53 protein-coding genes and 1 pseudogene (1 of these 54 running past the window's edge) are annotated in these 56,680 nt (G+C 55.2%); 36 read left to right on the forward strand and 18 right to left on the reverse strand.

The genetic code is table 11. From position 1 onward, the window contains the following. Positions 1–67: 67 nt before the first annotated feature. From SK62_RS11155 to SK62_RS11165, 4 genes are all read left to right on the forward strand, one after another. Positions 68–1,552: a carboxypeptidase M32 gene (locus SK62_RS11155; protein ID WP_015570631.1), complete on the forward strand. Its 1,485-nt coding sequence runs from the start codon at positions 68–70 to the stop codon at positions 1,550–1,552. A gap of 149 nt (positions 1,553–1,701) precedes the next feature. After that, positions 1,702–2,007, forward strand: a complete 306-nt coding sequence (gene asr, locus SK62_RS11160) for an acid resistance repetitive basic protein Asr (protein WP_003857459.1) — start codon at positions 1,702–1,704, stop codon at positions 2,005–2,007. 92 nt (positions 2,008–2,099) lie between these two features. Next, positions 2,100–2,183 (forward strand): small membrane protein YdgU, encoded by an 84-nt coding sequence (locus tag SK62_RS23245; RefSeq protein ID WP_057979992.1) that lies wholly within the window; start codon positions 2,100–2,102, stop codon positions 2,181–2,183. Between the two features lie 102 nt (positions 2,184–2,285). Further along, entirely contained in the window at positions 2,286–3,107 is an 822-nt protein-coding gene (locus SK62_RS11165; RefSeq protein ID WP_003857461.1) for a trypsin-like serine peptidase, read from the forward strand. A 5-nt stretch (positions 3,108–3,112) separates the two neighbouring features. Here the strand turns inward: SK62_RS11165 and mdtI are convergent, their stop codons facing one another. Together mdtI and mdtJ are read right to left on the reverse strand one after the other, a co-directional pair. After that, complete coding sequence (gene mdtI, locus SK62_RS11170; RefSeq protein WP_003857463.1) at positions 3,113–3,442, reverse strand: multidrug/spermidine efflux SMR transporter subunit MdtI; 330 nt, start codon at positions 3,440–3,442, stop codon at positions 3,113–3,115. Further along, complete coding sequence (gene mdtJ, locus SK62_RS11175) at positions 3,429–3,791, reverse strand: multidrug/spermidine efflux SMR transporter subunit MdtJ (protein WP_017384557.1); 363 nt, start codon at positions 3,789–3,791, stop codon at positions 3,429–3,431. The genes mdtI and mdtJ overlap by 14 nt, the downstream gene beginning before the upstream one ends. A gap of 421 nt (positions 3,792–4,212) precedes the next feature. Here mdtJ and SK62_RS11180 point away from each other — a divergent pair, with 421 nt between their 5' ends. Further along, the gene (locus tag SK62_RS11180) at positions 4,213–5,253 is read left to right on the forward strand and encodes an AI-2E family transporter (protein ID WP_003857467.1); all 1,041 of its coding nucleotides are present in this window, start codon (positions 4,213–4,215) and stop codon (positions 5,251–5,253) included. On the opposite strand, the gene SK62_RS11185 is transcribed toward SK62_RS11180, so the two are convergent. Beyond that, entirely contained in the window at positions 5,250–6,197 is a 948-nt protein-coding gene (locus tag SK62_RS11185; protein WP_017384558.1) for a zinc-dependent alcohol dehydrogenase family protein, read from the reverse strand. The genes SK62_RS11180 and SK62_RS11185 overlap by 4 nt on opposite strands. Then, a complete protein-coding gene (locus SK62_RS11190) occupies positions 6,190–7,224 on the reverse strand; it encodes an LLM class flavin-dependent oxidoreductase (RefSeq protein ID WP_017384559.1) in 1,035 nt (344 codons plus the stop codon). The genes SK62_RS11185 and SK62_RS11190 overlap by 8 nt, the downstream gene beginning before the upstream one ends. A 207-nt stretch (positions 7,225–7,431) precedes the next feature. Here SK62_RS11190 and yajD point away from each other — a divergent pair, with 207 nt between their 5' ends. After that, complete coding sequence (yajD, locus tag SK62_RS11195) at positions 7,432–7,779, forward strand: HNH nuclease YajD (protein ID WP_006808895.1); 348 nt, start codon at positions 7,432–7,434, stop codon at positions 7,777–7,779. Between the two features lie 67 nt (positions 7,780–7,846). Here yajD and SK62_RS11200 read toward each other — a convergent pair whose 3' ends face one another. Then, on the reverse strand, positions 7,847–8,293 hold the full coding sequence (locus SK62_RS11200) for a hypothetical protein (RefSeq protein WP_017384560.1): 447 nt from the start codon (positions 8,291–8,293) through the stop codon (positions 7,847–7,849). 317 nt (positions 8,294–8,610) lie between these two features. On the opposite strand from SK62_RS11200, the gene SK62_RS11205 reads away from it, so the two are divergent. The 8 genes from SK62_RS11205 to pqqF all read left to right on the forward strand — a co-directional run bounded on the left by SK62_RS11205 (position 8,611) and on the right by pqqF (position 16,633). Continuing rightward, complete coding sequence (locus SK62_RS11205; RefSeq protein ID WP_047719420.1) at positions 8,611–9,876, forward strand: Y-family DNA polymerase; 1,266 nt, start codon at positions 8,611–8,613, stop codon at positions 9,874–9,876. Positions 9,877–9,980: 104 nt separating this feature from the next. After that, positions 9,981–11,000 carry a dipeptidase gene (locus SK62_RS11210; RefSeq protein ID WP_047719419.1) on the forward strand — a complete coding sequence of 340 codons (1,020 nt, stop codon included), beginning with the start codon at positions 9,981–9,983 and terminating at the stop codon, positions 10,998–11,000. A gap of 138 nt (positions 11,001–11,138) precedes the next feature. Next, positions 11,139–11,210, forward strand: coding sequence for a pyrroloquinoline quinone precursor peptide PqqA (pqqA, locus tag SK62_RS22255; RefSeq protein WP_002905689.1), 72 nt, complete (start codon positions 11,139–11,141; stop codon positions 11,208–11,210). Between the two features lie 55 nt (positions 11,211–11,265). Further along, entirely contained in the window at positions 11,266–12,183 is a 918-nt protein-coding gene (pqqB, locus tag SK62_RS11215; RefSeq protein ID WP_017384563.1) for a pyrroloquinoline quinone biosynthesis protein PqqB, read from the forward strand. A 2-nt stretch (positions 12,184–12,185) separates the two neighbouring features. Beyond that, the gene (gene pqqC / locus SK62_RS11220; RefSeq protein ID WP_023296520.1) at positions 12,186–12,941 is read left to right on the forward strand and encodes a pyrroloquinoline-quinone synthase PqqC; all 756 of its coding nucleotides are present in this window, start codon (positions 12,186–12,188) and stop codon (positions 12,939–12,941) included. Positions 12,942–12,943: 2 nt separating this feature from the next. Beyond that, entirely contained in the window at positions 12,944–13,222 is a 279-nt protein-coding gene (gene pqqD / locus SK62_RS11225; protein WP_047719418.1) for a pyrroloquinoline quinone biosynthesis peptide chaperone PqqD, read from the forward strand. Next, a complete protein-coding gene (pqqE, locus tag SK62_RS11230) occupies positions 13,209–14,351 on the forward strand; it encodes a pyrroloquinoline quinone biosynthesis protein PqqE (RefSeq protein ID WP_023296519.1) in 1,143 nt (380 codons plus the stop codon). The genes pqqD and pqqE overlap by 14 nt, the downstream gene beginning before the upstream one ends. Before the next feature lie 5 nt (positions 14,352–14,356). Further along, entirely contained in the window at positions 14,357–16,633 is a 2,277-nt protein-coding gene (gene pqqF, locus SK62_RS11235) for a pyrroloquinoline quinone biosynthesis protein PqqF (RefSeq protein ID WP_047719417.1), read from the forward strand. Positions 16,634–16,719: 86 nt separating this feature from the next. On the opposite strand, the gene SK62_RS11240 is transcribed toward pqqF, so the two are convergent. Both SK62_RS11240 and SK62_RS11245 read right to left on the reverse strand, forming a co-directional pair. Then, positions 16,720–19,149, reverse strand: a complete 2,430-nt coding sequence (locus SK62_RS11240; RefSeq protein WP_017694096.1) for a glucose/quinate/shikimate family membrane-bound PQQ-dependent dehydrogenase — start codon at positions 19,147–19,149, stop codon at positions 16,720–16,722. Between the two features lie 346 nt (positions 19,150–19,495). Then, a complete protein-coding gene (locus tag SK62_RS11245; RefSeq protein ID WP_003857514.1) occupies positions 19,496–19,915 on the reverse strand; it encodes a translesion error-prone DNA polymerase V autoproteolytic subunit in 420 nt (139 codons plus the stop codon). 325 nt (positions 19,916–20,240) lie between these two features. On the opposite strand from SK62_RS11245, the gene SK62_RS11250 reads away from it, so the two are divergent. Further along, positions 20,241–20,441, forward strand: a complete 201-nt coding sequence (locus tag SK62_RS11250; protein WP_003857516.1) for a hypothetical protein — start codon at positions 20,241–20,243, stop codon at positions 20,439–20,441. A 46-nt stretch (positions 20,442–20,487) separates the two neighbouring features. Here SK62_RS11250 and SK62_RS11255 read toward each other — a convergent pair whose 3' ends face one another. Then, the gene (locus tag SK62_RS11255) at positions 20,488–21,354 is read right to left on the reverse strand and encodes an aldo/keto reductase family oxidoreductase (RefSeq protein ID WP_047719416.1); all 867 of its coding nucleotides are present in this window, start codon (positions 21,352–21,354) and stop codon (positions 20,488–20,490) included. 145 nt (positions 21,355–21,499) lie between these two features. Here SK62_RS11255 and SK62_RS11260 point away from each other — a divergent pair, with 145 nt between their 5' ends. Further along, on the forward strand, positions 21,500–23,161 hold the full coding sequence (locus SK62_RS11260; protein WP_017384568.1) for a methyl-accepting chemotaxis citrate transducer: 1,662 nt from the start codon (positions 21,500–21,502) through the stop codon (positions 23,159–23,161). 32 nt (positions 23,162–23,193) lie between these two features. On the opposite strand, the gene smrA is transcribed toward SK62_RS11260, so the two are convergent. Continuing rightward, complete coding sequence (smrA, locus tag SK62_RS11265; RefSeq protein ID WP_015570640.1) at positions 23,194–23,757, reverse strand: DNA endonuclease SmrA; 564 nt, start codon at positions 23,755–23,757, stop codon at positions 23,194–23,196. 350 nt (positions 23,758–24,107) lie between these two features. Beyond that, positions 24,108–25,013, reverse strand: coding sequence for a LysR family transcriptional regulator (locus SK62_RS11270; protein WP_003857524.1), 906 nt, complete (start codon positions 25,011–25,013; stop codon positions 24,108–24,110). A 175-nt stretch (positions 25,014–25,188) separates the two neighbouring features. Here SK62_RS11270 and SK62_RS11275 point away from each other — a divergent pair, with 175 nt between their 5' ends. From SK62_RS11275 to uspE, 6 genes and pseudogenes are all read left to right on the forward strand, one after another. Further along, complete coding sequence (locus SK62_RS11275; protein WP_048249547.1) at positions 25,189–26,499, forward strand: M20 family metallo-hydrolase; 1,311 nt, start codon at positions 25,189–25,191, stop codon at positions 26,497–26,499. After that, a pseudogene (locus tag SK62_RS11280) lies at positions 26,499–27,944 on the forward strand (M20 family metallopeptidase). The gene SK62_RS11275 and the pseudogene SK62_RS11280 overlap by 1 nt, the downstream one beginning before the upstream one ends. A gap of 44 nt (positions 27,945–27,988) precedes the next feature. Next, entirely contained in the window at positions 27,989–29,515 is a 1,527-nt protein-coding gene (gene abgT / locus SK62_RS11285) for a p-aminobenzoyl-glutamate transporter (protein ID WP_032104209.1), read from the forward strand. Positions 29,516–29,524: 9 nt separating this feature from the next. Continuing rightward, positions 29,525–30,040 carry a methylated-DNA--[protein]-cysteine S-methyltransferase gene (gene ogt, locus SK62_RS11290; protein WP_045334113.1) on the forward strand — a complete coding sequence of 172 codons (516 nt, stop codon included), beginning with the start codon at positions 29,525–29,527 and terminating at the stop codon, positions 30,038–30,040. A 183-nt stretch (positions 30,041–30,223) separates the two neighbouring features. Continuing rightward, positions 30,224–30,976 (forward strand): fumarate/nitrate reduction transcriptional regulator Fnr, encoded by a 753-nt coding sequence (fnr, locus tag SK62_RS11295; protein ID WP_000611906.1) that lies wholly within the window; start codon positions 30,224–30,226, stop codon positions 30,974–30,976. Between the two features lie 137 nt (positions 30,977–31,113). Further along, a complete protein-coding gene (uspE, locus tag SK62_RS11300) occupies positions 31,114–32,064 on the forward strand; it encodes a universal stress protein UspE (protein WP_006808916.1) in 951 nt (316 codons plus the stop codon). Positions 32,065–32,104: 40 nt separating this feature from the next. Here the strand turns inward: uspE and SK62_RS11305 are convergent, their stop codons facing one another. The 3 genes from SK62_RS11305 to pntA all read right to left on the reverse strand — a co-directional run bounded on the left by SK62_RS11305 (position 32,105) and on the right by pntA (position 36,250). Further along, entirely contained in the window at positions 32,105–33,214 is a 1,110-nt protein-coding gene (locus SK62_RS11305; protein WP_017694101.1) for a mechanosensitive ion channel family protein, read from the reverse strand. A gap of 107 nt (positions 33,215–33,321) precedes the next feature. After that, positions 33,322–34,710 carry a Re/Si-specific NAD(P)(+) transhydrogenase subunit beta gene (gene pntB, locus SK62_RS11310; RefSeq protein WP_003857541.1) on the reverse strand — a complete coding sequence of 463 codons (1,389 nt, stop codon included), beginning with the start codon at positions 34,708–34,710 and terminating at the stop codon, positions 33,322–33,324. Between the two features lie 10 nt (positions 34,711–34,720). Beyond that, positions 34,721–36,250, reverse strand: coding sequence for a Re/Si-specific NAD(P)(+) transhydrogenase subunit alpha (gene pntA, locus SK62_RS11315; RefSeq protein ID WP_032648158.1), 1,530 nt, complete (start codon positions 36,248–36,250; stop codon positions 34,721–34,723). Between the two features lie 535 nt (positions 36,251–36,785). Here pntA and ydgH point away from each other — a divergent pair. The 3 genes from ydgH (at position 36,786) to folM (ending at position 40,060) form a co-directional block, all read left to right on the forward strand. Further along, on the forward strand, positions 36,786–37,730 hold the full coding sequence (gene ydgH / locus SK62_RS11320; RefSeq protein WP_000769339.1) for a DUF1471 family protein YdgH: 945 nt from the start codon (positions 36,786–36,788) through the stop codon (positions 37,728–37,730). Positions 37,731–37,915: 185 nt separating this feature from the next. Further along, positions 37,916–39,298 carry an amino acid permease gene (locus tag SK62_RS11325; protein WP_003857548.1) on the forward strand — a complete coding sequence of 461 codons (1,383 nt, stop codon included), beginning with the start codon at positions 37,916–37,918 and terminating at the stop codon, positions 39,296–39,298. A gap of 39 nt (positions 39,299–39,337) precedes the next feature. Next, positions 39,338–40,060, forward strand: a complete 723-nt coding sequence (folM, locus tag SK62_RS11330) for a dihydromonapterin reductase (RefSeq protein ID WP_003857550.1) — start codon at positions 39,338–39,340, stop codon at positions 40,058–40,060. On the opposite strand, the gene SK62_RS11335 is transcribed toward folM, so the two are convergent. Further along, positions 40,057–40,392, reverse strand: a complete 336-nt coding sequence (locus SK62_RS11335) for a GlpM family protein (protein ID WP_015570648.1) — start codon at positions 40,390–40,392, stop codon at positions 40,057–40,059. The two genes, folM and SK62_RS11335, sit on opposite strands and share 4 nt — an antisense overlap. A gap of 127 nt (positions 40,393–40,519) precedes the next feature. Here SK62_RS11335 and rstA point away from each other — a divergent pair, with 127 nt between their 5' ends. From rstA to SK62_RS11345, 3 genes are all read left to right on the forward strand, one after another. Continuing rightward, on the forward strand, positions 40,520–41,236 hold the full coding sequence (gene rstA / locus SK62_RS11340; RefSeq protein ID WP_040117577.1) for a two-component system response regulator RstA: 717 nt from the start codon (positions 40,520–40,522) through the stop codon (positions 41,234–41,236). Positions 41,237–41,674: 438 nt separating this feature from the next. Further along, positions 41,675–42,046 (forward strand): anti-adapter protein IraM, encoded by a 372-nt coding sequence (gene iraM, locus SK62_RS22260; protein WP_023296508.1) that lies wholly within the window; start codon positions 41,675–41,677, stop codon positions 42,044–42,046. Positions 42,047–42,433: 387 nt separating this feature from the next. After that, complete coding sequence (locus SK62_RS11345; protein WP_017384577.1) at positions 42,434–42,652, forward strand: cold shock domain-containing protein; 219 nt, start codon at positions 42,434–42,436, stop codon at positions 42,650–42,652. Positions 42,653–42,813: 161 nt separating this feature from the next. Here the strand turns inward: SK62_RS11345 and SK62_RS23090 are convergent, their stop codons facing one another. Continuing rightward, positions 42,814–43,011, reverse strand: a complete 198-nt coding sequence (locus SK62_RS23090; RefSeq protein WP_306414190.1) for a YnfU family zinc-binding protein — start codon at positions 43,009–43,011, stop codon at positions 42,814–42,816. Between the two features lie 118 nt (positions 43,012–43,129). Here SK62_RS23090 and SK62_RS11350 point away from each other — a divergent pair, with 118 nt between their 5' ends. The 3 genes from SK62_RS11350 to tus all read left to right on the forward strand — a co-directional run bounded on the left by SK62_RS11350 (position 43,130) and on the right by tus (position 45,941). Beyond that, entirely contained in the window at positions 43,130–43,357 is a 228-nt protein-coding gene (locus tag SK62_RS11350; protein ID WP_017384578.1) for a hypothetical protein, read from the forward strand. Between the two features lie 281 nt (positions 43,358–43,638). Further along, entirely contained in the window at positions 43,639–44,937 is a 1,299-nt protein-coding gene (gene rstB, locus SK62_RS11355; RefSeq protein WP_039270888.1) for a two-component system sensor histidine kinase RstB, read from the forward strand. A 74-nt stretch (positions 44,938–45,011) separates the two neighbouring features. Beyond that, entirely contained in the window at positions 45,012–45,941 is a 930-nt protein-coding gene (gene tus / locus SK62_RS11360; protein ID WP_039270890.1) for a DNA replication terminus site-binding protein, read from the forward strand. On the opposite strand, the gene fumC is transcribed toward tus, so the two are convergent. Beyond that, positions 45,942–47,336 carry a class II fumarate hydratase gene (fumC, locus tag SK62_RS11365; RefSeq protein ID WP_045332164.1) on the reverse strand — a complete coding sequence of 465 codons (1,395 nt, stop codon included), beginning with the start codon at positions 47,334–47,336 and terminating at the stop codon, positions 45,942–45,944. Between the two features lie 182 nt (positions 47,337–47,518). Continuing rightward, positions 47,519–49,165, reverse strand: coding sequence for a class I fumarate hydratase FumA (gene fumA, locus SK62_RS11370; protein WP_045911671.1), 1,647 nt, complete (start codon positions 49,163–49,165; stop codon positions 47,519–47,521). Positions 49,166–49,364: 199 nt separating this feature from the next. Here fumA and manA point away from each other — a divergent pair, with 199 nt between their 5' ends. Beyond that, on the forward strand, positions 49,365–50,540 hold the full coding sequence (gene manA, locus SK62_RS11375; RefSeq protein ID WP_032670035.1) for a mannose-6-phosphate isomerase: 1,176 nt from the start codon (positions 49,365–49,367) through the stop codon (positions 50,538–50,540). A gap of 99 nt (positions 50,541–50,639) precedes the next feature. Next, entirely contained in the window at positions 50,640–52,166 is a 1,527-nt protein-coding gene (locus SK62_RS11380; protein WP_039270897.1) for a YdgA family protein, read from the forward strand. A 101-nt stretch (positions 52,167–52,267) separates the two neighbouring features. Here the strand turns inward: SK62_RS11380 and SK62_RS11385 are convergent, their stop codons facing one another. After that, positions 52,268–53,296 (reverse strand): Mal regulon transcriptional regulator MalI, encoded by a 1,029-nt coding sequence (locus SK62_RS11385; protein WP_022647925.1) that lies wholly within the window; start codon positions 53,294–53,296, stop codon positions 52,268–52,270. A gap of 179 nt (positions 53,297–53,475) precedes the next feature. On the opposite strand from SK62_RS11385, the gene malX reads away from it, so the two are divergent. The 3 genes from malX to add all read left to right on the forward strand — a co-directional run. Next, entirely contained in the window at positions 53,476–55,068 is a 1,593-nt protein-coding gene (gene malX / locus SK62_RS11390) for a maltose/glucose-specific PTS transporter subunit IIBC (protein ID WP_047719415.1), read from the forward strand. 49 nt (positions 55,069–55,117) lie between these two features. Beyond that, entirely contained in the window at positions 55,118–56,290 is a 1,173-nt protein-coding gene (locus tag SK62_RS11395; RefSeq protein ID WP_023296393.1) for a MalY/PatB family protein, read from the forward strand. Positions 56,291–56,386: 96 nt separating this feature from the next. Continuing rightward, positions 56,387–56,680: the start of an adenosine deaminase gene (add, locus tag SK62_RS11400; protein ID WP_015570661.1), read on the forward strand. It continues 705 nt past the right edge of the window; the window shows 294 of its 999 coding nt (coding positions 1–294); it begins with the start codon at positions 56,387–56,389; its stop codon lies off the right edge, out of view.

The following is a 56,680-nucleotide window of genomic DNA, read 5'->3' on the forward strand; positions in this document are numbered from 1 at the left end:
CCCTCTTCGTGTTTAAATCGAGCCGATGCTAATTTTTGTCATCGGCTGATTCAGACACGAGGACTTCATGAAAAACAATAACTATCAACAACTCACCCGCACCTTCCAGCGCCTCTCCCGCTTCTCGCACCTCTCCTCCATCGCCAGCTGGGACATGTTCACCATGATGCCGCCAGGCGGCAGCGCCGCGCGCGGTGAAGCGCTGGCGGAGATGAGCGTCCTGCAACATCAGATCCTGACCGATAAAAAAGTGGGTGAATGGCTGGCGGCGGCGGCAGACGAAGATCTGAATGACGTTGAGCAAGCCAACCTGCGTGAAATGACACGCCACTACCAGCAGGCCACTTTACTGCCGGAATCGCTGGTGGAGGCCAAATCGCTGGCGGGCAGCAGGTGTGAACACGCGTGGCGCACTCAGCGTCCGGCCAACGACTGGCAGGGCTTTTCAGCCAACCTGAAAGAGGTGGTGAAACTCAGTCGTGAAGAGGCCCGCCTGCGCGCTGAGGCTAAAGGCTGCACGCCTTACGACGCGCTGCTGGATATCTTTGAACCCGACATGACCAGCGCTCGCCTGGATGTGCTGTTCGGCGATCTGAAGTCCTGGCTGCCGGAGCTGCTGGCAAAGGTTGTGGAAAAACAGGCTCAACGATCGTTCGTTCCGCCACAGGGTCCCTTCCCGACCGCCACGCAGCGCGAGCTGGGCCTGGAAGCGATGAAAATGCTTGGCTTCGATTTTAACGGCGGTCGTCTGGACGTTAGCGCCCACCCGTTCTGCGGCGGCGTGCCGGAAGATGTGCGTATCACCACGCGTTACGATGAAGATGAACTGCTCAGCGCGCTTTTCGGCGTGATCCACGAAACCGGACATGCCCGCTACGAGCAAAACCTTCCGCGAGCGTGGGCCGGCCAGCCCGTTGCGCTGGCGCGCTCTACGGCGATCCATGAATCCCAGAGCTTGTTCTTTGAAATGCAGCTGGGCCGCAGCGACGCTTTCCTGAAGCATCTGCTTCCGGCGGTTCATGCCCGTTTCGGTAGCCAGGCGGCATTCAGCGAAGAGAATTTTATTGCCTGGAACCAGCGCGTGAAGCCGGGCTACATCCGCGTTGATGCGGATGAAGTGAGCTATCCGGCGCATGTGGTGCTGCGCTATGAGATCGAGCGCGCGCTAATCAATGGCGAAATTGAAGTCGATGATATTCCCGCGTTATGGGATGAGAAAATGCAGGCGTGGCTTGGGTTATCCACCAAAGATAACTACCGCAACGGCTGTATGCAGGATATCCACTGGACCGACGGCGGTTTTGGCTACTTCCCGTCTTACACGCTGGGGGCAATGTATGCGGCACAGCTGTTCCATGCCGCCAAAACTGCGCTGCCCGGGTTGCAGGCATCCATTGCCGGGGGCGATTTCTCGGCGCTGTTTGACTGGCTGCGTCAGAATATCTGGCAGCACGGCAGCCGTTTCAGCACGTCGCAGCTCATCACCCAGGCCACGGGTGAAGATCTGAATATCCGCTACTTCCGCGAACACCTGACGTCCCGCTACCTGTAACCGAACGCGCCGGGGGTCCACCCTGGCGTTGTACATATGGTTACACGCCGATACCAATCACTCACGGAAACCCCGAATTTACAGGGATATAGTTATTTCAACGGCCCCGCAGTGGGGTTAAATGAGAAACCAAATTCGAGGGTATGAAAATGAAAAAAGTATTAGCTCTGGTTGTTGCCGCTGCTATGGGTCTGTCTTCCGCTGCATTCGCGGCTGAAACTACCGCCACCGCAGCGCCTGCGGCATCCACCGCTGCTCCGGCCAAAACGGTTCACCATAAAAAACATCACAAAGCGGCTAAACCAGCGGCAGAACAGAAAGCGCAGGCCGCGAAAAAGCACCATAAAAAAGCGGCAAAACCTGCGGTAGAGCAGAAAGCCCAGGCGGCTAAAAAGCATCACAAAAAAGCAGCAAAACACGAAGCGGCTAAACCTGCTGCACAGCCAGCAGCGTAAGAGTGCAAGCTTAACCGTGCCCTTCGGGGCACGTTGGTAAACCGGCGCTGAACGGGTTTGCGGTCAGCGCCGTTTTTTTATCCGGAGGGCGTATGCTGCGGCGCTATCGGTTTGAGTTCATTCTTATCCTGCTAATTTTATGCGCGCTCATCGCCAGCCACTTTTATCTTTCCTGAATGTAGCACGCTGATTTTACTCCCACTTTCTCGCCGTCGCGTCTATAGTATTTTCATAGGGTTCACTTTTAATAATCATAATTACCCCCACCAGAGTGTGATATGCGTAAATCTGTTGTGTTGTTACTGGGAACGTTTAGCCTTTTTGCTGGCTTTTCACATGCGGATGATGGCGACGATGACGCCATTAGCGCCAAAGAGGTAAAGACGCTGTTTTTTGGTCATGACGATCGTACGCGTGTCACCGATCCTACCGAATCGCCCTGGGATGCCATCGGGCAACTGGAAACCGCCAGCGGCAATTTATGTACCGCGACCCTCATTACGCCACGCCTTGCGCTGACGGCGGGTCATTGCCTGTTAATGCCGCCTGAAGGCAAACCGGATAAAGCGATCGCCCTGCGCTTTGTGTCGCAAAAAGGAATATGGCGCTACGAAATTCACGGTATTGAGGGGCGGGTGGATCCGTCGCTTGGCAAACGCCTGAAACCGGATGGCGATGGCTGGATTGTGCCGCCCGGGGCGGCCTCCTGGGATTTCGGGCTGATCGTTTTACGTTATCCGCCGTCCGGGATCACCCCGCTGCCGCTCTTTGATGGCGATAAAGCCGCGCTCACCGCCGCCCTGAAAGCCGCCGATCGAAAAGTGACGCAGTCAGGCTACCCTGTTGATCACCTCGATTCGCTGTACACCCATACGGACTGCGTGGTGACGGGCTGGGCGCAAAACAGCGTACTGTCGCATCAGTGCGATACGCTACCGGGTGATAGCGGATCGCCCCTGATGTTAAAAACCGATAACGGCTGGCAGCTGATTGGCGTTCAGAGTTCTGCGCCAGCGGCGAAAGACCGCTGGCGCGCCGATAACCGGGCGTTGTCGGTGACCGGTTTTCGCGACCGGCTGGAAGCCCTGGCGCAGCAGTAGGTCACTCAGGCCAGTTTAATCATGATCATACCGGCGAGCAGTAATACCAGCCCTATCCAGCCTTTATTGTTTAAACGCTGCCCGAACATAATCCAGCCTGCCGCCAGGGTGGCGGCAATACCGAAGCCCCCCCACAGCGCATAGGCCACGGACAGATCGATGCCTTTCACCGCCTGTGACAGGGCGCTAAACGCCCCCAGAACCGCGGCAATCGATAACAGGCCGTAGGCTTTACGACGAAAACCGTCGGAGAACTTCAGAAAGACGTTGGCAATAATTTCCAGAACGATGGCGAAAGCCAGCCAGGCCGCGTGGATCCATTCAAACTGCTGCATGGGTCTGCTCCTTCTGCTGTTTTGCCGGTTTGCGTGTACCCGATTTAATCAGCACGATACCTGCGACCAGGGTCGTCAGCCCGGCAATTTTCATTGTCGTCAGGGTTTCATCAAATAACATGACGCTAAACAGCGTAATCAATAAAATACCAATACCTTCCCACAATGCGTATGCCACGCCCAGCGCGATTTTTTTAACCGCAAAAGAGAGGAAAATATAGGAAAGCGTAATCATGACCAGCATCAAAATAAAACCGGTGCTGCCCTCACTCACGCTTGCCCATTTCATCGACAAGGTGCCGGTAATTTCAGCGACGATCGCCAGAGCTAATAAAATCCAGTAAAACATGTTTTTTCTCCTGCTTGAGAATATAATCCATCGAGGCTCGCTGCGGACAGCAAACCAAAAAATTGGGAATTAAATCAGTTAGCTAAGCGCATAGCGCCAGCTCAGGCAGAAGACGTGACTATAGCGCGGAACGCCAGTGTTGCTCACCAGAAAGCAGGCAGAGGGAGGTTGAAAACAGAGCAGAGTTGTTTGAAAAATACGTCCTGAACAAATTGTCCATAAAATTACAATTATCCGCGGTGTTGCTTCTCGTCTTTGCGGATGAAAATTGTCCTCGGTAGTTGAACACGCCTGATTTGTATCATAAGCCAGGAATTTACTCAAAGCCTTTTCATTTCTTTACCCAGTCTGTTTGATTTTGGTTAGTTTTTTTAATCCGCTTTCCCCTCTATTATAAATAAAAAACTGTTCAGGAACGTCCATGGCCAAACCTATTATCACCCTCAACGGGCTTAAGATCGTCATCATGCTGGGCATGCTGGTGATCATTCTGACCGGCGTTCGTTTTGCGGCCGATATCATCGTGCCTTTTATCCTGGCGCTTTTTATCGCGGTGATCCTCAATCCGCTAGTGCAGCGAATGGTGCGGCTACGCATCCCGCGTGTGCTGGCGATAAGCCTGCTTATCAGTATTATTATCGTTGCGATGGTGCTGTTAGTCGCCTATCTGGGAACCTCCCTGAACGAGCTGGCGCGGACGCTACCGACATACCGCTCTTCCCTGGCGACCCCGCTGCTGCAAATTGAACCCTGGCTGCAACGCGCGGGTATCGAAGTCTCGGTTGAGGAACTGCTTAAATATATCGATCCGAATGCCGCCATGACGATTGTCACCAGCCTGCTGGCACAACTCTCCAACGCCATGACCTCGATTTTCCTGCTGTTCCTGACGGTTGTGTTTATGCTGCTGGAAGTTCCACAGCTGCCTGCAAAGCTCCAGCACATCATGGTGCGTCCGGTAGAGGGAATGGGCGCCATTCAGCGCGCGCTCGACAGCGTTTCACGCTATCTGGTGCTGAAAACGGCCATCAGCCTGGTGACGGGATTAGTGGTCTGGGGGATGCTCGCCGCGCTGGATGTGCGTTTTGCCTTTGTCTGGGGGCTGCTGGCCTTTGCGCTCAACTATATTCCTAACATCGGCTCCGTGCTGGCGGCGATCCCCCCTATCCTTCAGGTGCTGGTTTTCAGCGGTTTGTATGATGCCCTGATTCTGCTGGCAGGCTATCTGGTGATTAACCTTGTCTTCGGGAACATTCTCGAACCACGGATCATGGGACGCGGGCTGGGGCTTTCAACCCTTGTTGTATTCCTGTCCCTGATTTTCTGGGGCTGGCTGCTCGGGCCTGTCGGCATGCTGCTCTCCGTTCCGCTGACAATTATTGTCAAAATTGGCCTGGAGCAGACCGCCGGTGGACAAAGTATCGCTGTACTGCTGAGCGACATGAGCCATAAGGCCGATTAATTGTCCATCGACAGCATGGGCTTACCCGTTCTTCCCGCTTCGCGATAGTTGCCCACTGCCCGCTGCCATTCCGACAGCGGGTAGAGGGTGACATCGCTGCACTGGCTGGCGCGCAGTTTAGGCCAGATGCGCCGAAACTCCGCCTGCCACGCCTCAGCGCTCAGCGCGTCCAGATAGTTACGAATGTGAAACCACGCCACGCGCGGCAACGGCCGCTGCTGCCGGAAGGTCTGCCCGGAGAGTAGCCCGTAGCAGACAAAGGTGCCGGTTTCGGGCATCACGCTCAGGATCGTCTCCGCCAGACTGCCGCCCGTGGCGTCGTACACCACCTCCGCTTGCGCGGCGGCAGCGTTGACGGCGGTCGTATCATGTTGCGCAATCGGGACGATCCCCATTTCAGCCAGACGTTGAGCGTGCACGGGCGAGCGATGGATCCCGTAAACCGCCTCTGCGCCCGCCTGGCGTGCCCATTGCCCGAGCAGAACGGCGCAGTCAGAACCGGCAGCGGTGAGCAGCACCGTTTTCCCGACCGGAGGATAGCGGTCCAGCATCATCTGTGCGGCAAGCGGGTTGATATACGCCCGCGCGGCAAGTAGCGAGTCGACGTCGTCCGGGACGGGAACCGCATACGCCGCCGGGCAGTCGACATAGCGCTGCCAGGTTCCCTGCCCCCGTAACGGCAGGACCCGCTTGCCCAGCAGCGCCGGATAAGCGGCGGGCGTTTCGGTCACTATTCCGACCCCTTCATAACCGGCTATCGCAGGCAGCGGCGTGCGATGGCGATATGCTCCGGTGATGGGGATGAGATCGGAGGCGTTCACCGGGGAAAAAAGCATGCGCACACGTATCTCTCCCGGCTGTCGCGGCGACAATGGTGTAGTTTCCGCTTGCAGTACCGATTCAGGCTCACCAAACCGGCGATACCAGAGGGCCAGATTAAGCATTGCGATCGCGCCATCCCATTTCCGGTGCGACATGTTTCAGGATGGACTCGATCACATGTGCGTTGTATTCCACGCCCAGCTGATTCGGCACGGTAAGTAACAGCGTATCCGCTTCCGCGATCGCTTCATCCTTTTTCAACTGTTCAATCAGCTTGTCTGGCTCTGCGGCATAGCTGCGTCCGAAAATGGCCCGCGTTTTCTCATCCAGATAGCCCACGCTGTCGCTTTCATTGCGGCTTGAACCGAAATACATCCGGTCGCGATCGTCCATCAGGGCAAAAATACTGCGGCTGACCGAAACGCGTGGCTGACGGGTATGCCCTGCCTCAGCCCAGGCCTGTCGGTAGGCACGGATCTGTTTTGCCTGCTGAATATGGAACGGCTCGCCGGTTTCATCATCTTTCAGCGTTGAGCTTTGCAGGTTCATCCCCAGTGTTGCCGCCCATACTGCCGTTGCATTAGAGCCAGCCCCCCACCAGATACGATCGCGTAAGCCTTCTGAATGCGGCTCCAGACGCAATAATCCCGGCGGGTTTGGGAACATCGGCTGTGGGTTAGGCTTTGCAAACCCTTCACCGCGTAATACATCAAGCAGTACCTCAGTGTGGCGGCGCGCCATATCAGATTCGTTTTCCCCTTCCTGCGGCACGTAACCAAAATAACGCCAGCCATCAATCACCTGCTCCGGGGAACCCCGGCTGATACCAAGCTGTAATCGCCCGCCGGAGATGAGATCTGCCGCGCCAGCATCTTCCGCCATATACAGCGGATTTTCATACCGCATGTCGATCACGCCCGTCCCGATTTCAATGCGTTTGGTTTTCGCGCCTATTGCAGCCAGCAAGGGGAATGGCGAACTGAGCTGGCGGGCAAAGTGATGCACACGGAAATAAGCCCCGTCCGCGCCCAGCTCTTCGGCGGCGACCGCCAGATCGATGGACTGTAGCAGCGTGTCAGCCGCGGTTCGCGTGCCGGACTGAGGTGACGGCGTCCAGTGACCAAACGACAAAAATCCGATCTTTTTCATAGTGGAGTATCCTGATAAAGCATTGCGTTATCCCTACTCTACGCATTAACGGATGAGAATAAATGGTGATTATTTAACGGAATGCTTCAAATAAACTGACAGAAATACGCAAATCGCACGCTGCCTTCCCGCAGAGGAGGCATTCTCCTGACATCTCATAATGGGATATAGTGTGAACTATTCTCTTTTTAACAGGTAACATCAGCAATGGCTCTGATCCCCAAAAACTACGCACGGCTGGAAAGCGGCTACCGTGAAAAAGCGCTAAAAATCTACCCCTGGGTTTGTGGACGCTGCTCGCGTGAGTTTGTTTATTCAAATCTTCGTGAACTCACGGTTCACCATATCGACCACGATCACACCAATAACCCGGAAGATGGCAGTAACTGGGAGCTGTTGTGCCTGTTTTGTCACGATCACGAACACTCAAAGTACACCGAAGCGGATCAGTATGGCACCACCGTTGTCGCGGGTGAGGATGCGCAAAAAGACGTGGGTGTCGCCACGTTTAACCCCTTTGCCGATCTCAAAGCGATGATGAACAAGAAGAAGTAATATCGACGGCTTCACTGCCCATACCTGTCGTATGGGCAGTCAGAAAGCCACATATGTTGTATTCCAGTCACAGGTTGAACAATGACACGGCTTTAATATCTGCCTCAGGGTTCACGCGTTTTACTGCCTCTAAAAACGCAGCGAAGTTTTGATTAAACACCGTCAGATTATTATAAAATTGCACCTGTTTTTCACGGGTTCCCTCAAGATAAGTCACAGACCAGATCCGCCTGTTATTTATCACTATCGAGCCTGGTTTAATTTTTATGATAGTCGCCAGCTCAATTTTACGGGTGCTGCTCTTTATAACCTCGTATAAATACTGCTCATCATAAAAGTAGGTTTTACCTGACGAGCCGCCAAACCAGACAGGATGGGTTGAGATTTTTTTCATTCCCCGGCTATCGGCAACGATGCGCGTTGGATGCCGAATACGCCTGACGAAAAAGCGTATCAGCATAATCAGTGCCACAAAAGACAGCACCACAAAAAGAACGTTAATGCTCTCCCGCATATTTCGTTACCTGACATGCATAGTTATAAGTGAAGAAGTATACCCAAATAGTCTGGTCGTGATAATTACCCTTCTACGCCCGTACGCCATGATGCCTTGTTACCCTTGATCTTTGCTATCGATATACAATACTGTATATAAATACAGTATTAATTGACGGTGATCATCATGCAGTTTTTCACGCCATCAGAGCGACGCCGGAGCGTGGCCCTTCCCCTATTCAATGACCCTGTTTCTTACGTTCTGAATGAACGTATAAGCGCGCCCACGAAGGCTCGCGGCGTAGTGACCTGTATCGTGACATCTGCGAGCTGACCATGTTTGCACTGTGTGATGTGAACGCTTTCTATGCTTCCTGTGAAACGGTTTTTCGCCCGGACCTGAAGGGACGACCGGTGGTCGTGTTGTCCAATAACGATGGGTGCGTCATCTCTCGCTCCGCTGAAGCCAAACCCTTTGTGAAAATGGGTGAACCGTACTTCAAACAGAAAGATCTCTTCAGGCATCATGGCGTGGTTTGTTTCAGCAGTAATTATGAACTTTACGCGGATATGTCCAACCGGGTAATGAACACGCTTGAAGAGATGTCGCCTCGTAGCGAAATATACTCAATTGATGAGATCTTTTGCGATCTTACCGGCGTGCGTAATTGTCGCGATCTTTCCGATTTTGGGCATGAAATGAGAGCGACCGTACTGCAACGCACCCATCTGACCGTCGGGGTGGGCATCGCACCCACAAAGACGCTGGCGAAACTGGCAAATCACGCGGCGAAACGCTGGCAGCGCCAGACGGGAGGCGTTGTTGATTTATCCAATGTGGATCGTCAGAGAAAGCTGATGGCGGCGCTACCCGTCGAAGACGTTTGGGGTGTAGGACGTCGCATAGCGAAGAAGCTTGAGATGATGGGGATTAAGACCGTCCTGCAACTGGCAGACACCGATATCCGGTTCATAAGAAAACATTTCAATGTCGTGCTGGAGAGAACGGTGCGTGAATTACGGGGGGAACCGTGTCTTGAACTGGAAGAGTTTGCCCCGGTAAAGCAAGAAATCGTCTGTTCGCGCTCGTTTGGCGAACGCCTCACCGAATATGACGATGTACGCCAGGCCATCTGTAGTTATGCCGCCCGGGCAGCAGAAAAACTTCGCAATGAGCATCAGCATTGCCGCTTTATCTCCGTATTTGTTAAAACCTCGCCCTTCGCGCTTAACGAGCCATATTATGGCAATAGCGCGTCGGTAAAACTGCTCACCCCAACCCAGGATAGCCGGGATATTATCGGCGCATCAGTTCGTTGTCTGGATGCGGTCTGGAAGAACGGCCATCGGTACCAGAAAGCCGGAGTGATGCTGGGAGATTTTTATAGCCAGGGCGTCGCGCAACTTAATCTGTTTGACGACAACGCACCCAGGAAAAACAGCCAAAAGTTAATGGATGTATTAGACCATCTGAATGCTGAAAATGGCCGTGGCACGCTTTACTTCGCGGGACAGGGTATACAGCAGCCGTGGCAGATGAAACGGGAAATGCTTTCACCCCGCTACACCACCCGCTTTGCGGATCTCCTCACTGTTAAGTGATATTAACAATTGCTGCTAAGTTGTAATTTTCCCCTTGCCGGACCGGACAAATCGGTTATCGTGCCAGGCAACTTTCGCAGCAATAAAAGACAGTGGGATGCGCTATGGCGATTTTTGATGGTCACAATGACCTGTTGCTTAATTTATGGCTTCACCATCGCCAGGATCCGGTAACGGCCTTCTTCTCCGGCATTGAGAAGGGACACCTCGATTATCCACGCATGCAGCAAGGCGGATTTTCCGGCGGGCTGTTCGCGCTGTTCGTGCCGCCGCAGGAGTATATCGCCCGCATGGCGCCACAATACGCCAGCGAGCCGTGGCAGCCGGTCGACATTCTCTGGCAGCAGCTGACGATCCTTAAGCAGCTTGTCGCCCACTCCGATGGCCAGGCGCGATTGTGCCTGAGCGCGGCGGATATCGAACGCTGCCGTCAGGATAAAGTGCTGGCGATGGTGGCGCATATTGAGGGCGCGGGCGGTTTTGACGGCGAGGGAGACGATCTACAGGCTTTCTATACCGCCGGGGTGCGCAGCATTGGGCCTTTCTGGAACATTGCTAACCGTTTTGGCACCGGCGTTAACGGGGCGTTTCCCGGCAGCCCGGACAGCGGCCCAGGGCTTACCGCTGAGGGTATCGCCCTCATTAAGCACGCTAACGTCCTGAACATGCTGATTGATGTTTCGCATATGAATGAAAAAGCGTTCTGGGATACCGCTCGTCATTCCTCTTCACCGCTGGTCGCCACCCATTCCAACGCCCATACGCTGTGCCCGCAACCGCGCAATCTGACCGATCGGCAGCTACTGGCTATCCGCGACAGCGGCGGCGTGGCAGGCGTCAATTTCGGCAACGCGTTTTTGCGCGCCGACGGTAAACGCGATAGCGATACCCCGCTGAGCACAATCGTTCGTCATATCGACTATCTTATTAACATCATGGGTGACGATCATGTCGCGCTGGGCTCCGATTTTGACGGCATTACGTTGCCTGATGATTTACACGATGTGAGTGGTTTACCACGGCTAATCAGCGCGTTGCGTGACAGCGGCTATGATCAATTTGTGCTGAATAAGCTGCTGTGGGGCAACTGGCAAAAGGTATTGCAAAATGTTTGGCAACAATAGGTTACGTTGTAAACATTAAGTTAATTCCTTACATCTTTCGGGTTGAGCTTTGCCCTCCTGTGACGCATTATTTGATGACCATCACAAAACTGGCACAAACAATGGCGTTGGTGCTGCTTTTTTAAAGAGGAAAAAACGATGTGGAAGAAACCTGCTTTTATTGATTTACGTCTTGGCCTGGAAGTGACCCTGTACATTTCCAACCGCTAATCGCTCTGCCCGCCATCCGTGCGGGCATTTTTGTTTGACTACCTGGCCCATCTTCATGTTTATTAAAGTCCTCGGTTCCGCCGCTGGCGGTGGTTTCCCCCAGTGGAACTGTAACTGCGCCAACTGTCAGGGTTTGCGCGACGGTACCCTTCAGGCGACCCCTCGCACCCAGTCGTCGATCATCGTCAGCGATAACGGCAAAGAGTGGGTGCTGTGTAACGCCTCCCCCGATATCAGCCAGCAGATTGCCCATACGCCAGAACTGAATAAGAAAGAGGTTCTGCGCGGCACGCATATTGGCGGCATTATTCTCACCGATAGCCAGATTGACCACACCACCGGGCTGCTCAGCCTGCGCGAGGGCTGCCCGCATCAGGTATGGTGTACGCCGGAGGTGCATGAAGATCTTTCCAGCGGATTCCCGATTTTTACCATGCTCCGGCACTGGAACGGTGGCCTGATTCACCACCCGATCGCGCCGCTCACCGCCTTTAGCGTGGAAGCCTGCCCTGATTTGCAGTTTACCGCTGTCCCCATCGCCAGTAACGCACCGCCCTATTCGCCGTGGCGCGACCGCCCGCTGCCGGGGCATAACGTGGCGCTGTTTATCGAAAACCGCCGCAACGGTCAGACGCTGTTCTACGCACCAGGTCTCGGTGAACCCGATGACACCATCCTGCCGTGGCTTAAAAAAGCGGACTGTCTGCTGATTGACGGCACCGTCTGGCAGGACGATGAACTCCAGGCCACCGGCGTCGGGCGCAATACCGGCCGCGACATGGGCCATCTGGCGCTCGGCGATGAACACGGCATGATGGCGCTGCTGGCCTCGCTGCCGGCAAAGCGCAAGATTCTGATCCACATTAATAACACCAACCCGATCCTTAACGAGCAGTCGCCGCAGCGTCACGCCCTTGCGCAGCAGGGAATAGAAGTGAGCTGGGACGGGATGAACATCACGCTTCAGGACTAACTATGCACATTCGCGAAACGCTCTCACCGCAAGAGTTTGAGCACGCCCTCCGGGCGAAAGGCGCCTACTATCATATTCACCATCCGTACCATATCGCGATGCATAACGGCGAGGCCAGCCGCGAGCAGATCCAGGGCTGGGTGGCGAACCGGTTTTACTACCAGACGACGATCCCGCTGAAAGACGCGGCAATTATGGCGAACTGCCCGGATCCGCACACGCGTCGCAAATGGGTGCAGCGGATCCTCGATCACGACGGCAGCAACGGTCATGACGGCGGTATCGAAGCCTGGCTACAGCTGGGCGAAGCCGTGGGGCTCAGCCGCGAGGACTTAATCAGCGAACGCCACGTGCTGCCCGGCGTCCGTTTCGCCGTCGACGCTTACGTTAACTTCGCCCGCCGCGCCAACTGGCAGGAGGCGGCATGCAGCTCGCTCACCGAACTGTTCGCCCCGCAAATCCATCAGTCGCGTCTCGACAGCTGGCCACAGCACTACCCGTGGATCAAAGAGGAAGGCTATTTTTATTTCCGCAGCCGCCTCAGCCAGGCCAGACGCGACGTTGAACACGGTCTGGAGCTGGCGAAGCGTTACTGCGATAGCGCGGAAAAGCAGAATCGGATGCTGGAGATCCTTCAGTTCAAACTCGATATCCTGTGGTCGATGCTCGACGCGATGACCATGGCCTACGCGCTACAGCGTCCGCCTTATCACACGGTCACCGACAAAGCGGCCTGGCACACAACCCGACTGGTATAAGCATGCAAAAAAACTCCATCGTCGCCTTTCGTCGCGGCTATCGCCTGCAATGGGAAGCCGCTCAGGACAGCCATGTCATCCTCTATCCGGAAGGCATGGCTAAACTCAATGAGACCGCGGCCGCGATCCTCGAACTGGTCGATGGCCAACGCGACGCGGCGGCCATCATTGACATACTCAACGAACGGTTCCCGGAAGCCGGCGGCGTGGATGACGACGTCGTAGAATTCCTGCAAATCGCTTATCAACAGAAGTGGATTATTTTCCGTGAGCCAGAATAAACCCGCCGTCAATCCACCGCTGTGGCTGCTGGCGGAGCTGACCTATCGCTGTCCGCTACAGTGTCCTTACTGCTCTAACCCGCTGGACTTTGCCCGGCAGGATCAGGAGCTGACCACCGAACAGTGGATTGAGGTTTTCCGCCAGGCGCGGGCGATGGGCAGCGTGCAGATAGGCTTTTCCGGCGGCGAACCGTTGACGCGTAAAGATCTGCCGGAGCTGATCCGCGCCGCCCGCGATCTCGGTTTTTATACCAACCTGATCACCTCGGGAATTGGCCTGACGGAAAGCAAGCTCGACGCGTTCAGCGAGGCCGGTCTGGACCATATCCAGATTAGCTTTCAGGCCAGCGATGAAGTGCTCAACGCTGCGCTGGCGGGGAACAAAAAAGCCTTCCAGCAGAAGCTGGCGATGGCCAGAGCGGTCAAAGCCCGCGATTACCCGATGGTGCTGAATTTCGTCCTGCACCGGCATAATATCGATCAGATCGATAAAATCATCGAGCTGTGCATCGAACTGGACGCCGACGACGTCGAACTTGCCACCTGCCAGTTCTACGGTTGGGCGTTCCTTAACCGTCAGGGGCTTCTGCCGACGCGGGAACAGATTGCCCGCGCGGAACGCGTGGTTGCCGAATATCGGCAAAAAATGGCCGCCAGCGGCAATCTGACCAACCTGCTGTTCGTCACCCCCGATTATTACGAAGAGCGACCAAAAGGCTGTATGGGCGGCTGGGGGTCGATTTTTCTCAGCGTGACCCCGGAAGGCACGGCGCTGCCCTGCCACAGCGCGCGCCAGCTGCCGGTGGATTTCCCGTCGGTGCTTGAGCAGAGCCTGGAATCCATCTGGTATGACTCTTTCGGCTTCAACCGCTATCGCGGGTTTGACTGGATGCCAGAGCCGTGCCGCTCCTGCGATGAAAAGGAGAAGGACTTCGGCGGCTGCCGCTGCCAGGCCTTTATGCTCACAGGGAATGCGGATAACGCCGATCCGGTGTGCAGCAAATCGCCGCATCATCATAAAATCCTCGAGGCGCGCCGCGAAGCAGCCTGTAGTGATATGAAGATCGGTCAGCTTCAGTTCCGCAACCGTACCCGTTCTCAGCTTATCTATAAAACCCGGGAACTGTAACGATAATGACCACCCGCATCGTGGAACTGGCAGGCGGTTTGCGCGCAACGCTGGTGCATCAGCCGCAGGCGACACGCGCGGCGGCGCTGGCGCGCGTGAGTGCCGGAAGCCATCACGAGCCACCGCGCTTCGCCGGTCTGGCGCATTTGCTTGAGCACCTGCTGTTCCGCGGTAGCCAGCGCTATCAGGGCGATGATCGACTCATGGCCTGGGTCCAGCGCCAGGGCGGCAGCGTCAATGCCACCACGCTGGCTCGCCACAGCGCTTTTTTCTTCGACGTTGCCGCCGATAACCTGTCCGACGGCGTCGCGCGGCTGCGGGATATGTTGCTGGCGCCGCTGCTTTCACCGCATGACATACAGCGCGAAGTGGCGGTCATTGATGCGGAAAACCGGCTCATCCAGCAACATGATTCCGCCAGGCGCGAAGCGGCGGCGCGCCACGCGATGGAAGAACCCGCGGTTTTTCGCCGTTTTCAGGTGGGTAGCAAGGAGTCTCTCGGGCAGGACCCGGTATCGCTGCAAACCGCGTTGCGCGACTTTCATCGTCGCTATTATGTAGCCGGGCACCTGCAATTGTGGCTGCAAGGGCCGCAAACGCTGGATGTGCTGGCCGAGCTTGCCCATACGTTTGCGTCAGGTTTTGCGTCAGGAGGCATGCCTGAAACCGCTCCCCCGTTGCGTCTTAGCGCTGAAGCAGATTATCAGCTGGCGGTAACGGAGCGACCCGCACTGTGGCGTTGTCCGCTCATTCGAAAAAGTGACAACGTCACTTTATTTCGGGAGTTTTTACTGGACGACGCCCCCGGAAGCCTGATTGCCGGGCTACGGGCGCGCGGGCTGGCAGAAGAGGTAGCCCTGAACTGGCTTTATCAGGATGACGATTACGGCTGGCTGGCGCTAACGGTTGATAGCGAACGGCCCGAGGACATTGACCCGCATATTACCCACTGGCTACGGGCGCTACAGCAAACGACGGATGAGCAGCAGCGGCATTATTATCGGCTGGCACAGCAGCGTTTCAGCGCCCTGCCGACGCTGGAGCAGCTGCGCCAGCGGGCATTTGGTTTTGCACCCGGCGCGGCGCCCGTGGGTTTTTACGCCTTTTGTGCCAACTTACGGGCGGCGCCCACCTCGTATCTGGCCTGCAAAAAAATGGAAACCGCTGAAATTATTGCCAGCCAGGGCTTTGCCCTGCCGCTTAGCCATTGGCGTCGCCAGCCGGTTGCAGATGATAGCCCCATCGCGTTTTCCTTCTACCCGCAGACTGCCAGGTATGCTGCGCCAGCCCCGACGTCAGAAGCCGCTCCGCTGCTGCATTTGTCGGCGCAGACACAACCGCCGACGCTGATCCTGCGCAGGCCTTTTTATTCGCGTGTGGAACGCGCACACGGGGTGGCGATGGGCAAACAGTTACGCCCTCTCCTTGCTGAACTGCGCCATATCGACGGCAGCGCCGAGTGGCAAACGGTTGACGGTAGCTGGCAGCTCACCCTGCGGCTTCCTGACGCCATGGTGACGGCGGAACCCATCATCGGGGCGATAATCGATCGCCTCTCCCACCCCGCTCCGGCTACTACGTCAGTGCCAGAAGGCATTGCCATCCGTGAGCTGCTTCAGCAATTGCCTGAACGTCTGGCATCGGATCCGCCGCGGGACGGCTGGCTGGCGGCGTTAGTTGGCGGCAGCGCCGGACACGCGCACGGGTTAGCCCGGCAGCTTGGCCTGCTCCGGGCACCGGTTAACGCTGAGCCGTTGTCGTTAAGCGGTTGTCCCGGCGGGATCGAACACATCCCGCACGCCAGCGCGGATTCGGCGCTGCTGGTGTTTATTCCCCTGCCGCCGGGCGCGTCGCTCGCCGCGCTGCGGATGCTGGCGTTATGCTGCGAACCGCAATTTTTCCAGCGCCTGCGCGTGGAACAGCAGATTGGCTACGTAGTCAGCTGTCGTTATCAGCGTATTGCCGATCGCGATGGCCTGTTGCTGGCGTTACAGTCGCCTGACCGTTCTCCCGTGAACCTGTTGGGCTGCTGCAAACGATTTTTGCGTGAGCTGACGCCGTGCGATGAGGCAGCGTTCAGCGTGTTGCGACAGCAGCTGGCGACGCAGATCCGCTCACCGATGGATGCCAGCGCCACGGCAGTGGCCGCCCTGCGCCAGCGCTATGGTTTGCCGGTGTTAACGCCGCAGGCTATTGATGCCCTGCAACCTGACGAGATAATCGCGCTATGGCGCGAAATGACTCGCCGTCGCCGACGCTGGCGGGTGCTTTTCACGGGCTGACCAGAACCGCCGCTTTCTTCCTGTGCGTGGTTTTTAGTCAAAAAAAAGCCCCGTACTACGACGGGGCCGGGCTGCTTATTTCGCTGTTATTTATCCAGCGCGTAGGCAATCACGTAGTCACCACGATCCGGCGACTGACGTGCACCGCCGGCAGAGATCAGAATGTACTGTTTGCCGGTTTTCGGTGATACATAGCTGATAGGTCCGCCCTGGCTACCCACCGGGAGACGCGCTTTCCACACTTCTTCCCCCGTGGAGGAATCAAAGGCGCGCAGGTAGTAATCCTGGGTTCCCGCAATGAAGACCAGACCGCCCTGCGTGGCCAGCGTACCGCCCAGCGTCGGCATACCGACAGGCATTGGCATGCGCATTTTTACCCCAAACGGACCGGTATCCTGAACGGTACCGACCGGCACCTGCCAGACGATTTTCTGCGTTTTCAGGTCAATCGCGGAGAGAGAGCCAAACGGTGGTTTCTGGCACGGAATGCCCAGCGGTGACATGAAACGGTTTTTGTTGACCGAATACGGCGTTCCTTTCATCGGAACGGCGCCCATCCCGGCGTTCACGGCTTCACCGCCCGTGTTTGCCACCGCGCTCTGCGGATCTTGTTTAATCAGCTGGACCCACAGACCCAGACGCATGTCGTTGACGAAGATGTACTGGTTGTTCGGATCCGTGGACAGACTACCCCAGTTCATTCCCCCCAGCGAGCCCGGGAAGCTCAGGGAAATATCGGTTCCCGGCATCGTGTACAGACCGTCATAACGCATTGATTTGAAGCTGATACGACAGGCCAGCTGGTCAAACGGCGTCGCCCCCCACATATCCGATTCTTTCAGGGTTTCCGCGCCAATCTGCGGCATCCCCACAGAGCGCGGCTGCGTTGCCGGGTACTGTTCACGTGGAATATCCGCTGGTTTTACCGGAACCTCTTTCACTTCAGTGAGCGGTTTACCCGTCAGGCGATCAAGAACGTAAATTTGCCCCGCTTTGGTGCCCACCACCACCGCGGGCTTGTTGCCCTCTTTCGTCGGGAAATCAACCAGGCTCGGCTGCATCGGGATATCGAAATCCCAGAGGTCGTTATGCACGGTCTGGTATACCCACTTCTCTTTCCCGGTAGTCGCATCCAGCGCGAGGATTGAGGTGGCGTATTTGTGATCTTCCGGAATACGGTCAGCGCCCCACAGGTCGACAGAGGAACTTCCCATCGGGATAAACACGGTATTCATCGACGCATCCCAGGACATAGGGGCCCAGGAGTTTGCAGAGCTACGTTTGTAGTGTTCGCCCGGCTTCAGAACATAGTTCGGATCCGGATTACGCGGGTCGAACGCCCAGCGCAGCTGGCCGGTGATCACGTCATAACCACGTATAACGCCTCCCGGCATATCGGTGCTGACGTTATCCGCAACGCGGCCGCCAACGACAACCGTCGTACCCGCCAGCGTCGGGGCCGACGTCAGCACGTAGGTGGGATCTGACGCGTCGCCCATCCCTTCATGCAGGTTAACGCTGCCGTTAGTACCGAAGTCCGGGCAGAACTTGCCGTTATCGGCGTCTAACGCGATCAGCTTACCGTCGATGGTGTTCATCAGGATACGGCGCTGGCATGCAGCGCCCGGTGCCACCTGCGCTGGCAGGACCGGCGTGGAGCCGGCTACCGTTGGCTGTGCCAGCGGTTTGGTGGCATCAAAGTACGCCAGGCCACGGCAGCGCATCCAGATTGCAGACTTGGCGTTGATTTCCGCTTTCCAGATCTCTTTCCCGCTATCGGCATCCACGGCGATCACGTTGTTATGCGGCGTACAGAGGAAGACACGATCGCCAACCTGTAGCGGCGTTTGCTGATCTTCTGCGCCATTGCCGTCCGGACTTTCCGGTACGTCACCGGTATGGTAGGTCCAGACCGGTTTCAGGTTTTTCACGTTGTCACGGGTTATCTGGTCCAGCGCCACAAAGCGACTACCGCCAGCCGTATTACCGTAGTGATCCCAGTTCTGCTGTTTCGCATCATCTTTTACCGGCACCAGCGGGCGTTTTTCACCGCTAAACGGCACGGTCGGATGGGGTTGAAACATCTGAACAAAGGTGACGCCCATGGCGACAATAAGGACCGCGCAGACCCCCAGGGCCCCTTTTGCGCAGGACGGTTTTCCTTCACGTTTACGCAATGCAGGCCAGGTGGCGGCTGCCAGCACCATCAGCCCGGCGGGTACCATTAAACGGGAAACCAGCGGCCAGAAGTCGAGCCCGGCATCGAAAAATGCCCAAATCAGGGTGCCAAGAAACACCAGGGCAAACAGCCCCACGGCAGAGGACTTGCGGCGGAAGAACTGAATCGCAGAGAGCAGAGTGATAACCCCGGCGATGAGAAAATACCAACTCCCCCCCAGGGAAACCAGTTTAAAACCGCCGATGGCAAAAAAGAGCCCCGTTACAAGAAGTATCACACCCACCAGCAGGCACCACGGGCCTAACCAGCCGGATGGGCGGGGATTATTGTCTGACATAAAAATGAATCTCCTGATTACTTTATAACAGCAGGGTTTTATTGACTGCCACGATGCTAAAACCCTGCATAACATCAATTGTTCGTGTGCGAATCATAAATTAAAATTATAATGTAGACAAAATGTATTCTGTCGGAAGAAAAGAAAACTCACTAAAGTGCAGGAACATAACAAAATAAAAAAATGGGATATCACTCTGTAATTCGCCAATACCAGAATATTTGACCAGTCAGTTCCGGCTTATGCGATGAATATCAGGTTTGCCGACAAGACAGCCCCGATAACGTAAGATTTTTGCATGATGAGAATTAACTTATTGCCTATTAATTAAGCTTCACAAACACGATCAGCTCGCGGATTTCACGATATACGTCACTACACCAAAGATATCGAGCGTATCGTCGCTGCCGACAATAATCGGTGAATAGGCGCTGTTCATGGGGTTGAGTTGAATATTGGGACGCAACTGGAGGCGCTTCACGGTAAATTCGCCCTCTACCGCCGCAATCACGATATCGCCATGCTCAGGCTTGCGGGAACTGTCCACCACCAGCAAATCACCGTTATTAATCCCCCCTTCTATCATCGAGTCACCGGCGGCTTTGACAAAATAAGTGGAGCTGGGATGGGCGACTAATAACTCGTTTAAATCGATACGCCGCTCTACATAATCCGCTGCCGGGCTGGGGAAGCCGCACTGTACTAAGTCGCTGAAAAGTGGAATAGCAACGATTTCACGCAACTCTGCGGGTCTGAAAAAGATCATAATAAACACCTCCATACTGTTTTTATATACAGTAGTTTTAACTGAGGTATCGATCAAGCCATGTCAGCGTAAGCGGCTGGCTACGCCTTAACCGCTTCGCTTATAACCCTCTATAGCAATGAAGATTATTTGTTTTGTAAATTTTTACGCATGGGCAAGCTTAACGCGTCATAAAACATCACTACATCATCACTTATTGATGACTTGTAAATGTACAAAAGACAAAGCACCATCACTGCATAATCACTACCCGTTGACTTTCTATTTAGACTGGCGCATATTTTACAGCACAAATTAACAAGACAATTTTTGGAGGACGTTTTCTATGCCCGCCCGTGATTATCCCGATAAGCGTGTTGCTCGCGGTGTCGCAAAGGAGGCCGAACTCAGGATGTTAAGCGCGCGCATCGATCCTGCGCTGATGGAGTACATCCGCATTACTGCGTATGAAACACGGAAAAGTAAGCAGGAAATCGTGGCGGAAGCGTTAGCGCTTCATCGCCAAAGAAGTCAGATTGGATCATAAACAGCAAAAGCCCGAAAAATTCTCCGGGCTTTTGCTGGTATCGGGATTACCCCACCAGCGAATTTAACGTCTCCAGCGCCTCAGGCGGCAATACCAGATCGGCTGCCGCCAGGTTTTCACGCAGATGCGCCACCGACGAGGTTCCCGGGATCAAGAGGATATTTGGCGAGCGTTGCAGCAGCCATGCCAGCGCCACCTGCATCGGCGTCGCGCCCAGTGAATCCGCCACCGCCTGTAGTCCGGAAGATTGCAGTGGCGTGAAACCTCCCAGCGGGAAGAACGGCACCCAGGCAATCCCCTGCTGCGCCAGCGAATCGACCAGCGCATCGTCACCGCGATTCACAACGTTGTACATGTTCTGTACACACACCACGGAAACCATCTTCTGCGCTTCAGCGACTTGCGAAGCGGTGACGTTGCTCAGCCCAATATGGCGAACCAGCCCCTGCTGTTGCAGCTCTGCAAGGGTACTCAGCGGCGCGGCAATCGAGCCTTCCGCCGGTCCGTGGTTGCTAAACATGATCCGCAGGTTAACCACGTCCAGCACATCCCGCTTCAGGTTACGCAGGTTGTCATGCACCGCCTGCGTCAGCTCCTGCGCGGAAAACGCCGGCAGCCAGGAGGCATCCTCGCCGCGTCGGGCTCCGATCTTGGTCACAATCGTAAGGTCGTCCCGGTACGGATGAAGCGCCTCGCAGATAAGCTGGTTGGTCACATGAGGTCCGTAAAAATCGCTGGTATCAATGTGATTCACACCCGACGCCACCGCTTCACGCAGCACCGCCAGCGCCGCATTTTTGTCTTTTGGCGGACCAAAAACGCCAGGCCCGGCAAGCTGCATCGCGCCATAGCCAAATCGTTTAACCGTACGCGTTCCGAGCGTGAACGTTCCGCTTTTATCTATGCTGCTCATGCTGACCTTCCTCATAAAAAATGATCCGGATTTACAACAGGTTCCGCAACGAAACCATTAGTTAAGCAATAGTAAAATTAAAGTTTAAATTCGCTACGACGATAGTATTGATGTAACCCTGCCTCTTCTCTTACGGATGACCGCCATGCTGAAAAATCTGCACGTGATTACCGGTATTATCTTTGCCCTCACCATATTCTGTCTGCTGCAAGTTGTCACGGGAGGGTTGTTCTACTCTGCCGTTAACAACGATCGTCACAACTTTCAGAACTCCGGGTTACTCAATGCCCAACAGGAGAGCCTGAGCGACAGCGTGAACACGCTGGTGAAAACGCGCGTTACCGTCACCCGCGTGGCGATCCGCTACCTGAAAAACCAGCGCGATCCGGCCTCTCTCGCAGCAATCAACACGCTGTTGGGCACCGCGAACGGTTCGCTGACCAAAGCCGAAGACTATTACAAAAACTGGCAGGCGATTTCGCAGGTGAAGGGCCAGAATGCCGCGCTTACCGAAGAGATGCAGAAAGCCTGGAAGCAAATGCACGAGGTGATGCGCTTGTCCATTGAGTATCTGCGCGCCGATAACTATCAGGCCTATGGCGACCTGGACGCCCAGCAGGCGCAGGATGAGATGGAGGCGGTCTATACCCGCTGGCGCGCTGAAAACAACGTGCTGCTGAAAGCCGCCGCCGAAGAGAACCAGAGCAGCTTTACCCAGATGCAGTGGACGCTGGCGGCGATCTTCCTGACTGTGATCGCCGTGCTGGTGGTGATCTGGCAGGGTTTACAGCACCTGCTCCTGAAACCGCTCAACGCCATCATGAACCATATTCGCACCATCGCGAGCGGCGATCTGACGCAAAACGTCGCGATTACCGGGCGCAACGAGATGGGCCAGCTGGCTGCTGGTCTGCACGAGATGCAGCAGTCGCTGGTGAGCACCGTCAGCGCCGTGCGCGGCAGCACAGATTCTATCTATACGGGCGCAGGAGAAATTGCCGCCGGGAGTAACGACCTTTCCGCGCGAACCGAGCAGCAGGCCGCCTCGCTGGAAGAGACCGCCGCCAGCATGGAAGAGCTGACTGCCACGGTGAAACAGAACTCGGATAACGCCCGTCAGGCGACGCTGCTGGCGAAGAATGCGTCTGAAACCGCCGCACGCGGCGGTCAGGTGGTGGATAACGTGGTGCGTACCATGAATGACATTGCCGACAGTTCTCAGCAAATTGCGCATATCACCGGCGTTATCGACAGCATTGCCTTCCAGACCAACATTCTGGCGCTCAACGCGGCGGTTGAAGCCGCCCGTGCCGGGGAACAAGGTCGCGGCTTTGCGGTCGTGGCAGGTGAAGTACGGACGCTGGCCAGCCGCAGCGCGCAGGCGGCAAAAGAGATCAAAGGGCTTATCGAGAACTCTGTCAGCCGGGTGAATACCGGCTCAGAACAGGTGAGCGAGGCGGGTGCGACCATGAAAGAGATCGTCGCGGCCGTGACGCGCGTAACCGATATTATGGCTGAGATTTCCTCGGCGTCTGACGAGCAGAGCCGCGGTATAGAGCAGGTCAGCCTGGCGGTCTCGCAGATGGACAGCGTCACGCAGCAAAACGCCGCGCTGGTACAGGAGTCGGCAACGGCGGCGGCAGCGCTGGAAGATCAGTCTGAACAGCTGCGTCAGGCCGTGGCGGCATTCCGGCTGAACGCTCAGGCATCGCTGGCGGCTCGCCCTAAAAACGTGAAAACGCCCGTACTGCTGCGCCCGTCAGCGGCAGGCGCGAATACAGCTGACGCGAACTGGGAAACCTTCTGAGTGACAGGCGGGCATCTCGCCCGCCTTCCTGATTAGCGGCTGCGCTTGGCGTGGCGCTCCCAGTTATCTCGCTTCGCATCCTCTGACTTACGCAACGAGACATAGCATGCTCCGCTGCCGCCGTGATGCGGCTGCGCTTCGCAAAAGGCCTGTACTTCGTCGAACTCGGTCAGCCAGCGCGCAAGATAGCTGCGCACCACGTTAGGATGCGACTGCTGTTCACGCCCTTTACCATGCACGATGATCAGGTTGCGTAGCCCGTCACGTCCGGCCTGGCGAATAAAGGAATAGACCAGCTGGCGGCATTGCTCCGCAGGCTGGCGTAACAGCGTTAAGCTGGCCTGACGGGAATATTTGCCGGAACGCAGCTTATCAAATACCCCCTGCTGTACCCCTTCGCGCTGGTACATGAGCGGCTCGGCAAGGGGCAACAGTTCCAGAAACCCCAGCGTCAGAAAGTTATCGAGCTGCTCAGTATCTATTTCCTGACGCGCCCGCGTGTTGCGGCTCTGCTGCCAGTGAATATCCGCGCAGCGTTTGAGCGGCTGGACATCCTCCATGGCGTCAAGAAAAAGTGATTTGTCGTCAGGGTTCATGGAAATCCTCCGGCTACATCTGAGTGATGTACTATACCTGCGCCCGTTGCGGGTCTCAATCATCCAGGCACAGGTTCAAATAATGGCTTAAGGAACAGATAATCGCAGACGCAATAAATTTAATCTAACCTTAACTTAAATTTCAGCCGTAATTAATTAAATAATTTACGTTAAAAAATCGTGAAATCAATCACTCCACGTCCTTCTCTTTTAAGAAAAAGCTGTTATAACTTAATAAACCTGCCCAATGGATAATGCAAGTAGGATCCGCGAAAGGACGCACGACTGTGTGTACTGTGGAGTCTGTCTGATGTCGGGCAGACTCTATTTTTTTATTGTTGTTATTTTTATTAAATTAATTTCCTGGCTTCCCTTCGAAACTGCGTGATTAATGATTCGGCAAGCGGTGTCTGGCGAGAATCACGACGCTGAATTAAATAATATGCTGCTTTAGGCAGAGTTTCGACAACCGGCAGCATTATCAGACGGTGCGCCAGAAGCGGATCGCAGCCCAGCTCCTGCGGTAAAATGCTGATGAAATCGCTTTGTGCGACGAGGCTAATACAGGAGGAAAAGGTCTCACAGACAACGCCAATTCGCGGTATTTGAGAGCGATGGTTAAAAGTATCCTGCAACTGCTTATAATAACTTCCCCGGGGCGTAGGCATCGTCCAGTTATATTGCAAAAGCTCATTAATTGAGGTCGCCCCTGTCGCCGGATGCCCTGCCCGACAAAATACAGCAAAAGGCTTTTCGAACAGCTTTTCAAACGTAAATTCGTGATCGTACGGCCCCTGATAATAGGTATTGATGGTAAAGTCCAGCTCACCCTGACGTAATTCATTAATCATCGACACCAGCTGGCCTTCCATAATCCGGACGTTGACCTGAGGATGCTGCGCATGAAAACGCGTAATGACGGCCGGCATCAGGCTGCGTGAAATGCTGGCTCCCATCCCAATATTGATCTGCCCGGCAAGCTCGCCCTGTCGCTGGCGGATGTCATCCTGCGCTGCACGCAGCTCTTCCAGAATCAAATTAGCGCGGTGATAAAACCCTTCCCCGCACTCGGTCAGCGCGACGCCTTTACTCCGGCGCACAAATAGCTGGGCCGCCATACCCTCCTCCAGCTCTTTAATGGATTTGGTCAGCGCGGGCTGCGAAAGATTAAGCGTCCGGCTGGCGCCGCGAATGCTGCCCTGACGCGCCACTTCGACAAACGCCCTGATTTGATGAAATTTAATCTGAAATGACATAACGAGACCGATAACCGTTGTTTATCAGAGTAAAGAAACTGTCATCTACTTTAATGGAAACGGATGTGCGAGGGTAATTCCCGAACGGTTAAAACTGTGAAAAAACGATTAGTGATAAGTAAAAACTATCACAGCGTGAAGCAGTTCACATATTTTAATGATGACAGGAAAAGATATGAACGCACTGGCGCAGTACATTCAGACATTAGCTCCACAACTGAGCGCATGGCGTCGCGATTTCCACCATTTTGCGGAATCCGGCTGGGTAGAGTTTCGAACAGCTGCGAAAGTCTCGGAAATCCTCGACTCGCTGGGCTACGAACTGGCGATGGGTCGCGACGTGGTCGATGCCGAAAGCCGTATGGGACTGCCCGATGATGCCACCCTTTCGCGAGAGTTTGCCCGCGCCCGGGCGCAGGGTGCGCCGGAGAAATGGCTGGCGCCGTTTGAGGGCGGATTTACCGGCATTGTGGCGACCCTGAATACCGGACGTCCGGGCCCGACGCTGGCGTTTCGGGTAGACATGGATGCACTTGATTTAAGCGAAGCGCTTGACGAAAGTCATCGCCCCTTCCGCGACGGTTTTGCCTCCTGCAATCCGGGCATGATGCACGCCTGTGGCCACGACGGGCATACCACCATTGGTCTGGGGCTCGCGCAGGTGCTTAAGCAGCATGAAGCGCAGCTCAACGGCATCATCAAACTGATCTTCCAGCCTGCCGAAGAGGGTACGCGCGGCGCGCGGGCTATGGTCGCCGCAGGCGCGCTGGACGGCGTGGACTACTTTACCGCCATTCATATCGGGACCGGCGTTCCGGAAGGGACGGTGATCTGCGGCAGCGATAACTTCATGGCGACCACCAAATTTGACGTGCGCTTTACCGGGGTCGCCGCACACGCTGGCGGTAAACCAGAAGAGGGCCGTAACGCCCTGCTCGCGGCTGCCCAAGCCGCCATCGCGCTGCATGGCATCGCACCACACAGCGAAGGCGCGTCCCGGGTTAACGTCGGGGTCATGCAGGCGGGCAGCGGACGCAACGTGGTTCCGGCTGATGCGTTGCTTAAGGTTGAAACCCGCGGCGAAACCGAAGCCATTAATCAGTATGCCTTTGAACGCGCGCAGGCGGTTATCACCGGCGCGGCCGCGCTCTACGGCGTAAGCGCCGAAATACGCCTGATGGGTGCCGCCACCTTCAGCGCGCCGACGCCGGCCTGGGTTGCTTATCTGCGCGAACAGGCGAGCCAGGTTTCCGGAATTGAGCACGCAATTGATAAGGTGACAGCGCCAGCAGGCTCCGAAGACGCCACGCTGATGATGGCCCGCGTTCAGCAGAACGGCGGCATGGCGTCGTATATGGTCTTCGGCACGGAACTGAGCGCCGGACATCATAACGAAAAATTCGATTTTGATGAGCAGGTGATGAACGTTGCCATCGAAACGCTGGCGCGAACTGCGCTTAATTTCCCGTGGACGCGAGGTGTGTAATGCAGGAGAACTATGCTTTTATCGCTGATGCCATCGACACGCGATGTCAGACGTTTACCGATATTGCCGACGACATCTGGGATCATCCCGAAACGCGCTTCGAAGAGTTCTGGTCCGCCGAACGGCTCGCCAGCGCGCTGGAAGCAGAGGGCTTTACCCTGACGCGGGAAGCCGGAGGCATTCCCAATGCCTTTATTGCCAGCTACGGCAGCGGCAAGCCCGTTATCGCCCTTCTGGGCGAATACGATGCCCTGGCCGGGCTAAGCCAGCAGGCGCACTGCGCGACGGCGCAATCCGCCACCCCGGGGGCGAACGGCCACGGCTGCGGGCATAACCTGTTAGGCACTGCTGCCTTCGCCGGGGCGGTGGCGGTGAAAAGCTGGCTGGAACAACACGGCGGCAGCGGAACGGTACGATTTTACGGCTGCCCCGGCGAGGAAGGCGGCTCCGGTAAAACCTTTATGGTACGTGAAGGGCTGTTTGACGACGTGGACGCTGCCGTGACATGGCACCCGGAGGCCTTTGCCGGGATGTTTAACGTCAGCACGCTGGCCAATATTCAGGCCGCCTAGCGGTTTAAGGGGATCGCCGCTCATGCCGCAAACTCCCCACATCTGGGGCGCAGCGCGCTGGATGCCGTGACGCTGATGACCACCGGTACAAACTTCCTCAACGAACACATCATTGAAAAAGCGCGCGTTCATTACGCCATCACCGATACCGGCGGGATTTCGCCCAACGTGGTACAGGCCCAGGCCGAGGTGCTGTACCTGATCCGCGCCCCGGAGATGGCCGATGCGCAGCAGATCTACGCGCGCATCGAGAAAATCGCCCAGGGTGCGGCGATGATGACCGAAACCACCGTCGAGTGCCGCTTTGATAAAGCCTGCTCCAGCTATCTGCCGAACCGTACGCTCGAAGCGGCGATGTACCGCGCATTGCAGCATTATGGCACGCCGGCCTGGACGGAAGAGGAACGCGAATTTGCCCGTGAAATCCGCGCCACGCTCACGGCAAACGACCTGCAAAACAGCCTGAAAAACATTGCCGCAACGGGGGGCGAAGAGGGAAAAGGGTTTGCCCGACGCCATCAGGAGACGCTGCTGGTGGATGAAGTTGCCCCTTACGCCATCACCGATAACGTGCTGGCAGGCTCCACCGATGTGGGGGATGTCAGCTGGAAGATGCCTGTTGCACAGTGCTTTAGCCCCTGTTTTACCGTCGGCACCCCACTGCATACCTGGCAATTAGTGGCGCAGGGGCGTACCTCAATTGCCCATAAGGGCATGTTGCTGGCCGGAAAAGTGATGGGCGCGACCGCGCTGCATCTGCTTCAGGATGCCGACCTGTTGCGAAAATGCCGGGAAGAGTTCGAACAACACATAACAGAAAAACCGTACGAGTGTCCGATCCCGCAGGGCGTGACACCGTCACCTTTAAAATAAAAAAACACAACACAACAACACAACAACAGTCCCGAGGAACGCCCATGAGTATGTCTTCCATACCTTCGCATTCCCCATCCGGTAAGCTCTATGGCTGGGTTGAAAGGATCGGCAATAAAGTACCGCACCCTTTCCTGCTTTTTATCTATTTAATTGTCATCCTGATGGTCGCGACGGCCGTGCTGTCCGCCTTTGAGGTGAGCGTGCGCAGCCCGGCCGACGGCAGTATGGTAGCAGTGAAAAACCTGCTCAGCGTTGAAGGGTTGCACTGGTTTTTGCCGAACGTGATTAAAAACTTCAGCGGTTTTGCGCCGCTGGGCGCCATCCTGGCGCTGGTGTTAGGCGCGGGACTGGCCGAACGCGTGGGTCTGCTGCCCGCGCTGATGGTGAAAATGGCCTCGCACGTCAGCGCGCGTTATGCCAGCTATATGGTGCTGTTTATTGCCTTCTTCAGCCATATCTCGTCCGACGCGGCGCTGGTGATCATGCCGCCGATGGGGGCGCTGATTTTCCTCGCCGTTGGCCGTCATCCTGTTGCGGGTCTGCTGTCGGCGATTGCGGGCGTCGGCTGTGGGTTTACCGCTAACCTGCTTATCGTGACCACCGATGTGCTGCTCTCCGGCATCAGTACGGAGGCAGCCAGCACCATCGATGCGACTATGCACGTCAGCGTGATCGACAACTGGTACTTTATGGCCAGTTCGGTGATTGTCCTGACGATTGTCGGGGGGCTGATTACCGATAAGATCATTGAGCCGCGCCTGGGTAAATGGGAAGGCCGGAGCGATGAAAAGCTGGAGACGCTGAGCAAAGAGCAGCAGTTCGGCCTGCGCGTAGCCGGGATCGTCTCGCTGGCGTTCATTGCGGTGGTGGCGCTGATGGTGGTGCCGGAAAATGGCGTGCTGCGCGATCCGATCAAACACACCGTACTGCCCTCGCCGTTTATTCAGGGCATTGTGCCGCTGATAATTCTCTTCTTCTTCGTCGTTTCGCTCGCGTTCGGCATCGCCACCGGCAAAATCCGCCGTCAGGGAGATCTGCCGCACCTGATGATCGAGCCGATGAAGGAGATGGCGGGTTTTATCGTGATGGTGTTCCCGCTGGCGCAGTTTGTCGCCATGTTTAACTGGAGCAACATGGGCAAGTTTATGGCCGTGAGCCTGACGGACGCGCTGGAGGCGGCGGGGTTGAGCGGTGTTCCGGCGTTTGTCGGCCTGGCGCTGCTGTCGTCCCTGCTGTGCATGTTTATTGCCAGCGGATCGGCCATCTGGTCGATTCTGGCGCCCATCTTTGTCCCCATGTTTATGATGCTCGGCTTCCATCCTGCGTTCGCCCAGATCCTTTTCCGTGTCGCCGATTCCTCGGTGATCCCGCTGGCGCCCGTGTCACCCTTCGTTCCGCTGTTTTTAGGCTTCCTGCAACGCTACAGACCGGAGGCTAAGCTGGGTACCTACTATTCGCTGGTTCTGCCCTATCCGCTTATCTTCTTAGGGGTATGGCTGGTGATGCTGGTGGCGTGGTATCTTGTCGGCCTGCCGATTGGACCGGGTGTTTACCCGAGGCTGAACTAAGGAGTACTGATGCTGAGATTACTCGAAGATAATATTGCGACGCCGCTGGGGCCGCTGTGGGTTATCGCGGATGAAGCGTTCAATCTGCGCGCGGTTGAATGGGAAGAGCACAGCGACCGGATGGTTGAGCTGCTCAACATCCATTATCGCGCCGAGGGTTACGAGCGTATTACTGCCCGTAATCCTGGCGGGCTGAGCGATAAACTGACGGCCTACTTCGAGGGCGATCTCAGCATTATTAATACCCTGCCAACCGCCACGGCGGGCACCCCTTTCCAGCGCGAGGTGTGGCAGGCGCTGCGTAATATTCCCTGCGGGCAGGTGATGCACTACGGTCAGTTGGCAGAACAGCTTGGCCGTGCCGGCGCGGCGCGCGCGGTCGGTGCGGCAAATGGCTCTAACCCCGTCAGCATTGTGGTGCCTTGCCATCGCGTGATCGGGCGCAACGGCACCCTCACCGGCTATGCCGGGGGCGTACAGCGCAAAGAGTGGCTGCTGCGTCACGAAGGGTATTTTCTGCTGTAATTCCCAGGCTTTTTGTGCTTAATTTTCTTCCTGTTAGGTTCATAATCCTTAATCATTCTGTGGAATTTCAAGGAGATGGCAACACGCTGCCGTCTCTTGTCTTTATTGGGGGTTTGCCAGACTTACGTCCTTACCAAAAAGATGTTAAAATTGACCAATATCAATTAAGGCTTGAGCAAACCTATGATCCCGGAAAAGCGAATTATACGACGCATTCAGTCTGGCGGTTGTGCTATCCATTGCCAGGATTGCAGCATCAGCCAGCTCTGTATCCCGTTTACTCTGAATGAGCACGAACTCGATCAGCTTGACAATATCATCGAGCGCAAAAAGCCTATTCAGAAAGGGCAGACGCTGTTTAAGGCGGGAGACGAACTGAAATCGCTCTATGCTATCCGTTCTGGCACTATCAAAAGCTACACCATTACCGAACAGGGCGACGAGCAGATCACCGGCTTCCATCTGGCAGGCGATTTAGTCGGCTTTGACGCCATCGGCAGTGGCCATCACCCGAGCTTTGCTCAGGCGCTGGAAACCTCTATGGTCTGCGAAATTCCGTTTGAGACGCTGGACGATCTGTCCGGTAAGATGCCGAACCTGCGTCAGCAGATGATGCGTCTGATGAGCGGTGAGATTAAAGGCGATCAGGATATGATCCTGCTGCTTTCCAAAAAGAATGCCGAAGAGCGTCTGGCCGCCTTTATCTATAACCTCTCCCGCCGTTTCGCGGAGCGTGGCTTCTCCCCGCGTGAATTCCGTCTGACCATGACGCGCGGTGATATTGGCAACTATCTGGGCCTGACCGTGGAAACCATCAGCCGTCTGCTGGGTCGCTTCCAGAAGAGCGGAATGCTGGCGGTTAAAGGTAAGTACATCACCATCGAAAACGGTGAAGCGCTGGCCATTCTGGCGGGTCACTCACGTAACGTGGCATAACTCTCCCGGATATCTTATGCCAGGTCGATAAATTTTCATGATTATTGATCTGGCAAAAACTTCCCCCCTGTTTCATTCAAGATATATAGGTTACTCTTTTACTTACAGACTGTGGTGACAGTAGTAAGGAGACCTGTATGGCAAAGTATCAAAACATGCTGGTGGCTATCGATCCTAACCAGGACGATCAGCCGGCATTACGACGTGCTGTGTATTTACATCAACGGATTGGTGGCAAAATTAAAGCCTTTTTGCCGATTTATGACTTCTCATACGAGATGACCACCCTTCTGTCGCCTGACGAGCGCACCGCTATGCGTCAGGGAGTGATCAGCCAGCGTACCGCGTGGATCCGCGAGCAGGCGAAATATTACCTGGAAGCGGGCGTACCGATTGATATCAAAGTGGTCTGGCACAACCGACCTTTCGAAGCCATTATTCAGGAAGTGGTGGCCGGTGGGCATGACCTGCTGCTGAAAATGGCGCACCAGCATGACAAACTGGAATCCGTGATTTTCACTCCAACCGACTGGCACCTGCTGCGCAAATGCCCTTGCCCGGTATGGATGGTGAAAGATCAGCCATGGCCTGAGGGCGGGAAAGCCGTCGTGGCGGTGAATCTGGCCAGCGAAGAGGATTATCACAATTCGCTGAACGAGAAGCTGGTGAAGGAAACCATCCAGCTTGCCGACCAGGTTAACCACACCGAAGTCCATCTGGTGGGCGCCTATCCGGTTACGCCAATCAATATCGCCATCGAGTTGCCTGAATTTGACCCGAGCGTGTATAACGACGCGATTCGCGGTCAGCATCTGCTGGCCATGAAAGCGCTGCGCCAGAAATTCAGTATCGATGAGAATATGACGCACGTAGAAAAAGGGTTACCGGAAGAGGTTATTCCGGATCTGGCGGAACATTTGCAGGCCGGGATTGTGGTGCTGGGCACCATTGGCCGGACCGGTATCTCTGCCGCGTTCCTGGGAAATACCGCCGAGCAGGTGATTGACCACCTGCGCTGCGACCTTCTGGTCATCAAACCGGATCAGTATCAAACGCCGGTTGAACTGGACGATGAGGAAGACGATTGACCCCAAAATGAAAGCCCGCCGGTAACGGCGGGCTTTTTTATTACGCTTCGCTCAACCGCTGCGTCGGTGCCTCGTCGCCGGCATTCATCCAGGGCGCGTGCAGAACCATGCTCGGCAGCGCCAGCTTGATCTCCTGCTGGTTCAGCCCCTCCAGAATACGGATATTGATCTCCTGCTGAATATCCATGTACTTGTTGTAGTCCGCCGTATTAACGATATGGACCACCTCGAAGGTCAGGCGATCGCGATCGAAGCCCAGGAAATGGGCGCGGTCAAACTTCGTTTCCCCGACGTCGGTAATGATCTGTTTGACCATATCACCCACTGAACGCAGTTTGTCCGGCGCCGTGTCGCTGGCAACCCCGAAGGTAAAGACGATCCGGCGCGTTTGCATCCGCTTGTAGTTATGCAGCGTCTGTTGCAGCAGGATGGCGTTCCCGCAGACAATCTGCTCCCCGCTCAGGCTGCGGATACGGGTGGTTTTCAGGCCAATGTGCTCTACTGTCCCGGCGACATCGTTAAACACCACAAAATCGCCAATTTCGAACGGCTTATCAAAACCGATGGAGAGCGATGCAAACACGTCGCTCAGGATCGTTTGCACCGCGAGGGCGATTGCAATACCCCCTACCCCAAGGCTGGCAACCAGAGCAGTGATGTTGACGCCCGCGTTAGCAAGAATAGACAGCAGCATCACTGACCAGACTATGGCACGGAGGATAAGCCCCGTGATCACCAGCGTCACCGGGTTTTTATGGCTTCCCGGCGCCAGCATGACGTGACGAAGCCACGACACCACCCCCTGATCCATCCACAGCGCCACCTGGATAGCGAAGACCAGGAACCAGGCGTGGCTCACGGTACCAAAGAGATGATCCGGTAAGTCGACGAAACGCAGGCTGAATAACAGCGCCACGACAAAAAGCAGGAAGCGGCTGGTGCGGTTAAGCATATCCGTCAGGATAAAACGCATCCGGTTGGTGGTGGGGTGCTTGTCGCCCCAGGTAGTGATCCCTTTCTTAACGAAGGCGATCAGGCGCGTCAGCAGCCAGTACACCAGCAGAGTCACAAAAACCACCGTGGCGACGCCGATCCAGAAAGATGGCGTCATCATCAGCTCGATGATGTCGAAGCGGGACAAAAATCGCATTACACCTCCTCGTATTACACAAAGGGTAAAGTATAGACAGAGGAGAAAAGCTGGCCGCAGAAATAAGAAAACCGCCCCGGGGGGCGGTTTGTCAGGATGAAGCGCAATTACAGCGCTTTCAGGATCGCATCCACGCTGGCCTTGGCGTCGCCAAACAGCATGTGGGTGTTATCTTTAAAGAACAGCGGGTTCTGCACGCCAGCATAGCCGGTGTTCATAGAGCGTTTGAAGACAATGACGTTCTGCGCCTTCCACACTTCGAGAACAGGCATACCCGCAATCGGACTACGCGGGTCGTCCTGCGCCGCCGGGTTAACGGTGTCGTTGGCGCCAATCACCAACACGGTGTCGGTGTCGGCGAAATCATCGTTGATCTCGTCCATTTCCAGCACAATGTCGTAAGGCACCTTCGCTTCCGCCAGCAGCACGTTCATGTGGCCTGGCAGACGCCCCGCCACCGGGTGAATACCAAAGCGAACCTTGATGCCGCGCGCGCGGAGTTTCTCGGTGATTTCCGCCACCGGATACTGCGCCTGCGCCACCGCCATGCCATAGCCTGGGGTGATGATGACGGAATGCGAGTTTTTCAGCATCTCTGCGGTGTCTTCCGCGCTGATTTCACGGTGTTCACCCACTTCCTCATCAGAACCGGTTGATGAGCCGTCAGAACCGAAGCCACCCGCGATGACGCTGATAAACGAACGGTTCATCGCCTTACACATGATGTAAGACAGGATCGCACCGGAAGAACCGACCAGCGCACCGGTGACAATCAGCAGGTCGTTGCTCAGCATAAAGCCTGCCGCCGCCGCTGCCCAACCGGAGTAGGAGTTCAGCATGGAAACCACCACCGGCATATCTGCTCCGCCGATAGACGCCACCAGATGCCAGCCGAAGGCCAGCGCGATGATGGTCATCACCAGTAACGCCAGCACCTGCAAGCCTACGCTTTCGGTACGCACGAAGACCACCAGCAGCACAAAGGAAACGACCAGCGCCGCCAGGTTCAGCTTGTGGCGGTTAGGCAGCATCAGCGGTTTGGAAGAGATCTTCCCGCGCAGCTTGCCGAACGCCACAATCGACCCGGTGAAGGTCACCGCACCGATGAAGATGCCGAGGAACACTTCGGTCAGGTGGATGTTCACCAGAATCGGCTCCAGGCCCGGTTCGTGGTACAGGTAGCTGTTGAAGCCCACCAGCACCGCCGCCAGACCCACGAAGCTGTGCAGAATGGCAACCAGCTCCGGCATCTCGGTCATTTCAACGCGTTTCGCCAGACGAATACCAATCGCGCCGCCGATGATCATCGCCACCAGGATCCACGCCACGTTGCCGGTGTCCGGCCCAAAGATGGTGGCAATCAGCGCAATCGCCATCCCGGCGATACCAAAGTTATTTCCCTGCTGAGACGTTTCGTGTTTGGAAAGCCCCGCCAGACTGAAAATAAACAGGATTGCAGCAACAATGTATGCGGCTGTAACTAATCCTCCAGACATATGCTACCCCTTAGCCTTTACGAAACATTTTCAGCATGCGCTGAGTCACGGTGAAACCACCGAAAATATTGATACTGGCGATCAGCACCGCAATGAAGCTCAGGAAGCTGATCCAGCCGCCATGACCAATTTGCAGCAATGCCCCGACCACGATAATCCCGGAGATGGCATTGGTGACCGACATCAACGGGGTATGCAGCGCATGAGAAACGTTCCACACGACGTAGTAACCCACCACGCAGGAGAGCGCGAAGACGGTGAAGTGGCCAAGGAACTCTTTTGGCGCGACATCCGCCAGCCAGCCAAACAGGATAATAACCAGCGCCATGATGGCGTATTTGCGCCACGGCGACGCAGGTTTTGCTGGCTCCGCGGGCTCTGGCGCCGCTTTCGGCGCAGCCTGAGGTTGAGCGGAAACCTGAATCGGCGGTGCAGGCCAGGTGATTTCCCCTTCACGCACCACGGTAACGCCACGCACCACCACATCATCAAAATCAACGGTAATGTTGCCGTCTTTCTCTTTGCAGAGCAGCTTCAGCAGGTTAACGAGGTTCGTGCCGTACAGCTGAGAGGACTGGGTTGGCAGACGCCCTGGCAGGTCGGTATAACCGATCACCTTCACGCCGTTCGCGGTCGTCGTGACCTGGTTTGGCACGGTATACTCACAGTTACCGCCGTTTTGCGCCGCCAGATCGACAATAACGCTGCCCGGCTGCATGGAATCCACCATCTCACGGGTGATCAGCTTCGGCGCCGGTTTACCCGGAATAAGCGCGGTGGTGACAATGATGTCCACCTCTTTTGCCTGCGCCGCAAAGAGTGCCATTTCCGCCTTAATAAAGGCTTCAGACATGACCTTCGCGTAACCATCACCGCTGCCCGCTTCTTCCTTGAAGTCCAGCTCAAGGAATTCGGCGCCCATACTCTGCACCTGCTCCTTCACTTCCGGCCGGGTATCAAACGCGCGAACAATAGCGCCCAGGCTGTTTGCGGCCCCGATAGCGGCAAGACCTGCCACACCGGCACCAATCACCATCACCTTCGCGGGTGGTACTTTACCTGCCGCCGTAATCTGACCGGTAAAGAAGCGACCAAACTCATGCGCAGCTTCGACAATGGCGCGATAGCCGGCAATGTTCGCCATGGAGCTCAGCGCATCCAGAGACTGCGCGCGCGAAATACGCGGCACGGAGTCCATCGCCATCACGGTGACACCACGTGCTGCCAGCTTCTCCATCAGCTCCGGGTTTTGGGCTGGCCAGACAAAGCTCACAAGCGTCGTGCCCGCGTTCAGCAGTTCAATTTCACTCTCTTCCGGTGCGTTGACCTTCAGAATGATGGGTGATTGCCAGACCTCAGCACCGTCCACTACTTCCGCGCCAGCCTGAGTAAAGGCCTCGTCATCGAAACTCGCCAGTTTGCCCGCGCCGCTTTCAATCGCGACGGTAAAACCCAGTTTAAGCAGTTGCTCCACCGTTTTTGGTGTTGCCGCTACGCGGGTTTCATTGGCTAACCGTTCTTTTGGTACCCCAATACGCATAGTTTTCCCTTCCATCGGTTTTTGATGATGGTTTGTCGATAATTGCCCACGGTTTGTATCAATTTTCACCATCGAGATATCGACGGAGAATGATTAACCCCGGAAAATAAAACAGTAACAAACTTTCTATAACCTACTGAAAATAGCGCCCGTGATCTACCGCCAGAAAACACTATTTCTTACTTTATCTGTGAAAAATAAGCGATCGGGGTCACTGACAGAGATATTTACCTTAAATTCGCCTTCAGGACCGATAAATCGCGCAAGCGAAGCGGTAAAAACATGATATAGCGCCATAAAAGAACAACTCATTAACATTAAATTAACTTGTAAAAGTCATATGCTTAATCAGTTTTGCTTGTGAAACGCCTGTTTTTTCCACATATCACAAAATGTTATCGAATCAGGTCCTTTGGTGAGCACAGGCTGTGAAAAATGCCGCAGACAGCGACGGGTGTTAAATGCCATAATCGGGACCGTCTCAAATTAACAACAACACCAGTACATGGTTTGCGCAAGGCGAAGGATTATTTTTATGAAGCTTAAGAACACACTCCTGGCGTCCGCACTTCTTTCCGCGACCGCCCTGTCTGCGAATGCCGCGACAGAGTTGACGCCGGAGCAAGCGGCAGCGTTAAAACCTTTTGACCATACGGTCATTGTGGGTCGCTATAACTCAATTGGCGATGCCGTCGCCGCCGCATCAAAAGCCGCCGATAAAAACGGCGCTGCCTCGTTTTACGTTGTTGACCAGTCCGATCAGGGCAACAGCGGCAACCAGCGCGTGACGATTGCGCTGTACAAAGAGAACGCCCCAAAAGCAGATGAACAGAAAAACCGCGTGATTAACGGCATTGTTGAACTGCCGAAAGATCAGGCTGTTCAGCTGGAACCGTATGACACCGTGACCGTTCAGGGCTTCTACCGCAGCCAGCCTGAAGTTAACGATGCCATCACCAAAGCCGCGAGAGAAAAAGGCGCTTACGCGTTCTATATCGTGCGTCAGGTTGATGCCAACCAGGGCGGAAACCAGCGCATCACCGCCTTCATCTATAAGCAAGATGCGAAAAAACGCGTAGTACAAAGCCCGGATGCCATTCCAGCGGATTCAGATGCGGGACGTGCCGCGTTAGCGAAAGGCGGTGAAGAAGCGAAGAAAGTGGAAATTCCGGGCGTTGCAACCTCGGCGGCACCAAGCGCTGAAGTGGGTCGTTTCTTTGAAACCCAATCCACCAAAGGTGGTCGTTATACCGTTACGTTACCAGACGGCACGAAAATTGAAGAGCTGAACAAAGCCACTGCCGCGCAGATGGTGCCGTTCGACAGCATCAAGTTTACGGGCAACTATGGCAACATGACGGAAATCTCCTATCAGGTGGCGAAGCGTGCTGCGAAGAAAGGCGCGAAGTATTACCACATCACCCGCCAGTGGCAGGAACGTGGTAACAACCTGACCATCAGCGCCGATCTGTACAAGTAACAAAACGTTTTCATAAAGGCGGCGCAGTGCCGCCTTTTTTGTTACTTTTTTTCTGATTTCTGCCACACGTCATTGCATGCATCCTTCACACTCCGTAAAATCCCGCGCCTTAGCGTGATCCACCATTTTTATGCGCCTTAGCGAAATAATTATTCTGGATTTGGACTTTTCATAACAGGAAGCCAATGGAAAAGAAACTTGGCCTGAGTGCTTTAACTGCACTTGTATTGAGCTCAATGCTGGGCGCGGGCGTATTCAGTTTGCCGCAGAACATGGCGGCCGTCGCCAGCCCGGCCGCATTACTGATTGGCTGGGGCATTACCGGTGTCGGGATTTTGCTGCTGGCGTTCGCCATGCTGCTGCTGACCCGTATCCGACCGGATCTGGACGGCGGAATATTCACTTACGCCCGGGAAGGTTTCGGCGAGCTGATCGGCTTCTGCTCCGCCTGGGGTTACTGGCTGTGCGCGGTGATCGCCAACGTCTCCTATCTGGTTATCGTCTTCTCGGCGCTCAGCTTCTTTACCGATACGCCCGAACTGCGCCTGTTTGGCGACGGCAATACCTGGCAGTCCATCGTCGGCGCCTCGGTCCTGCTGTGGATAGTTCACTGGCTGATTTTGCGTGGCGTCCAGACCGCAGCCAGCATTAACCTGGTGGCGACGCTGGCCAAGCTGGTGCCGCTTGGCCTGTTCGTCGTGCTGGCCTTCCTCGCCTTCCGTCTCGATGTCTTTACGCTCGATTTCAGCGGCATTGCGCTGGGCGTCCCCGTCTGGGAACAGGTGAAAAATACCATGCTGATCACCCTGTGGGTGTTCATCGGCGTTGAAGGTGCCGTCGTGGTCTCTGCCCGCGCGCGTAACAAGCGCGATGTGGGACGCGCCACGCTGCTGGCCGTACTGGCGGCGCTGGGCGTTTATCTGCTGGTGACGCTGTTGTCGCTCGGCGTGGTGGCCCGCCCTGAACTGGCGGAAATGCGTAACCCGTCCATGGCAGGGCTGATGGTGAAAATGTTGGGTCCCTGGGGGGACGTGATTATCGCGGCGGGTCTGATTGTTTCCGTTTGCGGCGCCTATCTGAGCTGGACCATTATGGCAGCGGAAGTCCCGTTCCTGGCCGCCACGCACAAAGCGTTCCCGCGCCTGTTTGCCCGTCAGAACAAAAACAGTGCGCCATCGGCCTCTCTGTGGCTCACCAACATCAGCGTGCAGGTCTGTCTGGTGCTGATCTGGCTCACAGGATCGGACTATAACACGCTGCTGACCATCGCCTCCGAGATGATTCTGGTACCCTATTTCTTAGTGGGCGCATATCTGTTAAAAATTGCGACCCGCCCGGCACACTATGCGGTAGGCGTCGGCGCCTGTATTTACGGTCTATGGTTGTTGTATGCTTCCGGACCGATGCATCTGCTGCTGTCCGTGGTGCTCTACGCGCCGGGCCTGCTGGTGTTTATTTACGCTCGCCGTACACATCAGCTTGATAATGCCCTTAAGCGCCGCGAAATGGCATTGATAGGTTTGCTGTTAGTCGCTGCCGTACCGGCAACGTGGATGTTAATGGGATAGCGCCGCCTGTCCCATTGTTGAACTGAAAAGGAGATTACGATGGGACATACGCAGCAACGCCCAATATTGATCACTGGCGCAGGCCGTCGCATTGGCCTCGCCCTCGCCCATCACTTTCTCAATCTTCGCCATCCGGTTATCGTCAGTTACCGCACGGAATATCCCTCCATTGAAGGGCTACGAAATGCCGGAGCAGTCTGCATTCAGGCGGATTTCTCCACAGATGAAGGTATTCTCGCCTTCGCGGACAAAGTGAAGTCGACCACCCACGGACTGCGGGCGGTTATTCACAACGCCAGTACCTGGCTTCCCGAAAAAGCAGGACATTCACTCAGCGAAACGCTCGCCTGCATGATGCAGATCCACGTTAATGCGCCTTATCTGCTCAACCATGCCCTACAGGATTTGCTGCGCGGACACGGCCATGCCGCAGGCGACATTATCCATTTCACCGATTACGTGGTGGAGCGAGGAAGCGACAAACACATCGCCTATGCGGCCAGCAAAGCCGCGCTGGATAATATGACCCGCTCTTTCGCACGCAAGCTGGCGCCCGAGGTAAAGGTCAACGCGATTGCTCCGGCGATGATTTTATTTAACGAAGGCGATGATGCCGAGTATCGTCAGCAGGCGCTCAACAAGTCGTTAATGAAAATTGCGCCCGGCGAGAAAGAGGTGATCGACCTGATCGATTATCTGCTGACCAGCTGTTACGTCACGGGCCGAACGTTTGCCGTGGACGGTGGCCGCCCCCTGCGCTAGTGAAAGCGGCTCCAGAAGAAGATGAGCACCCAGGCGCTGAGGCTCCAGCAGACCACCGCCCCGCCCAGCGCCATGGGCAGACGCAGAAAACCGGTGAAGTACCACAGCGACAGCAGGTAAATAAAATACGGGATGATCGACCACATCCCGAACACAATGGTGGCGCGCAGCGCCTCAATACCCCGCTCAGAGGCCACAATATAGTGCGCGATTAACGCAAAGGTGGGAAACAGCGGGATCAGCCCGGCAATGTAGTAGTTCTTCGTTTTAGCCAGCACCCCAATCAGCAGCACGACCAGCGCACCCAGCGCGGCTTTTATCACCAGCCCCATTCTTTTCCCTTAACAATCAAATAACATTCCCGTGCAGGATAACGGAACTCCGGCTAATTTTGAAAGATTAATGGAAGGTTAAGGTTGCGCGGTGTATGTTGACGTTTTTCGCGATGACAGACGTTGTATGAATAAGATTGTTTATGTTGAAGATGAACCCGAGGTGGGGCAATTAATCGCCGCTTATCTGGGTAAACATGATATGGAAGTGGTTGTCGAGGCTCGTGGCGATCGCGCTGAAGACGTCGTCAACCGCGAAAATCCGGATCTGGTGTTGCTGGACATCATGCTGCCCGGGAAAGATGGTATGACGCTCTGCCGGGATCTGCGCGCGAAATGGGACGGCCCGATCGTGCTGCTGACCTCTCTCGACAGCGATATGAATCATATTCTGTCGCTTGAGATGGGCGCAAACGACTACATCCTGAAAACCACGCCGCCGGCGGTTCTGCTAGCCCGTTTACGCCTCCATCTGCGTCAGCGTGCCAGCGCTGAGCGTGAAGCGCCTGCGCCCTCCTTAACGCCGCATAAAGCGATGCGTTTCGGCACACTTTCTATCGACCCGGTCAACCGACAGGTTATGCTTTCCGGGGAGCTGATTGCGCTCTCAACCGCAGATTTTGACCTGCTGTGGGAGCTTGCAACCCATGCCGGACAAATTATGGACCGGGATGCATTGCTGAAAAATCTGCGCGGCGTAAGTTACGACGGAATGGATCGTAGCGTTGATGTGGCGATTTCACGACTGCGTAAAAAACTGTTGGATAACGCCACGGAACCTTACCGCATCAAAACCGTACGCAACAAGGGCTATCTGTTTGCACCGCACGCCTGGGAAACCTGAAAAAGGAGCAAACAGGAATATTCGAAAAATAACTGACGATGCATCGGAATTGTTATCGATATTCGTCGAAAGTTATCGATTATATGCATCGTCAGTTATGACATATCCTCTGGTCTGATTCCTCTCTCCAGTTCTATTTCGATGTGCATTTTTCGCGTAAACAAAAGTAGCGCTAATGTATTTGATTGCTATAGTACAATATATATTCAGCAGAGCAGGCACCATCATCGATCAAAAATCCGTCACTTAAATGCACATTAGACTAAAAATGATCTTTACAATTGACTTAATCATTATCTTATCCTTATGAAAACAAAGGGGATAATGGAGAACATATAAATAATATCGATCTTTTTCAATAGCTTACGTGTTTGCAGAAATCTAATTCTCATGCTAAACCTTATACTCTCTCAATTATTTAATGAAAGAGGTATAGCAATGTCATGGAGAGTCATTAGCTCGGTAATTTGTCCTAACACGGGAATCGTTTATTCAAGCATCTTGGGACTCAAGTTCTTGAAACTCATCATTTGGTATGAAAGTGATGTCTATTTGTACCCCGGTGACAGGATATATCCGACAAAAAATGGCGTCTTCATAAATGGTGTTTTCAAGCCTATATCGATATACAACATATCACCTTACAACGAAATGTTGTGGAGTGAAATTAAAAACAAGATGGCCTGCCCATACAATCGAAACCAGCACGAGGAGATATGCACTTACGCGGTGCATTGCAACGCGCGGAAATGCCCGCATGGGTTTGCCACCAACCCACTGATTGTCAGCACAGGTAAATCCAGACATTAGCGAAAATCGGAAATATTGAGATCAAGATAATTAATATTTCTGCTGCACCGCCTTTGTCCGGATAAATCTCCGTGACTACAGCCCAAATGCTCCTGTGGGGACATTTGGGCTGTAGTCACGCCTGGCAACTCTGGCTTCTTGTACCAAATTAATTTTTATTGTGCAATTTTAAGCAAGCCATCCGGAAGGCTAAAATAAAAATTGCTAATTAACCCTGCCCGTGCATTAATGGTCTCGTTAGTCCGATCCAATAATAGTTGGACAAGTTGCATGACAATTCTCATAACCAGGCGCTATCGCTGATATCCCCTCCTTTTGAGTCCACACCTTAGCATTATATGTTTATTAGCTTTTATATCACTTCGGAAATGTTCAAATGGAGTCTTTATGTCATCAAAAATTTTAGGTCTGGTTAAGTGGTTTAAGGAAGATAAAGGCTTTGGTTTTATCTCCCCTGTAGATGGCAGCAAAGATGTTTTCGTGCATTTCTCTGCCCTTCAGGGAGAGAACTTCAAAACACTTTTTGAAGGTCAGAAAGTCGAATTTATCATCGTAAGCGGCGATAAAGGCCCTGCTGCTGCGAATGTAACGCTTTGCGATAAATAATATCAGCACACAGCCGCGTTGACGATGATGTTGCTTCTGGCTCGTGGACTGCACAAGCAGTCTACAATCCGATGCTAACTGCTTGTAAATCAGTAAAGTGTTATTGAGGTCAGGCGGCCGCGAAAAACATCGTCTCTTCCACTTCTTGTATGAGTATTTCTTCAGAGACGCTGAGAGGATTTAAACAAAGCGCTACAGTAGGGACAGACAAGCTGGGCCCCCTTTTGTATGCGAGTGAAACTGTGCTCTGACTCTTTAGCGCAGTTTGGACATGAACATTTGACTAAATAATTGCGACGAAGTTGCGAGTTTTTACGTCCCGACATAGGCTGCTCCTGAATGAAAAGGATTGCCACCATACACGTTAAGGCAGGATATTGCTTGCTTTTATTTCCCAAAGAGAGCAAAAAATGGAAAGGAGCCACGCTTCTGGAACATACTTACCTTACACAATCACAAAGAGATATAGAGTGATATATGAAAAAGGTGATCATTTTTTTTAATGCCAACCCCAGCAAAGTCATTATCGTGCTTAAGGGCATAACGTCTGTACGCCAGACATATCCGGATGGTGAAGAAATTAATCTTCAGATCATGACTGCAAGCTTTCCGTCGTTGACGGGAGATCATAATTCTATCTATGTTGCTTCAGACAGGGAACTTACCTCTCAGGAAATATCTGATGCTGCCAAACAATATTTATAATATTTTCTGTCACTAGTCCGGTTAACAACACAGCATTTATTTCACTCAGAATGAGAAAAATTACAATCCATCATTATTAATGCCTGCAAAATGCAGGCTTTTTTACGACATTGCCCTTTAAATTTAACTATTCCGCATAATCGTGCTGCTCACTTTGCTCCCTCTGTTTCCGAAGAAAGTGTATCATCAACCTTCTTCGCTCCTGTGGTGATATGGATGTCCACGCAGGGCTGACGAAGTAAAGCCGGGTTCTTAATTGATTGATTTAGCGGTGCTATCCAATGAAAAAGCTGTTTGTGCAGTTTTATCTCCTGCTGTTTGTCTGCTTTCTGGTGATGACCATGCTGGTCGGGCTGGTCTATAAATTCACCGCAGAGCGCGCGGGCAGGCAATCCCTGGACGATCTGATGAAAAGCTCGCTCTACCTGATGCGTAGCGAGCTGCGAGAAATTCCTCCTCATGACTGGGCGCGCACGTTAAAAGAGCTGGATCTGAATCTGTCGTTTGATTTGCGTATCGAACCCATGAAGGATTTTGACTTAGCGCCGCCTGCGATGCAGCGTCTGCGCGACGGAGACATCGTCGCACTGGACGAGAAATATACCTTCATTCAGCGTATTCCACGCAGCCACTATGTCCTTGCCGTCGGGCCAGTGCCCTATCTCTATTACCTGCACCAGATGCGCCTGCTGGATCTCGCCCTGCTGGGCTTTATTGCCATCTCGCTCGCTTTCCCTGTGTTCATCTGGATGCGACCGCACTGGCAGGACATGCTGAAACTGGAATCCGCCGCACAGCGTTTTGGGGAGGGTCATTTAACTGAACGCATCCATTTCGACAGCGGTTCCAGTTTTGACCGGCTCGGTATTGCCTTCAACCAGATGGCCGATAATATCAACGCCCTGATTGCCAGCAAGAAGCAGCTGATCGACGGCATTGCGCATGAACTGCGCACTCCGCTGGTACGCCTGCGTTATCGCCTGGAGATGAGCGAGAACCTCACCGGGGCGGAATCGCAGGCGCTCAATCGGGATATTGGCCAGCTTGAAGCGCTGATTGAAGAGCTGCTGACCTATGCCCGCCTCGATCGGCCTCAGACGGAGTTGCACCTCAGTACACCGGATCTCCCCGTCTGGCTACAGACGCATATTAACGATGTGCAGAGCGTTAACCCTCAGCGAAAACTGCTGGCAGCCATTACCCCCGGCGCGTACGGCGCGCTGGACATGCGACTGATGGAACGCGTGCTGGATAATCTGATGAACAACGCCATGCGCTACAGCGAAACGACGCTGCGCATAGGTTTAGATTTGCAGGGAAGCCAGGCGATTCTGTGTGTAGAAGACGATGGCCCCGGCATTGAGCCGGCGGAGCGTGAAAAAGTTTTCGAGCCGTTTGTGCGCCTCGATCCCAGCCGCGACCGGGCTACCGGCGGCTGTGGCCTGGGGCTGGCTATTGTCCGTTCCATTGCCCAGGCGATGGGTGGTACGGTTCGCTGCGAAGCGAGCGAGCTGGGTGGGGCCCGTTTCGTCTTTAGCTGGCCGATCTATCACAATATTCCCCTTCCCGTACCTGCCTGACTTAAACCGCACGCTGGCCTGACCCGGCGTGTTGTGCTATATCAGTAGTATGTTGTAACTAATTAAGGGCTACCATGGCAACTTACGATCTCATCGAAAGGCTTAACACCACATTTCGGGAAATAGAGCAGGCGTTACTGACCCTGACGGGGCAACTTCAGGACTGCCGCCTGCTGGCCGCCCGCGTCTTTTCTCTGCCCGAGGTGGCGAAAGGCGCGGAGCACGACCCGCTGAACACCATTGAGGTGACGCAGCATGTTGGCAAGGCGGCGCTGGAAATGACGTTGCAGCACTTTCGTCGCCTTTTCATCCAGCAGCAGTCTGAAAATCGCAGCAGTAAGGCCGCCGTTCGCCTGCCCGGCGTCATCTGCCTGCAAACGGATGCCGCAACGCGTGAAGGGATTGAGGCGCAGATTACGCATATCAATACGCTGAAAGCCGCCTTTGAGAAGATTGTAACCGTTGAGTCCGGGCTGGCGCCGGCTGCCCGTTTTGAATGGGTGCATCGCCAGCTTCCGGGGCTGATCACCCTGAATGCTTACCGCACGCTGACGGTACTGCGCCACCCCGCCACGCTGCGCTTCGGCTGGGCCAACAAGCACATCATTAAAAATTTCACGCGCGATGAGATCCTGGCTCAGCTGGAGAAAAGCCTGAAATCGCCGCGAACGGTCGCCCCGTGGTCGCGGGAACAGTGGATTGAACGGCTGGAGCAGGAGTACCACAGCATTGCCTCCCTGCCAGCTGATACCCGTCTTAAAATAAAGCGTCCGGTGAAGGTACAGCCTATCGCCCGCGTCTGGTACGCCGGACAACAAAAGCAGGTGCAATACGCCTGCCCGACGCCGCTGATTGCGCTCTACGATGCCGATCAGGGTGCGGTGGTGCCGGATATCGGGGAACTGCTGAATTACGATGCTGAAAACGTTCAGCATCGCTATAAACCCCAGGCGCAGCCGCTACAGCTGATTATTCCGCGGCTGCACCTGTATGTGGCGCAGTGATTATCTGAGGCTGCCCACCATCGCTTCCGGGCGGACCCAGGCATCAAACTCGGCGTCCGTCAGGTAGCCCAGCGCCAGCGCAGAGGCTTTCAGGGTAAGCCCCTCTTTGTGCGCTTTTTTAGCGATTTCGGCCGCTTTGTCATAACCAATATGGGTGTTCAGCGCCGTTACCAGCATCAGAGACTCATTCAGCAGTTGGCTGATTCGCTCGCGATTAGGCTCAATGCCCACCGCGCAGTGCTCGTTAAAGCTCTCCATGCCATCGGCCAGCAGACGAATCGATTGCAGTACGTTGTGGATCACCATCGGACGATAGACGTTAAGCTCGAAGTTACCCGACGCGCCGCCCATGTTAACCGCCACGTCATTACCCATCACCTGACAGCACAGCATGGTCATGGCTTCGCACTGGGTCGGGTTCACTTTACCCGGCATAATGGAGCTGCCCGGCTCGTTTTCCGGAATGCTGATTTCGCCGATGCCGCAGCGCGGGCCGGAGGCCAGCCAGCGCACGTCGTTGGCAATTTTCATCAGCGAGGCCGCAAGCCCTTTCAGCGCGCCATGGGTATGCACCAGCGCATCACAGGTCGCCAGCGCTTCGAATTTATTCGGAGCGGTAACAAACGGCTGCCCGGTGATCTTCGCCAGCTCTTCGGCCACGCGCACCGCGTACTCGGGATGGGTGTTTAAGCCAGTGCCCACCGCCGTCCCGCCGAGCGCCAGCTCCGCCAGATGCGGCAGGCTGTTGTCGATATGCTTAAGATTGTGCTCCAGCATTGCCACCCAGCCGGAGATCTCCTGACCAAGCGTCAGCGGCGTGGCGTCCTGAAGGTGCGTACGACCAATTTTAACGATGTCGCGGAAGGCCTGCGCTTTTTCGTTAAGCGTAGATTTAAGCACGTTGAGCTGCGGGATAAGCTGCTCGCGGATTGCGATGACGGCCGCCACGTGCATGGCCGTCGGGAACACGTCGTTGGAACTCTGGCTTTTGTTCACGTCATCGTTCGGGTGGATCTTGCGCTCCATGCCGCGCACGCCGCCAAGCAGCTCGCTTGCACGGTTCGCCAGCACCTCGTTCATGTTCATGTTGCTCTGGGTGCCTGAGCCGGTCTGCCAGATGGCAAGGGGGAATTCGTCGGGATGTTTGCCCGCCAGCACTTCGTCGGCGGCATTGATGATGGCGGTGGCTTTATCGGCATCCAGCAGGCCCAGATCCTGATTGACTTTGGCGGCAGCGCGTTTGGTCAACGCCAGCGCCTGGATTAGCGAGACGGGCATTTTCTCTGTCGAAATGCGGAAATGCTCCAGCGAACGCTGGGTTTGTGCGCCCCATAGCTTGTCGGCCGGGACGTCGATGGCGCCCATGGAGTCTTTCTCGCGGCGATGCATTGTCATTACTTACTCCTTGATAACAAAGATGGGATTGCTCACATGCTTAAGAGATAAGTATTGATGACTTCTGAGAAACGTTATGGCGCTTTGTGCGCTCTTTTTGATGTCGGGTGGTGGCTGCGCCTTACCCGACCTACGAGAATGCAGGCCGGGTAAGCGTCAGCGCCACCCGGCAATTTACAGAATTACTTCACACACGCCGAACACTGGGAAGACTGGATCTGTTTGAAGAAGTCGTTACCTTTGTCATCCACGAGGATGAACGCCGGGAAGTCTTCCACTTCAATTTTCCAGATCGCTTCCATACCCAGTTCCGGGTACTCCACGCACTCAAGGCTCTTGATACTGCCCTGCGCCAGCACCGCTGCCGGGCCACCGATGCTACCGAGGTAGAAGCCGCCGTGCTTGTGGCACGCGTCCGTCACCTGCTGGCTGCGGTTGCCTTTCGCCAGCATGATCATGCTGCCGCCGTTTGCCTGCAACTGGTCGACGTAGGAGTCCATACGGCCCGCCGTGGTTGGGCCTAACGAGCCGGAAGCATATCCATCAGGCGTTTTTGCCGGGCCTGCGTAGTAGATCGGGTGATCTTTAATGTACTGCGGCAGCCCTTCGCCGTTGTCCAGGCGCTCTTTCAGCTTCGCATGGGCGATGTCGCGACCCACGATAATCGTCCCGTTCAGGGAAAGGCGCGTTGAAACCGGATACTGCGAAAGCTGCGCGAGGATCTCTTTCATCGGACGATTCAGGTCTACGCGAACCGCTTCCCCCTCGCCCGCTTTACGCAGTTCTTCAGGAATATATTTGCCCGGGTTGTTCTCCAGCTTCTCGATCCAGATGCCGTCGCGGTTGATCTTCGCCTTGATGTTGCGATCCGCCGAGCATGAGACGCCCATGCCCACCGGACAGGAAGCACCGTGGCGCGGCAGGCGGATCACGCGAATGTCATGCGCGAAGTATTTGCCGCCAAACTGCGCGCCCAGGCCCAGATTCTGCGCTTCGGCCAGCAGTTCCTGCTCAAGCTGCACGTCCCGGAACGCCTGACCATGTTCGTTACCTTCCGCTGGCAGGCCATCGTAGTATTTGGTTGAGGCCAGCTTAACGGTTTTCAGGGTGCTTTCGGCAGACGTACCGCCAATCACAAACGCGATATGGTACGGCGGGCAGGCCGCGGTGCCGAGGGTGCGCATCTTCTCGACCAGATAATTCTTCAGCTTGCCCGGGGTAAGCAGCGCTTTGGTTTCCTGGTAAAGATAGGTTTTGTTGGCTGAACCGCCGCCTTTGGCGATGCAGAGGAATTTGTACTCGTCACCGTCGACGCTGTAGAGGTCAATCTGCGCAGGCAGGTTGGTGCCGGTGTTCACCTCTTTGTACATATCCAGCGCCGCGTTTTGCGAATAGCGCAGGTTGTCTTCGGTGTAGGTATTGTAAACGCCGCGCGCCAGCGCCGCTTCGTCACCGCCGCCGGTCCAGACGCGCTGGCCTTTTTTACCGGTGATAATCGCCGTGCCGGTGTCCTGGCAGGTCGGCAGAATGCCTTTCGCGGCGATATCAGAGTTACGCAGGAATTGCAGGGCAACGTACTTATCGTTCTCGCTGGCTTCCGGATCGCTAAGGATATCAGCAACCTGCCGCTGATGCGCCGGACGGAGCATAAAGGAAGCATCGTGGAAGGCTTGCTGCGCCAGCAGCGTCAGCGCCTGCGGGTCAACTTTGAGGATCTCCTGCCCTTCAAACTCAGAGACAGAAACGTAATCGCGGGTTAACAGGTAATACTCGGTCTGATCCTGACTGAGGGGGAAAGGATCCTGATAATGGAAGGGTTTATTCGACATTGTTCTCTCACTTACTGCTTCGGTCTGTTTATTCAGGGCAGATGTTCCGCTGCCCGGCTTAAAAGCGAGTCAGCTTATCCTACACAATTTTTTAACAAAAACTGAGACTAGTACGACTTTTTACATCCGCAGGTTACTTCCATTCGGTTTATTGCTTTAATACGCGGAGTTAATTCCACATATGAATCAGGGCTTGATAATGCAAAAACTCATCAACTCAGTGCAAAACTACGCCTGGGGAAGTAAAACTGCGTTAACGGATCTCTACGGTATCGCCAACCCGGACAACCTGCCGATGGCAGAGCTGTGGATGGGCGCGCATCCGAAGAGCAGCTCAAAAATTGAAGATGCCAGCGGCCAGGTTCGCAGCCTGCGTGACGTCATCGACGCCGACAAAGCCGCACTGCTCGGCGATAAAGTGGCGAATCGTTTTGGTGAGCTGCCGTTTCTCTTCAAGGTATTGTGCGCCGACCAGCCGCTCTCCATTCAGGTTCACCCGAACAAAAAAGCCTCTGAGCTGGGCTTTGCCAAAGAAAATGCCGCCGGTATTCCGTTAGACGCCGCAGAGCGTAACTACAAAGATCCTAACCACAAGCCGGAACTGGTTTTCGCCCTGACCCCTTTCCTGGCGATGAATGCCTTCCGCGAGTTTTCCGAGATCATCTCCCTGCTGCAACCGGTCGCCGGGGCTCACAACGCGATCGCCCATTTCCTGGAAAACCCGAACGCAGAAGCCTTGAGCGAGCTGTTTGCCAGCCTGCTGAATATGCAGGGCGAGGAAAAATCCCACGCGCTGGCGGTGCTGAAAGCCGCGCTGAACAGCCAGCAGGGTGAGCCATGGGACACCATTCGCGTAATTTCCACGTTTTATCCGGACGACAGCGGTCTCTTCTCTCCGCTGCTGCTGAACGTGGTGAAGCTCAACCCGGGCGAAGCGATGTTCCTGTTCGCTGAAACCCCGCACGCCTACCTGAACGGCGTGGCGCTGGAGGTGATGGCTAACTCCGATAACGTACTGCGCGCGGGCCTGACGCCAAAATACATCGACATCCCTGAGCTGGTTGCCAACGTGAAGTTCGTGGCGAAACCTGCTGCGGAGCTGCTTACGCAGCCGGTGAAAAACGGCGCAGAGCTGGACTTCCCGATTCCGGTTGACGATTTTGCCTTCTCGCTGCACGACCTCAGCGCAGACGAAACCGCCATTGCACAGGAGAGCGCAGCGATCCTGTTCTGTGTAGAAGGCGAAGCGACATTGCATAAAGATAGCGAGCGTCTGGTGCTTAAACCGGGTGAATCCGCCTTTGTCGCGGCCAACGAGTCGCCTGTCCGGGTGAGCGGTACCGGTCGCCTGGCGCGTGTTTTTAATAAGCTTTAGGGACTTACTGAATTTTTTAACAACTCTTGCTAAGCTAGTAACAGGCGTTGTAACACCAGGCGGTTTTAACCGCCTGGTTTCATTTTAGGGATAATCGCAATGAAAAAATCGGTCGTAGCGGTAGGAGTGATTGTTGCTTTAGGCGTGATCTGGACGGGTGCTTCCTGGTATACCGGGAAACAGCTGGAAAGCCGTCTGGCAGAGATGATGACGCAGGCAAACAGCGAGATTAAGCGCAGCGCGCCTGAAGCAGGTCTGGAGCTGAGCTACCAGAACTACCAGCGTGGCGTGTTTACCAGCCATATGCAGGTGGTGGTGAAGCCGGTTGCGGGTAATCAGAACGCCTGGCTGAAACCGGGCCAGAGCGTGGTGCTGGATGAAGTGGTCAGCCACGGTCCGTTCCCGCTGGCGCAGTTGAAAAAGTTTAACCTGATCCCCTCCATGGCATCCGCCAGAACCGTACTGGTGAATAACGAGGTGACGAAGCCGATTTTCGATATGGCGAAAAATGAGTCGCCGTTTGAGATCAATACCCGCATCAGCTATGCCGGTGATACGCATTCCGACATCGACCTGAAAGCCCTGAATTACGAACAAGGCACCGACAAAGTCGCCTTCAGCGGCGGTAATTTCCAGCTTGATGCCGATCGCGACGGCAAGAATGTCTCCCTGACCGGCGATGCCGCCAGCGGCCTGGTGAATTCAGTCAATGAATATAACCAGAAGGTTCAGCTTACCTTCAACAACCTTAAAGCCAGCGGCAATAGCCGTATGACCGATTTTGATGAGCGTATCGGCGACCAGAAACTGAGCCTCGATAAGATCGCCATTGCGATCGAAGGCAAAGAGATGGCGGTGCTGGAAGGCATGGATCTGGACGGTAAGTCTGACGTCTCCAAAGACGGTAAAAGCATCAACACCCAGCTGGATTACAGCCTGAAAAGCCTGAAAGTACAGAATCAGGATCTGGGTACCGGTAAGCTGTCGCTGAAAATCGGCAACATTGACGGCCAGGCGTGGCATGAATTCAGTCAGAAATACAGTAAAGAGAGCCAGGCTCTGCTGACCGATGCCGCCCTGCAACAGAACCCGCAGGCGTACCAGCAGCAGGCGATGACGGTGCTGTTTAATAACCTGCCGATCCTGCTGAAGGGCGAGCCGGTGATTACCGTTGCGCCACTGAGCTGGAAAAACGGCAAAGGCGAAACCAACTTCAACCTGTCGCTGTTCCTGAAGGATCCGGCCGCTGCGACCGGCGAACCGCAGACCCTGGCGCAGGAAGTTGACCGCAGCGTGAAATCGCTCGACAGCAAGCTGACCATCCCGATGGATATGGCGACCGAGTTCATGACGCAGATTGCGAAACTTGAAGGGTATGGTGAAGAAGATGCAGGCAAACTGGCAAACCAACAGGTGAAAGGCCTGGCGGCGATGGGCCAGATGTTCCGCATCACGAAGGTGGAAGACAACACCATTTCCACCAGCCTGCAATATGCGAATGGCCAGGTGACGCTCAACGGCGACAAAATGCCGCTGGAAGAGTTTGTCGGTATGTTTGGTATGCCGACGCTGGGCATGCCGGCACCGGCTGAACCGGCAGCGCCGCCGGCAGTACCGCAGCAGTAAACGAAAAACCCCTCGCATGAGGGGTTTTTTATTGCCGGGTGGCGCTGACGCTTACCCGGCCTCCGATCCTGAGTCGTTGTAGGCCCGTGCAAGCAAAGCGTTTACTTCACCGTCACTAACCGCGCAGCCACAATCTGATGCCCGGCCTGCACGTCCGTATTTTCAATGCGCTGCATGATCCTGTCTGCCAGGGTGTACCCCATCTCACGAGCCGGCGTCGTCGCCCAGACGATGGGGAGATCGTCTAACGCATTTTCACCGACATCCGCAAACGCCCCCAGCGCCACCTGATGGCCGAAGAACGTTTCTACCCCGCCCTCACCGCTCTGGCGTCCGGCGCGGATCAAACCGAACCACGCCCCCATCGCAATGACGTCGTTATAGCAAATCACAGCGCTGATCGTCGGGCTGTTGCGGAGCAACGTGCCGATGGCTTCCGCGGCTTTTTTCTGGCTGGATTCACACTCCACCACCCATTCGCTGTGAAACGGCAGGCCATATTTGATGAGCGTGGAGCAGTAACCGCCCACCCGCTCGGCACGCGTCAGGGACGAGCTTTTACCGCCGAGCCAGGCGATGCGCTGATGGCCGCGATGAATAAGATGCTCGGTCAGCATTTGCGCGGCCTGCATGTTATCCGGCCGAAGGGTATCGGCTTCGTCGAGATAGCTGGCGCGCGAGGCAAACACCAGCGGTACGCCTTTCTGCGCCGCGCGCTCACACAATTCACTGCCCACGCCGGACGCGCCGGCCACGATCACCCCATCCACCCCTTGCGTCAGCAGCATATCCAGCCTGGAGAGCAGCTGCTCCGGTTCGCGCCCACCGTGGAGCAGGAAAACCATTCGCCCCTGAGCCTCAAGCGCCTCGGTAAGCCCGGCGGTCAGTTCCGCATAAAACGGCGACGCGAGGTCGCGAACGATCAGCCCTATCACCCCGCTTTGCCCACCGCGCAGCGCCGACGCCTGGCGATTACGCACAAAGCCCAGCTGCTCAACGGCCTCGTTGACGCGCTGACCCGTTGCAGGAGAGATGCGCCCCTTCCCGCTCAATACCAGCGAAACGGTGCTGACGGAAACCCCCGCCGCGAGCGCGACATCGTTGATGGTGATCTTTTTCGCTACAGCCATGTGGTGGCGTGACTCCTTGATAATGAGATCGCTAAAACGTTTTATCAATACGTTATCTTTATACTACCAGTAAAAGCCTGAGAATGTGATTTAGCGCGCACTAAAGTTTGATAAAACGTTTTATCTTCTCGCCCCATCGAGGTCGTTAAATCTCTTTCTACCATTTAAGGAGTCGTTTTATGACGACGAAAGCAGCACAAAAAATATCGCTGTGGGAGTTTTTCCAGCAACTGGGTAAAACCTTTATGCTGCCCGTGGCGCTTCTCTCTTTTTGCGGGATCATGCTGGGGATTGGCAGCTCGTTAAGCAGCCATGACGTCATTACCCTGATCCCTTTCCTCGGAAATCCGGTACTTCAGGCGATCTTCATCTGGATGAGCAAGGTCGGATCGTTTGCCTTTAGCTTCCTGCCGGTAATGTTCTGTATCGCCATCCCTCTGGGTCTGGCGCGCGAAAATAAAGGCGTGGCGGCGTTTGCGGGCTTCGTTGGCTATGCGGTCATGAACCTTGCGGTTAACTTCTGGCTGACTGCCAAAGGGATCCTGCCCACGACCGACGCGGCGGTACTGAAAGCCAATAACATTCAGAGCGTGATTGGTATTCAGTCCATCGATACCGGGATCCTTGGAGCCGTGATCGCGGGGGTAATTATCTGGATGCTGCACGAGCGCTTCCACAACATCCGCCTGCCCGATGCGCTGGCCTTCTTCGGCGGGACCCGCTTTGTGCCAATCATTACGCTGGTTGTGATGGGTCTGTTTGGTCTGATCATCCCTCTGATTTGGCCGATTTTTGCCATGGGGATCACCGGTATCGGCCGCATTATCAATGGCGCGGGTGATTTCGGCCCGATGATTTTCGGTACGGGTGAACGTCTGCTGCTGCCATTTGGTTTACAGCATATCCTGGTTGCCCTGATCCGCTTTACCGAAGCCGGCGGTACCATGGACGTTTGCGGTCATTCCGTTAGCGGTGCGCTGACCATCTTCCAGGCCCAGCTGAGCTGCCCGACCACTCACGGCTTCTCTGAAAGTGAGACGCGTTTCCTCTCTCAGGGTAAAATGCCTGCCTTCCTCGGCGGCCTGCCGGGCGCAGCGCTGGCGATGTACCACTGTGCCCGTCCGGAAAATCGTCATAAAATTAAAGGTCTGCTGATCTCCGGCGTTATTGCCTGCGTGGTGGGCGGTACGACAGAACCTATCGAGTTCCTGTTCCTGTTCGTAGCGCCGGTACTGTACCTCATCCACGCCGTACTGACGGGCCTGGGCTTTACCGTGATGGCTGTGCTCGGTGTGACCATCGGTAACACCGACGGTAACGTGATTGACTTCGTGGTATTCGGTATCCTGCACGGCCTGTCCACCAAGTGGTATCTGGTGCCGGTTGTGGCCGCCATCTGGTTCGCGGTTTACTACGGGATCTTCCGCTTCGCCATCACCCGCTTTAACCTGAAAACGCCTGGCCGCGATACCGATACGGCCACCAGCGTTGAACAGGCGGTAGCCGGCACCATTGGGAAATCCGGATATAACACGCCGGCTATTCTGGCGGCGCTGGGCGGTGCGGATAACATTACCTCTCTGGATAACTGCATCACCCGCCTGCGTTTGTCGGTGGCGGACATGTCCAAAGTGGATACCAACGCACTTAAAGCTAACCGGGCTATCGGCGTGGTACAGTTAAATCAACACAATTTGCAGGTCGTCATTGGCCCGCAGGTACAGTCAGTGAAGGATGAGCTGGCAACCCTGATGCGAACCGTCGAAGCCTGATGCCTCGCCCCCCTCGTCATGAGGGGGTTTTACTTTACGGAGCACCGTCATGTTTGATTTTTCAACCGTCGTGGATCGACACGGCACCTGGTGTACCCAGTGGGATTATGTCGCTGACCGTTTTGGCGCTGCCGACCTGCTGCCCTTCACCATCTCTGATATGGATTTCGCCACCGCCCCCTGCATTACCGATGCGCTGCACCAGCGAATAAACCACGGGGTGTTTGGCTACAGTCGCTGGAAAAATGACGAATTTCTGGCCGCCGTGGCGCACTGGTTCCGGCAACGCTTTAACAGTCAGATTGATACCGAAACCGTGGTGTATGGGCCGTCGGTCATTTATATGGTCTCGGAGCTGATCCGCCTCTGGTCCTCGCCTGGCGACGGCGTGGTGGTCCATACCCCGGCTTACGATGCCTTTTATAAAGCCATCGAAGGCAACCAGCGTACCGTTGTTTCCGTGCCGATGCAGAAAACAGCGCATGGCTGGGAGGGCAATATGGCCGGGCTGGAAGCGGCGCTGTCAAAACCGGAAAACAAGGTGCTGCTGCTGTGTAGCCCGCAAAACCCGACCGGCAAAGTCTGGACGCGGGAAGAGCTGACCACAATGGCGGCCCTGTGTGAACGTTATGACGTAGCGGTGATCAGCGACGAAATTCATATGGACATGGTATGGGGCACGCATCGTCATACCCCGTGGAATGAGGTTGCGCGCGGTAAATGGGCGCTGCTGACCTCGGGTTCCAAAAGCTTCAACATTCCGGCGCTGACGGGTGCCTGGGGGCTTATCGCCGATGACGCCAGCCGTAGCGCCTATCTGAATGCATTAAAAGGTCGGGACGGACTCTCTTCCCCTTCCGTGCTGGCGCTGACCGCGCACATTGCTGCCTACCGACAGGGAGAACCCTGGCTGGACGCGCTGCGGACCTATCTCGAAGAAAACCTGCGCTACATTGCTGACGAACTGAATACTGCATTTCCGACACTCAACTGGCAACCGCCCGAGGCCACCTATCTGGCATGGATCGATCTCAGCCCGCTTGGCATTGATGACAATACGCTGCAAAACGTGCTGATTGATCAGCAAAAAGTGGCCATCATGCCGGGATATACCTATGGGGATGAAGGTAAAGGCTATGTGCGTCTGAACGCTGGCTGTCCGCGTAGTAAGCTTGAACAGGGCGTTCAACGCCTTATCGCCGGCATCAACACTCTGCTGTAAATCATTTGCGCAACGGAATATTCCCTTGCGCAAATAGCTTTTTACCCCGTTTTGTTTTTATAATATGGCGCACTTTAACCAGCAAAGAGTGCGACCATGATTGATACACGCCTGCCTTTAACTGATATTCACCGCCACCTCGACGGAAACATTCGTGCCCAAACCATTCTCGATCTTGGTCGCCAGTTCAATTTAACCCTCCCTGCCGAAACGCTTGAAACCCTGATCCCGCATGTTCAGGTCACGTCGAACGAACCGGATCTGGTGAGTTTTCTGAGCAAGCTCGACTGGGGCGTGAAGATGCTGGCCTCGGTCGATGCCTGTCGCCGTGTCGCCTTTGAAAACATCGAAGATGCCGCGCGTAACGGCCTGCACTATGTTGAACTGCGT

The sequence above is a fragment of the Enterobacter sp. BIDMC109 genome (genome assembly GCF_001037885.1).
Classification (GTDB): Bacteria; Pseudomonadota; Gammaproteobacteria; order Enterobacterales; family Enterobacteriaceae; genus Enterobacter; species Enterobacter hormaechei_C.

Excerpts from the sequence above, each read along its gene's own strand:
- tus (WP_039270890.1), top strand. The coding sequence starts at position 45,012 with ATGGCAACTTACGATCTCATCGAAAGGCTTAACACCACATTTCGGGAA.
- ydgH (WP_000769339.1), top strand. The coding sequence starts at position 36,786 with ATGAAGCTTAAGAACACACTCCTGGCGTCCGCACTTCTTTCCGCGACC.
- pntB (WP_003857541.1), bottom strand. The coding sequence starts at position 34,710 with ATGTCTGGAGGATTAGTTACAGCCGCATACATTGTTGCTGCAATCCTG.
- malX (WP_047719415.1), top strand. The coding sequence starts at position 53,476 with ATGACGACGAAAGCAGCACAAAAAATATCGCTGTGGGAGTTTTTCCAG.
- pqqF (WP_047719417.1), top strand. The coding sequence starts at position 14,357 with ATGACCACCCGCATCGTGGAACTGGCAGGCGGTTTGCGCGCAACGCTG.
- SK62_RS11260 (WP_017384568.1), top strand. The coding sequence starts at position 21,500 with ATGCTGAAAAATCTGCACGTGATTACCGGTATTATCTTTGCCCTCACC.
- SK62_RS11385 (WP_022647925.1), bottom strand. The coding sequence starts at position 53,296 with ATGGCTGTAGCGAAAAAGATCACCATCAACGATGTCGCGCTCGCGGCG.
- SK62_RS11335 (WP_015570648.1), bottom strand. The coding sequence starts at position 40,392 with ATGGGGCTGGTGATAAAAGCCGCGCTGGGTGCGCTGGTCGTGCTGCTG.
- SK62_RS23090 (WP_306414190.1), bottom strand. The coding sequence starts at position 43,011 with ATGGTGGCAATCCTTTTCATTCAGGAGCAGCCTATGTCGGGACGTAAA.
- SK62_RS11190 (WP_017384559.1), bottom strand. The coding sequence starts at position 7,224 with ATGAAAAAGATCGGATTTTTGTCGTTTGGTCACTGGACGCCGTCACCT.
- iraM (WP_023296508.1), top strand. The coding sequence starts at position 41,675 with ATGTCATGGAGAGTCATTAGCTCGGTAATTTGTCCTAACACGGGAATC.
- SK62_RS11200 (WP_017384560.1), bottom strand. The coding sequence starts at position 8,293 with ATGCGGGAGAGCATTAACGTTCTTTTTGTGGTGCTGTCTTTTGTGGCA.
- SK62_RS11205 (WP_047719420.1), top strand. The coding sequence starts at position 8,611 with ATGTTTGCACTGTGTGATGTGAACGCTTTCTATGCTTCCTGTGAAACG.
- SK62_RS11305 (WP_017694101.1), bottom strand. The coding sequence starts at position 33,214 with ATGCGATTTTTGTCCCGCTTCGACATCATCGAGCTGATGATGACGCCA.
- fumC (WP_045332164.1), bottom strand. The coding sequence starts at position 47,336 with ATGACAATGCATCGCCGCGAGAAAGACTCCATGGGCGCCATCGACGTC.
- mdtI (WP_003857463.1), bottom strand. The coding sequence starts at position 3,442 with ATGCAGCAGTTTGAATGGATCCACGCGGCCTGGCTGGCTTTCGCCATC.
- SK62_RS11245 (WP_003857514.1), bottom strand. The coding sequence starts at position 19,915 with ATGATCTTTTTCAGACCCGCAGAGTTGCGTGAAATCGTTGCTATTCCA.
- SK62_RS11350 (WP_017384578.1), top strand. The coding sequence starts at position 43,130 with ATGAAAAAGGTGATCATTTTTTTTAATGCCAACCCCAGCAAAGTCATT.
- fumA (WP_045911671.1), bottom strand. The coding sequence starts at position 49,165 with ATGTCGAATAAACCCTTCCATTATCAGGATCCTTTCCCCCTCAGTCAG.
- rstB (WP_039270888.1), top strand. The coding sequence starts at position 43,639 with ATGAAAAAGCTGTTTGTGCAGTTTTATCTCCTGCTGTTTGTCTGCTTT.
- SK62_RS11240 (WP_017694096.1), bottom strand. The coding sequence starts at position 19,149 with ATGTCAGACAATAATCCCCGCCCATCCGGCTGGTTAGGCCCGTGGTGC.
- SK62_RS11345 (WP_017384577.1), top strand. The coding sequence starts at position 42,434 with ATGTCATCAAAAATTTTAGGTCTGGTTAAGTGGTTTAAGGAAGATAAA.
- SK62_RS11250 (WP_003857516.1), top strand. The coding sequence starts at position 20,241 with ATGCCCGCCCGTGATTATCCCGATAAGCGTGTTGCTCGCGGTGTCGCA.
- yajD (WP_006808895.1), top strand. The coding sequence starts at position 7,432 with ATGGCTCTGATCCCCAAAAACTACGCACGGCTGGAAAGCGGCTACCGT.
- SK62_RS11185 (WP_017384558.1), bottom strand. The coding sequence starts at position 6,197 with ATGCTTAATCTGGCCCTCTGGTATCGCCGGTTTGGTGAGCCTGAATCG.
- mdtJ (WP_017384557.1), bottom strand. The coding sequence starts at position 3,791 with ATGTTTTACTGGATTTTATTAGCTCTGGCGATCGTCGCTGAAATTACC.
- SK62_RS11395 (WP_023296393.1), top strand. The coding sequence starts at position 55,118 with ATGTTTGATTTTTCAACCGTCGTGGATCGACACGGCACCTGGTGTACC.
- SK62_RS11180 (WP_003857467.1), top strand. The coding sequence starts at position 4,213 with ATGGCCAAACCTATTATCACCCTCAACGGGCTTAAGATCGTCATCATG.
- SK62_RS11210 (WP_047719419.1), top strand. The coding sequence starts at position 9,981 with ATGGCGATTTTTGATGGTCACAATGACCTGTTGCTTAATTTATGGCTT.
- SK62_RS11275 (WP_048249547.1), top strand. The coding sequence starts at position 25,189 with ATGAACGCACTGGCGCAGTACATTCAGACATTAGCTCCACAACTGAGC.
- folM (WP_003857550.1), top strand. The coding sequence starts at position 39,338 with ATGGGACATACGCAGCAACGCCCAATATTGATCACTGGCGCAGGCCGT.
- asr (WP_003857459.1), top strand. The coding sequence starts at position 1,702 with ATGAAAAAAGTATTAGCTCTGGTTGTTGCCGCTGCTATGGGTCTGTCT.
- rstA (WP_040117577.1), top strand. The coding sequence starts at position 40,520 with ATGAATAAGATTGTTTATGTTGAAGATGAACCCGAGGTGGGGCAATTA.
- pqqC (WP_023296520.1), top strand. The coding sequence starts at position 12,186 with ATGCACATTCGCGAAACGCTCTCACCGCAAGAGTTTGAGCACGCCCTC.
- manA (WP_032670035.1), top strand. The coding sequence starts at position 49,365 with ATGCAAAAACTCATCAACTCAGTGCAAAACTACGCCTGGGGAAGTAAA.
- fnr (WP_000611906.1), top strand. The coding sequence starts at position 30,224 with ATGATCCCGGAAAAGCGAATTATACGACGCATTCAGTCTGGCGGTTGT.
- SK62_RS11380 (WP_039270897.1), top strand. The coding sequence starts at position 50,640 with ATGAAAAAATCGGTCGTAGCGGTAGGAGTGATTGTTGCTTTAGGCGTG.
- SK62_RS23245 (WP_057979992.1), top strand. The coding sequence starts at position 2,100 with ATGCTGCGGCGCTATCGGTTTGAGTTCATTCTTATCCTGCTAATTTTA.
- abgT (WP_032104209.1), top strand. The coding sequence starts at position 27,989 with ATGAGTATGTCTTCCATACCTTCGCATTCCCCATCCGGTAAGCTCTAT.
- pqqD (WP_047719418.1), top strand. The coding sequence starts at position 12,944 with ATGCAAAAAAACTCCATCGTCGCCTTTCGTCGCGGCTATCGCCTGCAA.
- SK62_RS11255 (WP_047719416.1), bottom strand. The coding sequence starts at position 21,354 with ATGAGCAGCATAGATAAAAGCGGAACGTTCACGCTCGGAACGCGTACG.
- uspE (WP_006808916.1), top strand. The coding sequence starts at position 31,114 with ATGGCAAAGTATCAAAACATGCTGGTGGCTATCGATCCTAACCAGGAC.
- SK62_RS11325 (WP_003857548.1), top strand. The coding sequence starts at position 37,916 with ATGGAAAAGAAACTTGGCCTGAGTGCTTTAACTGCACTTGTATTGAGC.
- SK62_RS11165 (WP_003857461.1), top strand. The coding sequence starts at position 2,286 with ATGCGTAAATCTGTTGTGTTGTTACTGGGAACGTTTAGCCTTTTTGCT.
- pqqB (WP_017384563.1), top strand. The coding sequence starts at position 11,266 with ATGTTTATTAAAGTCCTCGGTTCCGCCGCTGGCGGTGGTTTCCCCCAG.
- smrA (WP_015570640.1), bottom strand. The coding sequence starts at position 23,757 with ATGAACCCTGACGACAAATCACTTTTTCTTGACGCCATGGAGGATGTC.
- pntA (WP_032648158.1), bottom strand. The coding sequence starts at position 36,250 with ATGCGTATTGGGGTACCAAAAGAACGGTTAGCCAATGAAACCCGCGTA.
- SK62_RS11270 (WP_003857524.1), bottom strand. The coding sequence starts at position 25,013 with ATGTCATTTCAGATTAAATTTCATCAAATCAGGGCGTTTGTCGAAGTG.
- SK62_RS11155 (WP_015570631.1), top strand. The coding sequence starts at position 68 with ATGAAAAACAATAACTATCAACAACTCACCCGCACCTTCCAGCGCCTC.
- ogt (WP_045334113.1), top strand. The coding sequence starts at position 29,525 with ATGCTGAGATTACTCGAAGATAATATTGCGACGCCGCTGGGGCCGCTG.